The 57671-nt window shown below is 44.1% G+C and carries 43 protein-coding genes (1 of these 43 running past the window's edge); 28 read left to right on the top strand and 15 right to left on the bottom strand.

Going from position 1 to position 57671, the window contains the following annotated elements:
- Window positions 1-1667, top strand: the 3' end of a protein-coding gene (locus ACTXGL_RS13385) for a DNA translocase FtsK (RefSeq protein ID WP_443527224.1). Its footprint begins 1741 nt before the window's first position; only the last 1667 of its 3408 coding nucleotides appear in the window; the start codon falls outside the window, past its left edge; it ends in the stop codon at window positions 1665-1667.
- Window positions 1668-1950: 283 nt separating this feature from the next.
- Window positions 1951-3444, top strand: coding sequence for an amidase (locus ACTXGL_RS13380; RefSeq protein ID WP_443527223.1), 1494 nt, complete (start codon window positions 1951-1953; stop codon window positions 3442-3444).
- Between the two features lie 61 nt (window positions 3445-3505).
- Here the strand turns inward: ACTXGL_RS13380 and ACTXGL_RS13375 are convergent, their stop codons facing one another.
- The 8 genes from ACTXGL_RS13375 to dapC all read right to left on the bottom strand — a co-directional run bounded on the left by ACTXGL_RS13375 (window position 3506) and on the right by dapC (window position 12479).
- Window positions 3506-4399 (bottom strand): DODA-type extradiol aromatic ring-opening family dioxygenase, encoded by an 894-nt coding sequence (locus tag ACTXGL_RS13375; protein WP_443527222.1) that lies wholly within the window; start codon window positions 4397-4399, stop codon window positions 3506-3508.
- Between the two features lie 84 nt (window positions 4400-4483).
- Window positions 4484-4972: a 23S rRNA (pseudouridine(1915)-N(3))-methyltransferase RlmH gene (gene rlmH, locus ACTXGL_RS13370; RefSeq protein WP_443527221.1), complete on the bottom strand. Its 489-nt coding sequence runs from the start codon at window positions 4970-4972 to the stop codon at window positions 4484-4486.
- A gap of 96 nt (window positions 4973-5068) precedes the next feature.
- Window positions 5069-5617, bottom strand: coding sequence for a DUF421 domain-containing protein (locus ACTXGL_RS13365; RefSeq protein ID WP_443527220.1), 549 nt, complete (start codon window positions 5615-5617; stop codon window positions 5069-5071).
- A 126-nt stretch (window positions 5618-5743) separates the two neighbouring features.
- On the bottom strand, window positions 5744-6229 hold the full coding sequence (locus tag ACTXGL_RS13360; RefSeq protein ID WP_443527219.1) for an ABZJ_00895 family protein: 486 nt from the start codon (window positions 6227-6229) through the stop codon (window positions 5744-5746).
- A 139-nt stretch (window positions 6230-6368) separates the two neighbouring features.
- Window positions 6369-8348 carry a D-alanyl-D-alanine carboxypeptidase/D-alanyl-D-alanine-endopeptidase gene (locus ACTXGL_RS13355; protein WP_443527218.1) on the bottom strand — a complete coding sequence of 660 codons (1980 nt, stop codon included), beginning with the start codon at window positions 8346-8348 and terminating at the stop codon, window positions 6369-6371.
- Between the two features lie 192 nt (window positions 8349-8540).
- Window positions 8541-9146 (bottom strand): 3'-5' exonuclease, encoded by a 606-nt coding sequence (locus ACTXGL_RS13350; RefSeq protein WP_443527217.1) that lies wholly within the window; start codon window positions 9144-9146, stop codon window positions 8541-8543.
- Between the two features lie 17 nt (window positions 9147-9163).
- A complete protein-coding gene (locus tag ACTXGL_RS13345; RefSeq protein ID WP_443527216.1) occupies window positions 9164-11116 on the bottom strand; it encodes a DUF294 nucleotidyltransferase-like domain-containing protein in 1953 nt (650 codons plus the stop codon).
- 154 nt (window positions 11117-11270) lie between these two features.
- Window positions 11271-12479, bottom strand: coding sequence for a succinyldiaminopimelate transaminase (dapC, locus tag ACTXGL_RS13340; protein WP_443527215.1), 1209 nt, complete (start codon window positions 12477-12479; stop codon window positions 11271-11273).
- Between the two features lie 264 nt (window positions 12480-12743).
- On the opposite strand from dapC, the gene ACTXGL_RS13335 reads away from it, so the two are divergent.
- Complete coding sequence (locus ACTXGL_RS13335) at window positions 12744-13415, top strand: hypothetical protein (RefSeq protein ID WP_443527214.1); 672 nt, start codon at window positions 12744-12746, stop codon at window positions 13413-13415.
- A 113-nt stretch (window positions 13416-13528) separates the two neighbouring features.
- On the opposite strand, the gene glnD is transcribed toward ACTXGL_RS13335, so the two are convergent.
- Both glnD and map read right to left on the bottom strand, forming a co-directional pair.
- Window positions 13529-16246 (bottom strand): [protein-PII] uridylyltransferase, encoded by a 2718-nt coding sequence (gene glnD / locus ACTXGL_RS13330; protein WP_443527213.1) that lies wholly within the window; start codon window positions 16244-16246, stop codon window positions 13529-13531.
- A gap of 241 nt (window positions 16247-16487) precedes the next feature.
- On the bottom strand, window positions 16488-17279 hold the full coding sequence (gene map, locus ACTXGL_RS13325) for a type I methionyl aminopeptidase (RefSeq protein WP_443527212.1): 792 nt from the start codon (window positions 17277-17279) through the stop codon (window positions 16488-16490).
- Window positions 17280-17578: 299 nt separating this feature from the next.
- On the opposite strand from map, the gene ACTXGL_RS13320 reads away from it, so the two are divergent.
- From ACTXGL_RS13320 to ACTXGL_RS13265, 12 genes are all read left to right on the top strand, one after another.
- Window positions 17579-18655 (top strand): esterase/lipase family protein, encoded by a 1077-nt coding sequence (locus ACTXGL_RS13320; protein ID WP_443527211.1) that lies wholly within the window; start codon window positions 17579-17581, stop codon window positions 18653-18655.
- A gap of 90 nt (window positions 18656-18745) precedes the next feature.
- Window positions 18746-19849 (top strand): lipase secretion chaperone, encoded by a 1104-nt coding sequence (locus tag ACTXGL_RS13315; RefSeq protein WP_443527210.1) that lies wholly within the window; start codon window positions 18746-18748, stop codon window positions 19847-19849.
- A gap of 178 nt (window positions 19850-20027) precedes the next feature.
- Window positions 20028-20159 (top strand): hypothetical protein, encoded by a 132-nt coding sequence (locus ACTXGL_RS13310; protein WP_319051759.1) that lies wholly within the window; start codon window positions 20028-20030, stop codon window positions 20157-20159.
- A 433-nt stretch (window positions 20160-20592) separates the two neighbouring features.
- Entirely contained in the window at window positions 20593-21081 is a 489-nt protein-coding gene (locus tag ACTXGL_RS13305) for an META domain-containing protein (RefSeq protein WP_443527209.1), read from the top strand.
- 277 nt (window positions 21082-21358) lie between these two features.
- Window positions 21359-22348, top strand: coding sequence for a Xaa-Pro aminopeptidase (locus ACTXGL_RS13300; protein ID WP_443527208.1), 990 nt, complete (start codon window positions 21359-21361; stop codon window positions 22346-22348).
- A gap of 181 nt (window positions 22349-22529) precedes the next feature.
- The gene (locus tag ACTXGL_RS13295; RefSeq protein ID WP_443527207.1) at window positions 22530-23186 is read left to right on the top strand and encodes a hypothetical protein; all 657 of its coding nucleotides are present in this window, start codon (window positions 22530-22532) and stop codon (window positions 23184-23186) included.
- 116 nt (window positions 23187-23302) lie between these two features.
- Window positions 23303-25378 (top strand): flotillin family protein, encoded by a 2076-nt coding sequence (locus ACTXGL_RS13290; protein ID WP_443527206.1) that lies wholly within the window; start codon window positions 23303-23305, stop codon window positions 25376-25378.
- Window positions 25379-25632: 254 nt separating this feature from the next.
- Window positions 25633-31836 (top strand): DNA repair ATPase, encoded by a 6204-nt coding sequence (locus ACTXGL_RS13285; RefSeq protein ID WP_443527205.1) that lies wholly within the window; start codon window positions 25633-25635, stop codon window positions 31834-31836.
- Between the two features lie 80 nt (window positions 31837-31916).
- A complete protein-coding gene (locus ACTXGL_RS13280) occupies window positions 31917-32078 on the top strand; it encodes a DUF2256 domain-containing protein (RefSeq protein ID WP_443511005.1) in 162 nt (53 codons plus the stop codon).
- A gap of 45 nt (window positions 32079-32123) precedes the next feature.
- Entirely contained in the window at window positions 32124-32291 is a 168-nt protein-coding gene (locus ACTXGL_RS13275) for a DUF2256 domain-containing protein (RefSeq protein ID WP_443527204.1), read from the top strand.
- Between the two features lie 233 nt (window positions 32292-32524).
- Window positions 32525-33388, top strand: a complete 864-nt coding sequence (locus ACTXGL_RS13270; RefSeq protein WP_443527203.1) for a HamA C-terminal domain-containing protein — start codon at window positions 32525-32527, stop codon at window positions 33386-33388.
- An 84-nt stretch (window positions 33389-33472) separates the two neighbouring features.
- Complete coding sequence (locus ACTXGL_RS13265; RefSeq protein ID WP_443527202.1) at window positions 33473-35644, top strand: DEAD/DEAH box helicase; 2172 nt, start codon at window positions 33473-33475, stop codon at window positions 35642-35644.
- A gap of 95 nt (window positions 35645-35739) precedes the next feature.
- On the opposite strand, the gene metH is transcribed toward ACTXGL_RS13265, so the two are convergent.
- Window positions 35740-39543, bottom strand: coding sequence for a methionine synthase (gene metH / locus ACTXGL_RS13260; protein ID WP_443527201.1), 3804 nt, complete (start codon window positions 39541-39543; stop codon window positions 35740-35742).
- Window positions 39544-40108: 565 nt separating this feature from the next.
- Between metH and ACTXGL_RS13255 the strand changes: the two genes are divergently transcribed.
- Both ACTXGL_RS13255 and ACTXGL_RS13250 read left to right on the top strand, forming a co-directional pair.
- The gene (locus ACTXGL_RS13255; RefSeq protein WP_443527200.1) at window positions 40109-40663 is read left to right on the top strand and encodes a fasciclin domain-containing protein; all 555 of its coding nucleotides are present in this window, start codon (window positions 40109-40111) and stop codon (window positions 40661-40663) included.
- A gap of 420 nt (window positions 40664-41083) precedes the next feature.
- Complete coding sequence (locus tag ACTXGL_RS13250) at window positions 41084-41698, top strand: fasciclin domain-containing protein (RefSeq protein WP_443527199.1); 615 nt, start codon at window positions 41084-41086, stop codon at window positions 41696-41698.
- A gap of 543 nt (window positions 41699-42241) precedes the next feature.
- Here the strand turns inward: ACTXGL_RS13250 and ACTXGL_RS13245 are convergent.
- The gene (locus ACTXGL_RS13245) at window positions 42242-43780 is read right to left on the bottom strand and encodes an alanine/glycine:cation symporter family protein (RefSeq protein ID WP_319051746.1); all 1539 of its coding nucleotides are present in this window, start codon (window positions 43778-43780) and stop codon (window positions 42242-42244) included.
- 1078 nt (window positions 43781-44858) lie between these two features.
- Between ACTXGL_RS13245 and ACTXGL_RS13240 the strand changes: the two genes are divergently transcribed.
- From ACTXGL_RS13240 to ACTXGL_RS13225, 4 genes are all read left to right on the top strand, one after another.
- Window positions 44859-45485: a LemA family protein gene (locus tag ACTXGL_RS13240; protein WP_443527198.1), complete on the top strand. Its 627-nt coding sequence runs from the start codon at window positions 44859-44861 to the stop codon at window positions 45483-45485.
- A 124-nt stretch (window positions 45486-45609) separates the two neighbouring features.
- The gene (locus ACTXGL_RS13235; protein ID WP_443527197.1) at window positions 45610-46788 is read left to right on the top strand and encodes a TPM domain-containing protein; all 1179 of its coding nucleotides are present in this window, start codon (window positions 45610-45612) and stop codon (window positions 46786-46788) included.
- A 68-nt stretch (window positions 46789-46856) separates the two neighbouring features.
- On the top strand, window positions 46857-47405 hold the full coding sequence (locus ACTXGL_RS13230) for a TPM domain-containing protein (RefSeq protein ID WP_443527196.1): 549 nt from the start codon (window positions 46857-46859) through the stop codon (window positions 47403-47405).
- Between the two features lie 232 nt (window positions 47406-47637).
- On the top strand, window positions 47638-48636 hold the full coding sequence (locus ACTXGL_RS13225) for an adenosine deaminase (protein WP_443527195.1): 999 nt from the start codon (window positions 47638-47640) through the stop codon (window positions 48634-48636).
- Between the two features lie 99 nt (window positions 48637-48735).
- Here ACTXGL_RS13225 and ACTXGL_RS13220 read toward each other — a convergent pair whose 3' ends face one another.
- The gene (locus ACTXGL_RS13220) at window positions 48736-49536 is read right to left on the bottom strand and encodes an NAD-dependent deacylase (protein WP_443527194.1); all 801 of its coding nucleotides are present in this window, start codon (window positions 49534-49536) and stop codon (window positions 48736-48738) included.
- Between the two features lie 35 nt (window positions 49537-49571).
- Here ACTXGL_RS13220 and ACTXGL_RS13215 point away from each other — a divergent pair, with 35 nt between their 5' ends.
- Complete coding sequence (locus ACTXGL_RS13215; RefSeq protein ID WP_443527193.1) at window positions 49572-49931, top strand: hypothetical protein; 360 nt, start codon at window positions 49572-49574, stop codon at window positions 49929-49931.
- Between the two features lie 597 nt (window positions 49932-50528).
- Here ACTXGL_RS13215 and ACTXGL_RS13210 read toward each other — a convergent pair.
- Window positions 50529-51998 carry an ATP-binding protein gene (locus ACTXGL_RS13210; protein WP_443527192.1) on the bottom strand — a complete coding sequence of 490 codons (1470 nt, stop codon included), beginning with the start codon at window positions 51996-51998 and terminating at the stop codon, window positions 50529-50531.
- Window position 51999: 1 nt separating this feature from the next.
- Complete coding sequence (locus ACTXGL_RS13205) at window positions 52000-52719, bottom strand: heavy metal response regulator transcription factor (RefSeq protein ID WP_443527191.1); 720 nt, start codon at window positions 52717-52719, stop codon at window positions 52000-52002.
- A gap of 220 nt (window positions 52720-52939) precedes the next feature.
- On the opposite strand from ACTXGL_RS13205, the gene ACTXGL_RS13200 reads away from it, so the two are divergent.
- The 6 genes from ACTXGL_RS13200 to ACTXGL_RS13175 all read left to right on the top strand — a co-directional run.
- Entirely contained in the window at window positions 52940-53266 is a 327-nt protein-coding gene (locus ACTXGL_RS13200) for a hypothetical protein (protein WP_443527190.1), read from the top strand.
- A gap of 134 nt (window positions 53267-53400) precedes the next feature.
- The gene (locus ACTXGL_RS13195; RefSeq protein WP_201588556.1) at window positions 53401-53679 is read left to right on the top strand and encodes a hypothetical protein; all 279 of its coding nucleotides are present in this window, start codon (window positions 53401-53403) and stop codon (window positions 53677-53679) included.
- A 105-nt stretch (window positions 53680-53784) separates the two neighbouring features.
- Window positions 53785-54378, top strand: coding sequence for a c-type cytochrome (locus ACTXGL_RS13190; RefSeq protein WP_371532719.1), 594 nt, complete (start codon window positions 53785-53787; stop codon window positions 54376-54378).
- Between the two features lie 139 nt (window positions 54379-54517).
- A complete protein-coding gene (locus ACTXGL_RS13185; protein WP_371532718.1) occupies window positions 54518-55153 on the top strand; it encodes a DUF411 domain-containing protein in 636 nt (211 codons plus the stop codon).
- 118 nt (window positions 55154-55271) lie between these two features.
- Window positions 55272-56972, top strand: a complete 1701-nt coding sequence (locus ACTXGL_RS13180; RefSeq protein ID WP_290176791.1) for a copper resistance system multicopper oxidase — start codon at window positions 55272-55274, stop codon at window positions 56970-56972.
- Between the two features lie 25 nt (window positions 56973-56997).
- Window positions 56998-57671: pentapeptide repeat-containing protein (locus tag ACTXGL_RS13175; protein WP_459112911.1), on the top strand; the 674-nt coding region annotated here is incomplete at its 3' end.

Genomic DNA, 57671 nt, shown 5'->3' with positions numbered 1-57671 from the left:
CAACCGCAGCAAAACCATCTGTTAGTTTTGCTGTACCTGAGGGTGATAGCAGCAACCATATCACGGATATGATGCCAGAAGATGACAGTGCTAAGAATGCGAGTGCCCCAGTTATGCCGCACATTAGCGATGATGCAGCATTCAGTCAAAAATCACGCTCTATGCAAACGGCGGCCTATCGCAGCAGCCTTACGCCCATTCCAGAGGTCTCTATACTGGATAAGCCCGATCCTGACCGTAAGCCTAGCTATACCGTCGCTGAGCTTGAACAGTTATCTGAATTGTTAGAGATTAAGCTACAGGAGTTCAATGTAAAAGCGTCTGTCGTTAACGCTATCCCAGGGCCTGTTGTGACTCGTTTTGAGGTAGAGCTGGCTGCTGGTGTCAAAGCGAGTAAGGTAACGGGTATCTCGCGTGACTTGGCGCGTTCACTATCTATGGCGTCACTACGTGTGGTCGAAGTAATACCGGGCAAGCCATATATCGGTATCGAAGTACCCAATAAAAAACGTGAAATGGTACGCTTAATTGAGCTGTTAAATACGGATACTTTCAAAGACCCCAAAGCACAAATCAGTATGGCAATGGGAAAAGATATCGGTGGCAACCCTATTATCACTGATCTTGCGCGCGCGCCGCATATGCTGGTTGCTGGTACGACAGGCTCTGGTAAGTCAGTACTGGTCAACTCGATGCTGCTCTCTATGCTACTCAAATATACGCCCAACGAGCTGCGCCTGATCTTGATTGATCCAAAGCAGCTTGAGCTTGCCAACTATAATGACATTCCGCATCTATTAACACCGGTAGTCACTGATATGACAGAGGCTGCCAGTAGCTTGTCGTGGTGTGTGGCAGAGATGGAGCGCCGCTATCAATTAATGAGCCTACTCAAAGTGCGTAAGCTCAATGAGTTCAACAAAAAGGTCATGGCAGCAGAACAATCAGGCAATCCTATGCTCGACCCACTATGGCGACCGAACGATAGCGTCAGTATCAGTCAAGCACCAAAGCTCAAAACCTTACCGATGATTGTTATTGTCGCCGATGAGTTTGCGGATATGATAATGCAGGTTGGTAAACAAGCCGAAGAGCTCATCACGCGTTTGGCACAAAAATCACGGGCAGCAGGCATCCATCTGATGCTAGCCACACAGCGTCCATCCGTCGATGTTATTACTGGTTTGATCAAAGCAAACATTCCCGTGCGTGCAGCGCTACGAGTCAACTCAAAAGTCGATTCACGTACGATCCTAGATAGTGGCGGTGCTGAAGATATGCTGGGCAACGGTGATATGTTGTTCTTAGGACCTGGGCAGATTGAGCCAGATCGTGTGCATGGTGCTTATGTGAGTGACGAAGAGGTCAACCGTGTCTGTGATGCGTGGCGTGAGCGCGGTGCGCCTGACTATATCGATAATATGGCGGGGAACTTTGAGCTGTCTAGTCCGGGTAGCGGTGGTAGTGCCAATGCTTCTGGTGAAGACGATGACCTATACAATGATGCGGTCGCCTTTATCATGGAAACGCGCAAGGTTTCAGCCTCTAGTATCCAGCGTAAATTTAGTATCGGCTACAACCGTGCGGCGCGTATTGTTGACTCTATGGAAGAAGCGGGATTGGTCAGCTCTATGGGCAAAAGTGGTAAGCGTGAACTATTGATGTAGCGATAGGTTCAAGTTGATAACGGAAAAGCGAGTCACGAAAGTGGCTCGTTTTTTTTGCTTTAAATTAAGATAGATATCTTTAAGTTGAAAGTGTTGAAGTGAACTGTGTCTATATTCAAGTAGACGTCACTGAATACTTCAAATGACTAATGAGTTTGTTTATCCATTATTCGTGATGGCTTTTTGTACTAAACTAAAAGAAGTATATTAGGCAAATATGTATATATTTTAAAAAGCAATCATCCCAAAATTTACGACAGTTACTCTCCAAGGAAGGTCAGTTATGTTTAAAGAATATACTCAGTATGATGCCATAGGGTTAGCGGCATTGGTCAATGCAGGTGACGTCAGTGCAAAGGAGCTGTTGGACGCCGCGGTCTATCAAGCCAATGAAGTGAACCCCAAGCTCAATGCCATTGTGCATCGATTTGATGAGCGCGCTTACGATGCTGCGCAGGCAGGACTGCCATCTGGTGTGTTTACGGGTGTACCTTACTTGCTCAAAGATCTGTCATTTAGCTTCGCTGATGAGCCTATTACGATGGGTAGCCGTAGTGTCAATATCATCTCAGCACAAGACAGCGAAATCGTCAAACGAATGAAGTCGACAGGCGTCAACACCTTCGGTAAGACCAATACGCCAGAGTTTGGTTTAATTATCACCACCGAGCCAAAAGCGCATGGCGCCACTCACAATCCGTTTAAAAAAGGCTATAGCTCTGGTGGCTCATCAGGCGGTAGTGCAGCAGCAGTCGCGAGCGGTGTCGTACCGATGGCAGGCGGCGGTGACGGTGGCGGCTCGATACGGTTTCCCTCTGCGTGGTGCGGTACATTTGGACTAAAACCCAGCCGCGGACGCAACCCAATGGGACCTAATCTTGGTGAAGGCTGGGACGGGGCAGTTGCCGATCATGTGATCACACGCTCAGTACGTGATAGTGCCGCGATGCTCGATGCCACGAGTGGTGAAGAGATTGGGGCGCCATATGTCATTGCGCCGCCAGATGGGACTTTTTTGCAAGCGGCGATGCGTGCGCCCAGACCACTCAAAATTGCGTTGCAGCAGCAGCCACTGATCGCCAATACTGCCGTGGATAAAGAAGTCCTTGCTGTACTAGAGCAAACCGCCAAGCAACTAGAGTCTATGGGGCATCAGGTCGTACACGCTGAGCCAGATATCAATATCGAGCAGTTTTGGCACGACTTTATCGTAGTGGTGTGCGCACATACTGCCTTTACGATTGATAATATCGAGCGGGAGTTTGGGTCTGAGCATATCAAAAACCTAGAGCCGCAAACCTATAATATGGCGCTACTTGGACGCTCGTTATCGGCAGTAGATTTGGTCCATGCCAAGCACGGTTGGCATCACAGTCAATATCAAACGGGTCTGTTATTAGATACTTACGATATGATTTTGTCCCCGACCGTACCGACGCCTGCTGTCAAACATGGTGTGCTACCACCTAGTCGCATGGATGAGATGATGATGCGTAGTGCTGGAGTGCTCAATAAAGGGTTTGATATGGGTGGATACGCCTTTAAGTCAGGCATGATCGAAAAGCTGAGCGCCCCTGTATTAGGAAAAATGGGCTTTACACTATTGGGCAATATTACAGGGTTGCCAGCTATGTCAGTACCTGTCGGCATGAGCAAAAAAGGCTTGCCGATTGGTATGCAGCTCATCGGCCGTATGAATGATGAGGCGACCTTATTGAGTCTAGCAGGTGAGATAGAACGAGCAGGCTTATTTACTAAACCTGCTTTTGAGAAGTAGTTTTATGCGTTTTGATTAGATAAGTAGGCGCTAATAATAAGTAGGCGCTAATAAACAGGAGCTAGTCAAAGCGATAAATATCCATGCCCAAGCTATGATGCGCCATGCTTTGATGAACGACAGAGACGCGCTGACCGGCACCTAACGCAAAAAACAGCGGTAGCAAATGCTCGTCGCTTGGGTGAATGTCTTTGTACTCAGGGTATTGTTGCCAGTCGAGGGCAGTAGGTATATCTATCTTGAGCTGCTGGAGCAACCATTGCTTAAAGGCTTTGGCCGCTTGATCGATACTATCGGCTTCCCAGCGTAGTGCTTGCAGGTTGTGAGTGATATTACCTGAACCAATCACAAGTATCTGCTCATCACGTAGGTGCGCAAGCTGCGCCCCCAATTGATAGCAGGCGATACTGTCATAATGCTGCGGCAAGGATACTTGGACAATAGGTACATCTGCCTCTGGGTACAGATGTCTCAGCGGCGCCCACACCCCATGGTCACAAGCGCGCATTGGGTTGACGCTACAGGTGATACCACGTGCGGTGAGCTGCTGAGCAAGTGTCTCAGCTAGCGCTGGCTGACCTGATGCAGGATACTGCAGCTCGTACAGTTCAGGCGAAAACCCCGAAAAATCATGCCACGTCTTTGGCTGCGGGTTACTGCTAATCTCGAGCTTTGCTGATTGCCAATGTGCCGACATAATGACGATGGCACGTGGTTTCGGTAGGTTTTGCCCTATACGTGCTAGTGCGCTGGTTGTGGCAGATTGCTCAATTGCAAGTGTGGGTGCCCCATGCGAGATAAACAGTGCCGGTAGTTTGGCCGTATTAGAAATTACCGCAGACGCACTGTCCCATGCCGCGGCAGAGGTAATGGGCGTCGGTGCACTATCGTGATAATGATCACGCTGTTGCGTAATTTGAGAGGCGTTAGAGGTCGCGCGTTTTGGATATTTCATGTAGCATTTATTAGGGCGCGCGCTGGTTTTTCAATCCGTTGTCTGATGGATATTTTAGAGTAAGACCGCTGTTATGGCTCGTATCTAATTACCACGGTGATAAGGATGGTTGTTGTTGATACTCATCGCGCGGTATAACTGCTCCATGAGAACAACACGAACTAGAGGATGCGGTAATGTCAGCGCCGACAAAGACCATTTTACATCTGCCTTTGCCAGCACTTCTGGTGATACCCCATCTGCACCGCCAATGACCAAGGCAATATCATCGCCTTGCTGCATGGCACCTGAGAGTTTATCTGCCAGTCCCTCGGTCGATAGCATTTTACCTTTGACATCGAGTACCCATAGCTGCTCACGGCTTGCAGCATTGTGCGCGGCCAATATCGCTTGACCTTCTTGCTCACGGTACTGTGCTAGATTGGCATCTGATGGGTTCTTTGCCCGTTTTGCGGCAGCAATCTCTACAATCTCTGTGCTTAGCATCGGCTGAATACGCTTAAAGTATTCATCAAACCCTGTTTGTACCCAGCTCGGCATTTTATTACCAACGCTCAAAATTCTTACTTTCATAATACCTACCAACTTAATTATCAATAACTATCAAAATCATCACGAAAACTACTGTGTATACGACAACACGATATCTACTACGTTATCTTCAAAAACTCACATCAACGGCTTGAGCGTTTCTGATACGCTACGATCTTTACTTTGGCTATCATCGTTCTCATCAGATGGTTTTGGTTTTGGAATCACGCTGAGCTTGGCATCAGATTCAAAGACAACGGCTTCAATGTCGTCAAAGTTGTTTATACCTTCAGCGCGCATCGCACATTCGATTTCTTGGCGCGTTAAACGCTCCGCGCGCATCGCCTCTGGCAAAAACTGTCCTTGATAAAACACAATCCGTGGATCGGACAAAATCACACTACTAAATTGCGGCGAGATAGAGGCGTACTTGGTTACCAAGAACTGCAAGAGGTACAATACTAAAATAGAAGATACCCCTTCGATGAATGGGATGTTTTTTAGCAAAATAGTACTGGCGCCCAACGAGCCAATCATGACCGTGACGATCCAATCGAAGTTATTGAGCTGTGACGTCGATCGCTTACCTGAGGCTTTGGTGACCAGTACGATTAGCACATAGACCATGACCGTTGTCAGAACAATGCGACCAAGCTTATCTATGTTATCAAAAAAGACCATTTCCATGATGTTTGCTCCTCTTATCAGATAAAACACATAACCATTAAAATCTTACTCGTTAAAGTTAGCCTAACGGATTTTACGTATGAGTAGGGGAAAACTTTGTAGTACCTTGTAGACAGTTGGCTGTGCTTAGGTGTTCTTATGTATAGGGTTCAAAAAATGATTGATCACCCAGATGCTAAGGCGCGCGCTGACCAAAGTGAATACAAACATCATCACCAGAGAAGAGAGCAGTGGTAGCGGACGTACCATCGCCATCTCAAACAATACCTCACGGCTGACCATATCAAACAACCAAAACCATATTGCCAAAAAATAAATAGCTGTCAATAACCAGACAATAGCGACGCCGCCAAACATGAGGGTATTGATTTCGCCTTTAGCCAAGGCTCGCTGATGATGCTTGATAAATTTGCTCACAGCAATATAGGCGCCGACAATGATAGAGACCACCATCACCAGTTGTGAGTTGAGCGCAAACTGAGTCTGAATCATCATAAATATCGTACTGGCAAGCGTATAGCCAATTGCAAAAAAACCGACGTATTGCGCCAGTTTAGGCTGAGTGGTTGTAAGCGCTGGCGACTTATTGAGTGTGGTTGTCTGGCGTGACATAGGCTTACCTTTGTAAAATAAAATAGTAGAGATATAGGGATAATACACGCAGCAAAACATCATAGTGCCTGCGTCAAAACACTGAATACGATGAGTGCCTATTTGAGTGTTTACGATTTGCCAAAAAATGTTATTAGAGTCAGCGCTGAGCGGTCCAGTCAAGCATCGCATCGAGTACGGGTCTGGCGGTATAAGGATTTAGCGCTTGCTCGGTATTGATGATACCAACGACCACATAGTCTTGACCGGATACCCCTTTAACATAACCTGCCATCGAGGTGACATTATTTAGTGTGCCTGTCTTTATCCATGCTCGGCCAATCGCTGCCGACTCAGGTAAGCGCTCGCTATGAGCCGCAATTGTGCCACTGACCCCTGCGATACCTAACGAGTCAACGTAAGCGGCAAAGCTTGGGTGACCATAAGCATACGTCAACAGCTCGGCAAGGTTGGCGGCTGTGATGGTACAGCTACGGCACAGTCCTGAGCCATTGGTTAGGTAAGGGGACGGTGTGCTCAGATTGGCTTGCCACCAGTGATCAATGGTCTGTAAGGCTGATGAGTAATCGGTTGTATGAGGTTTACCAAACTGATATAAGCTATCGCTCTTTTGAGAATCATCTTGTGCACTTGGTTTTTTATTGCTTGTTGATGTGCTGTTTGGATCAGAGATAGACTCACCAGCAGACATGGCTGGCGCCATTTCTGATTTGTCGTACGCCCCTATAGATAGTGCTACTTGCTCAGCCATGACATTGTTTGAGAAGTGGTTAATATCATGAATTTGCTGCGTAAGATTCAAAGAAGGGAAGCTGACTATCGGCAGAGGTGACATCGCAATAGCTGTGAGACTAGGTGCTGTCTTTCGGATTTTATGATTATGGTAAGGCGTCTCTTGCGAGATAACTTTTCCGCTCAAGGTATTACCTAGCGCTTGCCATTTTGCCGCGACGACATAGGCGGAAAACTCCTTCGCATTAGGATACGCGACATAAAACACATGCTCACCGCAACGCTCTGGTAGGCTGGCATTGAGTGTGAGCTGCTCTGCTTGCCACTGCGGCGCTAGACTATAGCTTGCCTGTCCACAGGAAGCTTCGCGGGTGTTTATTTTATCTGGCAGGTTATAGCTTGCCAATCGCGGCTTATAGACTAGGCTGGCTTGACCATTCTCTAAAGGATAGGTTTTGATACCGATAGTGCTAAAGTTAACCAAAAACCCATCGGGGCTTGCGTTATAAGGGCGCAAAGGCGAGTTATCAAAGGCAGCGGGATCTTCGCTTACGTTCTTAAATATAGCGCTATCGACAATAATATCGCCATCGATGTGGCGAATACCTGAGGCTTGTACTTTATAAAGCAGTTGTTTCAACCGCTCGTGAGTCATCTTTGGATCACCGCTACCCTGAATGATCAAATCACCATACAGGCGACCGCCGATGACGATACCAGTGTGGTAGACCCGTGTGTACCAGACAAAATCCGCTCCTAATGTATCTAAAGCAATAAAACTGGGAACGAGTTTCATAGTGCTGGCAGGAGTACGAGGGATGTCCGACTGATGGTCTAGCAAAGGTGAAAAAGAAATCTTTATTGAGGTGCTTTCATTGTTAACTGTGCGACTAGTGTCAACAGCACTATTCGTATTATGAGTCAACTTAGGTGTGTCGTCAGGCAGTACGGTTGGGATGCTTTCTACACTCTGATAAGTATAAGGGTCATCAGTATAAGCGTGTATTTTTTGCTCGTGTTTTTCAATAGTGCGCTGTTCTATCGTGATCAGTGCGCTCTGCTGGTCAGGATGATCTGCAACATGGCTAGAGCGGTTCTTGCCAGTAGTCATATCAGTCGCTGTATCTTTAGCTACTGCCGCCTGCGTCGATTGCTTATTAGAATCACTGCTGTCGGTCACCTGAATAGGAGAGGGCAGACGACTGGTATTCTTATCACCTACGGGTGTGATGACAATACTGATATCCGAGTCTGTGAGATCGGCCCGCGACAATGCCGATCGAATAGCGTCTGGCAGTGCGGCGTACGCGTGAACTGGCGTCACTAGCGCTGCTGACAATAGTGCCAACACAGATAGGTGTTTAGTCGATTGGTTGAACGACAGCATACGATTACAACCCCTGATACATGCTTTGATTTTAGGCGTGATAGATGGATGATTATTTCGCTTGGGTATATCGCACTTAGCAGGGTATCGCATGAGCAGGTTTCATCAGGTGGTAAAAACCGCCTATGGTAACATGAGTTACTGTTTTCGCCCATGCTGTCACAAGCTCAATTTTATCACCGATGGCAGATATTAGCGCACATGCAAAAATGCCATCGCTGTCATGATCGCATCGTTATAAGCGTCGTGAGTGCCAAGCTCAGGAATATCATAATGCGCTAGGATACGGGTTAAGTCCTGAGACTGACCAAGAAGGTTCTGGGCCTGACCACTCATACGCTGACTGTGTAAATGGCGTAAGTCGATAATGTCGTTTGGCAGCGCTGTGCCCATGTAACGTTTGACCAACGGATTCAAAAACGCCATGTCTAGCTGTGTGCAAAATCCGACAATCGGTCGATTGCCTATAAAGGGTAGCAATAACGCCAACATATCCTCATAACTCATACCATGTTCGACATCGGCAGTACGCAGACCATGAATGACAATGGTGTCGCGATCTGGCATCACAGGAGGCCTGCATACCACATGCATACCATCACCTGTGTTGATCGTATTGCCATTGATATGTATTGCCGCTACAGATAGCAAATGATGTTTTTTAGGATTTATTCCGGTCATTTCACAGTCAATCGCTACCCACTGCTCAGCCAAAGGTGTGGTGAACATGGTTTCTAGCTCTGGACGCTGTAGCTGCGTCTTTTGCCAAGCGCGAGATAACTGCTGTAGCCAGCTCATATTAATTACTCATCCATTTATGCTATTTCTAGCTGATAGTGTTGACGCAGCTGATTCTTAAAGCTTTTTACGACTGCCAGACACTCTTTGAATAGATCACGTTCAAGGGCAGTCAGCGTCATCGGATTGACCTGCCGTGCGTGTTTGTCATCGGTTGACAGAGCCACTGACAAACGCTGCGCCATAAAGAACTCTAAAGCCTCTAGTAATGTACTGGCGCGCTCTTGGCTCAAGGCGTCAGCCTGTACCAAGGCTTTTAAGCGACCTTTGCTACTAGGAACATCGAGCACATCATATTCTATTGCCAAGGCACGAATACCGTGAACCAGTGGAAAGATACCTGCTTTTTTTAGATCAATATCTGCTGATACTGGTTTACCGCCTATCAAAGGGACAAACTTTTGCCACCACTGATTGACATCACCAAACTGCAGTGCCGCACGTGCAAACTGACGTACAAACATTGGATCGGCTTGTCTATGAGCAAGCTTTAGATGCTGACGCACCTGTGTGAGCAGGGTCTCATCACCGCAGACGTATTCTCCATCTAGTATGGCAGACAGGTAAATAGCATGCATCGGATCAGTGTTTCTAAACCATAAGCCAATCTGTGCGGTAAACAGTTTGAGGGGTTGCCGCCACATGGTGTTAGTCATCATGATATTACCATCGCACAGCGGATAACCAAGCGTTGCTAAGTGGGTATTGAACGTCTCGGCAAACTGCGCCAAATCAGGATGAGTATAGTCATCACGAATGATGAGTGCGTTGTCTTGATCGGTACGCATGATTTGCTCACCGCGACCTTCTGAACCCATGACGATGAGGCAAGTGTTGCGTATGACCTCATCAGGTACGATCAGTTGCCACAGCTTAGTAAATACTTGTGCATTTAAGGTCTGCACCATCCGGCTGATATTACCGATTTTTACACCGTTTTGATGCTGCGCCCGAATATAGCGACCGATGAGTTCGACTGCCGTATCTAGGCTCGATAGATCAGTTGCTTGCTCTATTTGAATACTGATGAGCTGCGAATGATGACCAATATGAGCCAGCATATCGCTTTGCCCCAGTACACCAATGACACTACCATTACCATCAATTACTGGCAGTCTATGAATGCGGTAGCGGGTCATGGTGAGTAGTGCGTCACCAATTTCGTCAGTGGCTTTGATGGTACGTAGCTTAAAATTAGTATAGCGCTGGCAAAGGGTTTTGGCAGGATCTTGTCTGTCACTGATGGCACGGCAGATATCAGTATCAGTGAGAATACCTAGCACGAGCGGCATTTCGTCTTCGGTCCTTGATATATTTTCTATATGTTCAAGCGGTCGTACCAGCACATGCTTTAGCCCAGCTTGGGTCATGATACGCGCAGCGTCATATAAGCTGCTATTGGCATCGACGATATGTACTGGTAATAGATGAACCTCTCTCACCGGTTGTAGCATAATTTGCTGTACTTCTTGTTGATTGGTATAGCGGGTAGGATCTCGTGCTTTATAGTTGCTACGGCGCTGCTGCAAGGCTTTTAGTCGTTCTGGTAATTTGTCTGATAACATTTGTCGTACCAGATGATTTTGTGCGCTGATCTTATCGACGGTGGTGCCATTAACTTGCAGTAATAAGGTCTCTTCATTGGCTCGAAATTGATACGATTGTACAGGTGTGCTCTCAGTTTTTTGTGTGCTGCTTTTGATGAGTGACTCAGGCAAACGCCGGCTATCAAACCAATCATTGTTGTTCGGATCATCAGAATGATTACTCCCTAGATAGGAGGCAACAAACTCACCACCGAGCGATTGCTCAATCTGTCCTTTAATGACCACATACAGATATTGCATCTCTTCTATCGGCAAGCTTTCATTTTTAGCAAGGTAGCGGATTTGAGTGTTTTTTCTGATGCTTTGACGCTCAGCTAAGCTCAATACATCAAATGGCGGCTGGGTAAAATCAAGATGGGGCATGGCATCATCCTTGATGGCATATTCTGCAATAGAGCTTTTACTATAGCACTATTACTGCAAAACCCTTAATGCAAAAAGCCTCTAACAACCCTATTTATATTAAGGTTGTTAGAGACTGTTGTACTGCTTAGAGTGAAAATTTCTAAGTAGCTGTCTATGCTCCTAGTAATTTGCGAACACGATGTATCGCTTCGCGGCTCTCATCGACACTAGCAACGAGCGCAACACGGACAAACCCTTGTCCAGGATTGTTACCATCAACCTCGCGCGATAGATAGCGTCCTGCCAACGCGTGAATATTAGCCTGTTCATATAGGGCTTTGACGAAAACTTCATCGTCACCATCGAACTGCTCAGGCACTTTTATCCAAAAGTAAAAGCCAGCATCTGGCATCCGTAGCTCTAGCAGCTGACCCAGCTCAGACATCCATAGCGCAAACTTCTCTTGATACAGGGCACGGTTGTGTGCCACATGCTTCTCGTCTTGCCATGCTGCAATAGAGGCAAGCTGATGTGGTATCGGCATCGCACAGCCTTGATAAGTACGATACTGCAAATACGCCTGCAAAATCTTGGCATCACCTGCCACAAAACCAGAGCGTAGACCAGGTAGGTTTGAGCGCTTAGATAAAGAGTGAAAGACAACGCAGTTCTTAAAGTCACGTCGACCGAGCGCCGCGCAAGCCTGCAATAGTCCGATGGGAGCGGTATCAAAATATAGCTCGCTATAGCACTCATCACTAGCAATGATAAAACCATACTGATCCGATAGGCGAATAAGGTATTCCCAATCCTCCATAGTCATAACCGAGCCGGTTGGATTATTCGGACTACACACAAAAAGAAGCTGCGTACGTGCCCACACCTCTTGCGGCACAGCGCGATAATCACCTTTAAAGTCATTGTCCGATGTACAAGGAACAAAGTAAGGCGCCGCTTGTGCCAGTATGGCTGCGCCCTCGTATATCTGATAGAACGGGTTGGGCATGACAACGGTCGGTGACACCGCAGGTTCACCTGTATCTTGATCGACAACGGCCTGTACAAAGCTAAATATCGCTTCACGAGTCCCCATTACAGGCAGTACTTGGGTATTAGCATCAACATGATTAAGAAAAAAGCGCTTCTCTAACCAATGGGCAATCGTCTGACGCAACTCAAACATACCGTTCGTGGTCGGGTAACGACTTATTTTGTCCAAGTTTTCGCTTAGCACGTCCAGCACAAACGCAGGCGGCTTATGTTTTGGCTCACCAATACCTAGTTTGATTTCACTGTAACCGTTGGCAGGCTTGCTATCAGCCAACAACGTTGCCATCTTTGCAAATGGATAGGGGTGCAGATTCTCTAAGTTGTGATTCATATGTTTGGTAACTATAATAGACAATTAATAATAAAGTTATAAAGAAAGTTTACATAAGAGCAGTGTAGCACTTCTCTTATTTTTTGTCTTTTTTGTTCTTATACCGCGCGTGCGAATTCCTGATATCTGATGCCTAGGGCTGCTTCTACGACAGCCCATATTATAATACCCAAATCGATCAAATCGCTTTACGGTTAATACCTTATAACAATATAAAAGATGGCTACCAGCATAAGGGGTAGATCATTTTGAGGATGATTTGATATGTCTAATGTGATAAATAACGATGATCTCATCGCTCAAGATACCAACAATAAAAATCCTAATACTGACTTGCAGTCTACTAATTTATACAAGTTGCTAAAAGAGCGTGAACAGTGCTGGTGGCAAGCGCGGGAGCAACTGATTGAACGTCAAGAAAAGAAAGTGTTTTGGTTTGGCGAAAACAGCCTGATCATGTGGCTAGTGTGGCAGCTGGTTGGTTATGTGGTCGTAGCCATGGCATTGATGCTGCTTAATAACCTGCTGAATATATCGCTAACGGCATGGCAGTATGTATCGTTGTTTGTACTGCAGACCATACTCTATATCAGTGCTTTTGCTACCAAAGGTCGATTAGAAAATAAACTACAACGCAAAATAGATAAAGATGAGCTCATGAGCGAAGAGATGCTCAATGAGATGGTTATTCTAGCAGAGGACAGCCTTTATCCTGATGTGCATGCTAAAGCACCTATCTCTTTAGCGCAGTTAGATGACTACCTCAAAGGACAGTTTCATTTGGCAAGCTTACAATGTTTGCTACAAAAAGAAATCAGCGCAGGACGTCTAATAATGACTCAAACAGCGCTTGAATTGGGCGTACTGCCACCTGATCTTGCTGACGCTGAACTGCATGAACATGCAGATAATATAATATATAAGAGCACGCTATAAAGCGTGCCCTTAATCCTATTGGCTATTATGTCAGCCATATCAGTCATGCCAGTTAGTGGTTGACCGACTGATAGCCATTATCCATGGTAGTTATATGTCCAGTAGCGGTAACGCTAGTAGCTATAGACCACGTTATCTTCTCTTTTGGTTGTTAGACTGGCTAATAATGCTGACTTTAACGCTTCAAGCCTATCGGCAGATAGTGGTTTATCGTTTTGGTCACTGATATAAAACATATCTTCTGCACGCTCACCTAGGGTAGTAATACGCGCCGCATGAACTTCGATTTGCTCCTGCAAAAACATCTGTCCAACTCGAGCCAATAGTCCTGGCTGGTCCAGTGTCTCGAGACTCATGATGTGTTGGTTCGATGCTTCGTTGAATTCAAAGCTAATAACTGTCTCAACCTCAAAATGTCTCAGCTGACGCGGCATACGTTTGTTTGCCAGCTTCAGAACGGTAGGATCTTTAAATGCATCAATCAAGCGCTGTTTAAGCTCTTGCTGACTGTCTTGATCCACCAACAGTGTGCCGCTAGGATCTAGTAATACATAAGAATCTAGGGCAAAATCGCGGGTCGCGGTAATAATACGGGCATCCAATACATCGAGATTCATCTGATCAAAAACAGCCATGGTAACGGCAAACAGATTAATCTGATCTTGGGTATAGACGAAGACCTGTACCGCATCGAGTGCCAGCTCACGATGCTCACGCAAGACCACCAGTGGCGGACTATCCGCATTAGAAGCAAGACCAATCGGTGGATGGTTCAAGATAGCTTCAGTGTGCCACAAAATATCCTCTGCAATCTCTCGCAAGAAGTACTCATCTCCCAGATCATCCCATAAACGCAACACTTCATCGCGGTTCATATGCTGATTATTGACGTTATCTAGCATGGTTAGCGCTTGTGTGCGTGTGGCGCTAATCATGTCTTGGCGGTTGGTCGGCGCATCGATATCAGCGCGCAAAATGCGCCGAGTCTGTGAGTACAGCTGTTTCATGAGTGTCGCCCGCCAGCTGTTCCACAGCTGTGGATTGGTCGCGTTCATATCTGCCACTGTCAGTACATACAGATGGTTTAGGTGTGTGACGTTGCCAATAAGATCTGAAAAGATGGTCACAACTTCAGGGTCTGAGATGTCTTTTTTCTGGGCAGTGATCGACATTAACAGATGATAGCGAGTCAGCCAACCCACTAAGTTGGCGTCCGCCAGACTCATCCCATGCGACAAACAAAACTCAATCGATTCAGTTTGACCAAGCTCACTATGATCGCCGCCACGACCTTTGGCAATATCATGGAACATCGCCGCGAGTACCAATATCTCTTTGCGTTCGATACGCTGAAAGATAGCACTGACCAGCGGAAAATCCTCAGAGAACATTGGGTCGGTAAAGCGATGCAAAATTCGAATCAAAAATAAAGTATGTGCATCTACCGTATAACGATGGAACAAGTCATATTGCATGAGACCTGTGACTTGAGCAAAAGCGGGAATATAGTTGCCCAATACCCCATAACGATTCATGGTACGTAGACGATGGAACAGATAGTTTTGCTCTTTTAAGTTAGATAAGAACAGCGTCTTATGAGCGGGGTTGTCTCGATAAACTTGATCAATACCTCGGGCGGCAATTTTTAGAGCACGTAACGTATGAGTGCGAACCTTATCGATACCATGCTGACCCATCAATAAAAACATCTCTAAAATAGACTCAGGATGCTGGGCGAAAACGCGATGATGCGCTATAGCGATTTGATTACCAATACGGTTAAATCTAGCATTGATTGGCTGCTTTTTTGGACGTTCATCATCAGGCAGCTGAGGTTCTATGATGGTCTCATAATAATGACTGGTGAGCATCTCAGACAGCGTGGATATCTGCATAGCACAGCGATAATAGTCGCGCATAAAGCGTTCGACGGCAGCATTGGGCTGATCGTCTGGTTGGGTCTCGTAACCCATCAGCTGCGCAATCTCACGCTGATAATCAAACAGTAACTTGTTTTCGTTGCGGCCTGTCAATACATGTAAGTAGTGACGTATCTGCCATAAATAGCCTTCTGCAAAATTAAGCTCATCAAACTCTTTTTCAGTCAAAAAGTTCTGCTGTACCAAGTCATAGAGCTTACTTACTCGAAAGTAGCGCTTGGTGACCCAGCCAATAATATGAATATCACGTAAACCACCAGGTGCTGTTTTGATATTTGGCTCAAGGTTATACTCGGTAGAGTTGTGCTGTAGATAGCGCGCTTTAGTCTCTTCTATTTTTGCATCAAAAAAAGCGCGAGGAGACCACTGTTTATTCACAATTTGGATCGGCATATCTTGCAACGATTCGTTGCCGATAAGCAGTCGGGCTTCTAGCTGGGCACTAGCGATAGTATGATCAAGCGCAGCCTCTAGGGCATCACTGACACTACGTACAGAAAGTGCAGGCTCTAACCTAATATCCCACAGCAACGCAACTAGCTTATCGATCTTGCTACTGGCATCAGCGTCTATTTCGTCAGGAGACAGTAGCAAAATATCAATATCTGAATATAGAGATAGCTCACCGCGTCCATAGCCACCAGTCGCAAAAAACGCCAAATCAGTTTTGTCTAGCTCAAACCACTTGAACAAAGCGACGAGTAAACTATCGATAGCGCAAGCACGTGCGCCAACCAACTGACGGATATTGGTGCCACGTTCGAGTTCGCGACTGATATCCTCGTTGACCTGTGTCAACCATTCAGGAATCCCAAGCAATGGTTTGTCGGTAGCGTTAGCTAGTAGTGGTAGAGGCGTGAGATCAATAGAAGCGCCATCGCAATTAAACATGAGCGTTATCCAATTAAGAGTTTGTAAGTCAATCTATCAAGCTAGTCTATGAAGTTGGCATGTCTGGTCAATCAACACATTGCTTGCTGGCAAAAGCCATCAATAAAAAGGGTTAGGTCATTAGAGTATAAAGATAAAAACCCTGTCAGCACAATACTCAATATCGCTCGACTAAAGATGTCCTAACCACAGACCAAAAAATGAGCCAAAAAAAAGACCGCCTAGGCGATCTTTTATTGTCTTACTGTGTCAAAAAGCTTAAATCTTCTTCAGGGCGAGTCGTAAAGACTTCACAGCCATTGTCTGTCACGACCATAGTGTGCTCCCACTGAGCAGATAGCTTACGATCTTTGGTAATGGCGGTCCATTCATCTGGCAAGATTTTAGTCTGCCATGTGCCTTGATTGATCATAGGCTCAATGGTAAAGGTCATACCTGTTTTTAGCTCAAACCCAGTGCCTTTTTTGCCATAATGCATAACCTGCGGCTCATGATGGAACTCATTACTGATACCGTGACCACAGAACTCACGCACGATACTAAAACGCTCAGGTTCTACCACTGCTTGGATTGCAGCGCCAACATCGCCTAAACGCGCGCCATTTTTGACCACACTCATACCAGCATATAGAGCGTCTTGTGCCACTTTGCAAATACGCTGCGCCATAATAGAGCCGTTACCAACGATCCACATTTTTGAGGTATCGCCATAATAGCCATCTTTAATAACAGTCACATCAATGTTGATGATGTCACCGTCTTTTAATAGCTTGCTTTCAGTTGGAATACCGTGACAGACCACGTGATTAACTGAAGTACAAATGGATTTTGGAAATCCATTATAGTTAAGCGGTGCAGGGATAGCCTGCTGTACGTTAACAATATAGTCATGAGCGATTTGGTTCAATGCCTCGGTACTGACGCCAACTTTGACATGTTCATCGAGCATCACCAGAACATCACTAGCGAGTTTGCCAGCCACGCGCATTTTTTCTATGGCATCAGCCGACTGGATAAGGGTTTTTTTAGTCATCGTCATCTATCTTGTAATTATGGGTTTCATGTGGACAGATTATACCATAAATGGAAGAACGGCAGTTCTAGGTTAAGTGATAGTCAACCTATCATTATGATTGATAATAATTGCTTTACAGCCTATAAAAACTGAACATGACCCTGTAGTCACACTAATATATTCATATTTTGACAATTTAGTTGAATGTTACAGAAGATATCAGTAATGTAATTTTGCCTGCTAAAGGAATTAGCAGCAATCTTTATCGCTCTTGTGCGGTACGGATAACCAAACTCAACGATAACAAGGATGTTGTTATGACACTCTCTTCATACGTTCGTGCCGCCATCACACCAAAAGCCTTTTTGCCAATACTGGGTTCAATCGGTACTGGTGTCTTGTTAATGACGCTACAAACCACATCAGCCCAAGCAGCAGGACAGTACTATAATTGTGCCAATGCCAATGGTTGTAAGCTGGTTGACAGTAGGTACTTCACATCTAGCTATACCAAAACCAAATACCCAGTCGTTATGGCTCATGGACTTGGCGGGTTTACCCAGTTATTTGGGGTTATTGATTACTTCAATGGCATCCCTACAGAGTTGATGAAGGGTGGCTCGGAGGTATATACCACCAAGACGTCAGCCGTCAATAATAGTGAGATTCGCGGAGAGCAGCTGCTACAACAAGTCAAAACCATCGCCGCGATTTCAGGCGATCCTAAAGTTAATTTGTTTGGGCACAGTCAAGGCGGTATAGATATTCGTTACGTCGCTGGCGTCGCACCAAAGTACGTCGCGTCAGTCACAGCAGTGTCGAGCCCAGAGCAAGGGTCAAAAACAGCCGATTTTGTCAAAAACGTCCTCGAACCAAATAATAATACTGGTACGCCATCGAACATCACCACAGAGTTAGTATCAGGTGTCTTTAATTTGATTGGTGGTTTTGCAGATGTTGGTTCAGGTATCAGTTTTAAAGAGATACAAGAGCAAGATGGCTGGCAAGCACTCATGGCGTTATCGACTGATGGTGCAGCGCGCTTTAATGCCAAATTCCCTGCAGCAATGCCAAGAAATTATTGTGGTCAGCCAACCAGTACTGCGGTCAATGGCATTAAATACTACTCATTTAGCGGTGTTGGACAAATCACAAGCGCACTTGATCCTAGCGATTATCTATTGGCCGCGACGGGTGTACCGTTTGCAGGTGAGTCTAATGATGGGTTGGTATCTGCCTGTTCGAGTCGCCTTGGTTATGTGATTCGTGATAATTATAGAATGAACCATTTGGATTCAGCTGATCAGGTGCTAGGTCTGACAGCATGGGGTGATTCTGAACCAAAATCTATCTACCGTACTCAGGTCAATCGTCTCAAAAACGCTAACCTTTAAGAGCGTAAGGTTTTAAAACGCAGGATTTTAAAAACGCAAGATTTTAAAAACATAAGTCCTAAAGCTGACTAGTAAAAAGAACCCTCATTTATGTCGAATAATCGCCGCCCAGCCTATTTACCCATCGCTATAATCGCCGCGGTTATCATAGCGCTAACTGCGGTGGTGATTATGTGGTTCAAGCCTGATAATAATGAGATAAGCTCAGCTCAAACGACGGCTTCTGTTGAGGATAGTGAGTACAACGAGTCGATCTCAACTGAGTTAGCTGCTGGTCAAGTTGTGGAAGCGACAACACTCCAAAACCAGTCTGCATTTGTCACTGGACTGGAGCGTCTGCCACGATCACTAAAGGACACGCAAATCGATGGCGAAATCATCATTGATGAAAACAAGCAATTGGTCGTTACAGAAGGGCTGCGGCGTTTATTCGATTATTTTTTATCCGCACTTGGTGAGGAGGACGAAACGGTTATCATCGCACGTGTTGAGAGTTACATCCGTCACCACACGCCAGAACCTGCTGCGAGTCAAGCAGTTGCTATATTTAACAAGTATGTCGCATATCTCAAAGCACTGCCAGAGATAGAAAAGCGTTACGGTAATCTACAGTTACAAGCGACCAAAAGTGGCGAGCTGGACTTGAATGCAGTCGCTCAACAAAAGCAAGACGTGGCCAGCTTACGTCAGCAATATTTTGACAAAGCGACCATTACGGCGTTCTTCGGTGCTGCAGATGATTATGATGACTATAGTGTAGAAATGGTCAGAATCAATCAAAACCAGCAAATGAGCGACGCTCAAAAGCAAGCCGCTAGGCAAGACTATGTCAGTCGCTTGCCCGATAATGCCACCAAAACCAATATCCAGCAGCAAGCCAATCTTGGTGAGCTGATGGCTCGTACCGAACAAATGAAAGCGCGCGGTGCAACACCCGAAGCCTTATATAATATGCGCCGAGAGCTCGTCGGCGCACCAGCGGCAGAGAGACTGGCACAAGTCGATCTAGAAGATGCCAATTTTGACCAGCGCTTCAACCAGTATGAGGCGCAAAAACAGCGTTTATTAAGTCAAAGTGCAGATCAAAGCCAAGCACAGATTCAGATAAAACAACTTGAGCAGCAGTTGTTTGACGACGCTGAACGCAAGCGTTTATCAGGATATGCTGCTTTGCAAGAAATGAAGGCGCAGTAAGACTATTTCATTAACATTAATTAACTTACAGCAATGTAAGAGATGGGTATGCTAAAAGTGTGAATAAGCTACGGTCATTGGGAGAAGTACGGCCCAATATCTGTAGTTTAATACAATGATAGTTATACTTCACTTGAACCAACCATAACGGTATATTAGAATTATTCTAGGAGCTCATATGAAAAACATGACCAAAGCATTGATGACAGGTATTGTAATGGTAACAGTACTCGTCGGTTGCCAATCTATGTCAAGCATGACGGCACCTGCTACTGACCAGCCAGAGATTACCGGTACAGATGTGATCTAAAACAACAATTGATTTGCTGACTAAATCCTCTTTAGACGTTTCATTTGAAGCAGTAGGGAATGATAGCAATTACTAATATCCAGTAGCAATATACAAAAATACCCCACTACGTAGTGGGGTATTTTTGTATATATGCTCATCGAGAAAATCTGCTTTATCATTTGTTAGAATAGCATCCAGACGACTATAGGATTTAATCCATGAGTTTTAAATATAACACCCAGTTTATAATGACAGTCGATTATGAGGCAGACAAAAGACAGTTATTCTTTAACACAGTAAATAACACAATCAATCATAATAGAACTAAAATCTTGGCTAAGCTTGTTAAGGCTTATTCATGGGTTCTAGCGTTATAATCAGCCCTTACGTTTAACAAGAGTTTTCGGTACGTTTAACAAGAATTTCCGGTTCAATACAGCAAGGAGAATATATGAATAACATAATGAAAATAATGATGGTCGCTACTTTTACCACTGGGGCGCTTGCTGCTGGTTGCCAGACGACTGCTAATCTGCCTGCGCCAAGCAGTCAGGCAGTTACTAATGATGCCTTACAAGCTTACGCTTGGCAGCTGGTTGACGCCAAAGAGAGCAACGGTGAGCAAGTAGCGAAACTGTTCTTTGATCCAGCAAAACCTCTGACCCTAAGTTTTATGAATGACGAGGGCAGAGACTACGTAGCATTTATAAATACTTGCAACAATATGAGCGCAGGTTATAGCGTTATAAATGGTAATGTGCAGATCAAAAATGGTATCAGTACTTTGATGGCCTGTCCTGAGCCGCAAGCCAGTTTTGATACCGCAGCATTAGCCACAGTACAAGGCAAGTACAGCCTCAGTAAAAATGCCAATAATCTACCTATCCTAACGATCAAAAGTGAGAATCAAGTAGCTCACTTCAAAGCGGTCTCAAAATAGGTTTGCCATTTGTTGAGATGAGCACGTATTAAGCGTAAACAGACTAATAGACAAACAGACGAGTTAAACTTCGTAGAGCCCCACTAACTAGTGGGGCTTTTTTTATCCAAATTTTGAGCCAGTTTAGGCTACACTAGAGTAATGCTTCTGCAATAAACTTAATTTTTAAAAAAGCAGCTACGGATTTAAATATCAGAGCAGTGATGCTTAATTTTAGCTATTTACCATGCTTTTTCCCTCAGACGTTATTGGATACTACATTATGCTCAAAATCCACATGTCAGAACTCAATTTGCCAAGAGTGACAGTGAGAGGTGTCACTACGCTCGCTATCGTTGCGGCGCTGACAGGCTGTCAGACATTGCCTGATATTCAAACCAGAAAACCGATTAGTACCGTTGACAGCAATCCGCTGACTGCGCGTATGCCTACCATCGATCGTCAAGGGTATATTGCTTATGTAGAGGAGCAAGGGCTTGGAGCGGCTAAAGTATCGACACTCTATAGTATCCGTCCTGATGGTGGTGATCGTCAGCTCATTGATCAGTTGCGCGGCTATATCTATGCACCAGCATGGTCAGCCGACGGGCAATTACTTGCTTATAGCAAACAAGCTGCACGTGAACATCCCAAGATCTATATATATGATCGTCGTAGCAAGACGCGCAATCTAGTCGTCAATGCTGAAGGCAGTAACATGTCAGCGTCATTCTCGCCTGATGGTCAGCATCTACTCTACAGCTCGACCGTCAGCGGCAATGCTGATATCTATGAGATGCAACTGAGCGATGGTAAGACGCGGCAGCTAACAACCTTGCCGAGTACTGAGGTTCAGCCAAGTTATGCAGCAGATGGCAAGAGCTTTGTATATACCAGTGACAAAGTCCGGGCTGGACGTCCACGTATCTATCGCTACAACTTTGCAACCAGTAGTGCCACGCCTGTACCGACCAGCGGTTATGTCGCCAGTCCACAGCTCAGCTCAGACGGTCAACGTATGGCTTACCTTAATGGCCGTAAAGCCGCCGTTATGACGCTGACAACTGGGCAAGTAACCAATCTAGCAGAGACTGGACTTGATGAACCTGCTCGTCTGTCTCCTTCTGGAAACTATGCGGTTTATCCTACGCGCTACTCAAAAATCAGCGGGCAAATTGGCGGTAAACACGGGGGAGATCTGGTGATTCATTCGCTCTCAGGGAATACAAGCTATGCCATTAATAGTCAAGATGGTGGAGTAGTACGCTCACCAATATGGGGACGTTAGTAACAAGTCCTATATATTATGTAATGAAATGTATATATAATCATGAATAAGAAAACATAAGTTGATTATGAATGTTTGGAATAAATAGCGTCAGGGCGGTTAAGCGTTATCCGCACCGTACTAAGCACTGCACTGAACGGTTAGCATATCAGATTAGGTGAATAAAGGGAGAGCAGGTGTCATGCAAGAAGCGTTTTTAGTATTTGTTACTAAGATCAGTTTATATCCCACGATTATTTTTACTGGGCTTGTGATGTTTGTCACCTTGTATTGGGTTGTGTCTTTGCTTGGCATGGCAGATATGGATACTGTCGATTTTGGTGAGTCAGGCGGCGATACTGATATCGTCAACTTGTCATCGACTGGTTTTTTCACAGGTCTCATGCTCAAATTCGGTCTTTATGGTGTTCCGTTGATCATCATACTCAGTCTCGTTAGCTTGATAGGGTGGCTACTCAGCTACTTATATACCAGCTTTTTACATCAGTATCTTGATTCGGGTGCGCTGTATTATTTATTCGGTACAGGGGCACTTGTCTTTGTCTTGGTTGTATCGATGTGGTTGACAGGCATTATTATTTCCCCTATCCGCAAAAATATTGCCAAAATTCCCAAACGTAATTCGTCTAGTAACGTGGGTAGAGTCGCTGTAGTGCGTACGCTCAGTGTGACGGACAAACATGGCGAGGCGACACTCAATGATGGCGGTGCTGGACTGATACTCAAGATTCGATCAGACATGAACGACCATCAACTAAAACAAGGCGATAAAGTCGTGCTGGTAGAGTATTTAGATAGCACCAACACCTATCGAGTGACTCCTGTTGAAGACAAATAAAGCTCATCAATGATATTGCTCAGTGGATGATGGCTCAATAACATAAAAAATAAGTATTTAGTAAATATAGCAAGAGTTTTAAATTCGCTTGGAATGTTTTAATTAAAGGAATGAATATGGACATACTCATTATCGTCGGCGTGGTTGTGGTGCTGGCGTTTGTTTTTATGATGGTCGCACTTTTGATGCTCAAAGCCTTTTACTTCAAGGTTGAGCAGGGCAAAGCACTCATTATCAACGGTGTGAGTAAAATAGCGGTACGCTTTGATGGTGGCTTTGTGTGGCCAGTAATCAACAAAAAAGAGCTGATGAGAATCTCGCTCATCACGCTAGAGGTTGATAGGCGTGGTAAAGAAGGTTTGATTTGTGCGGATAATATGCGTGCTGATATCACAGTCGCATTCTATCTACGTGTCAATGAAACCGAAGAAGATGTACTCAAAGTCGCCAAGTCCGTCGGCGTTGAGAGAGCCTCCGATAAAGTCGCGGTCAATGAGCTGTTTAACGCTAAGTTTTCAGAAGCACTAAAAACCGTCGGTAAGCAGATTGATTTTGTCAAACTGTTCGAAAACCGCAGCGAGTTCCGCGACAGTATTGTCCAAGAAATCGGTAACGATCTCAATGGTTATGTCCTAGAGGATGTGGCGATTGATTATCTGGAACAAACACCAAAAGTATCACTAGACTCAAGCAACATCCTAGATGCTGAAGGTATCAAGAAGATCACTCAGCTAACAGCGTTCCAAAACGTCATTACCAATGAGCTTGAGCGTGACGAAGAGCTGGCGGTTAAGAAAAAGAATGTCGAAACCCGAGAGGCGATGCTGGAGCTGGAGCGTCAACAAGCCGATGCCGAAGCCAAGCAAAAGCGTGAAATCTCATCAGTGATTGCCCGTGAAACGGCCGAAACTCGCAAGATTGAAGAAGAAGAGCGCAAAAAATCAGAAACTGCCATCATTATGGTGGAGCAAGATTTGGCGATTCAGCGTGAAAATCAGCAACGTGAAATCGAAGTGGCGGGTCAAAATCGCCTGCGTGCCGTAGTCATTGAAGAAGAAAAAGTCACGCGTGCTCGCGATCTAGAAATCGTCTCGCGTGAGCGTGAAGTTGACTTACAAAAGATCGAAGCTGACCGTGCGATTGAGCTTGAGAAAAAAGAAATCGCCAATGTCATTCGTGAGCGCATCGCGGTGGACAAAACTGTGGCGCAAGAAGAAGAGCGTATCAAAGAAGTTCGCGAAGTCAGCGAAGCGGATCGCTCTAAGCAAACGCGCGTACTGGCTGCTGAAGCAGATGCTGAGGAACTCAAAGTGCGTCAGGTGAAAAAAGCCGAAGCAGAAGAGCTGTCTGCCAAGCATAAAGCTGTCGAGATTACCACGCTTGCCAATGCCAATCTGGAAGCCTCTGCAAAAGATGCGGACGCCAAAATCAAGATGGCAGAAGGTATTAAAGCAGAAGAGTCAGCGCACGGCTTTGCTGAAGCAGCGATTCAAGAAGCCAAGTCAGTGTCGCTTGAAAAAGAAGGCATTGCGAGAGCCAATGTCATCAAAGCGACAGGGCAGGCTGAGGCTCAAACAGACCGTGAAAAAGGCATGGCTGAAGCCGAAGTTATTGCTGCTCGCGGTGCCTCTAAAGCAAAAGCGGAGCGTGACATCGGTATGGTCGATGCAGAGATTGTTGCTGCTCGCGGTGAATCTAATGCTAAAGCCGAGCGTGATGTCGGCATGGCCAATGCTGAGGTTATCGCTGCTCGCGGCGAGTCAAATGCCAAGGCAGAACGTGACGTTGGACTGGCAAAAGCCGAAGTCACGCGCGCGCACTTCCAAGCCGAAGCAGATGGTCTGGTAGAGAAATTCAATGCCATGGGTAGCATGAGTAAGGAAGCGCGTGAGCACGAAGAGTTCCGCATGGGTCTTGAGACCGCGCTACAAGAAGCGATGGCATCAATTGATGCAGGTAAAGAGATTGCCAAAGAAAACGCCGAAGTATTGGCAGTGGCGCTCCAAAAAGCCAAAATCGATATCGTTGGCGGTGAAGCGCACTTCTTTGACAACTTTGCCAAATCATTGTCGATCGGTAAAGCCATTGATGGTTTAGCGGGTAAGTCAGACACGTTAAGCGGTATTATCAATGGGGTTATGGCCAACCAAGCGATGAAAGCCAATCAGTCAAATGATGACAAAACTACTTAAACGATGTGCGATTGGTATGAATATTAGTCGTTATAAACGCTCTGTTATCTAGATAGCAGAGCGCTTTAACCAACGCATTTTCAACGTTAGCGCCGAAAATGAGTTGGCTAATCTAAACAAACCCGTATTGACCGTTCTTTTAGATTAGCCACGTGCTTCTTTACTTTTAATACTGTTTTATCTCAAATAGCTTCTTATTTCCTGATTGCCAGACAATTCTCTTATTATGTAAAAACAGAAACGGACGAGCAACGATGGCGGACACGCAACACCCAACCAATTCAGATAGTAAAAGCGATCCTAACGCGAACCAAGCAACCCAAACCGATCAGGCAGTAGCCTCTGGTAATGCGTATGAGCTCATCAAAAAACGCCTAACAGAGCAGGGCAGTCGTCTAGAGCAACAAACCGCCAAATTAAATGCTGCACGCCTGATGGAATTTGGCAGCACCCAAATGCAGGTCATTGCCCGCACGCGTATCCGTACCGAACACAACTGTGTGGCGCAGGATATGGTGCAAGTTGGCGAATATTTGCTGTTTGGCTATAACGTGTTTATGGGGTTAAAGCGCGCCAGCAATATTAAAGATGTGCTGTCGCTATATCGCTTGATAGATCCTGCCAAAAAAGGCGATAGCGATGAGAGTCCGAAGAGCAGTAGTGGTAATAGTGCGGAGCAAGAGTATCAGCTCGAAGAGGTCGATTTAACAGGGACGTTTTTAGATCAAGATGCCTTTGTCCAAGACTTCAATGAGCTCTATCGCTATTACAAGCAAACACGCCTGATTCAACTGACCGCTAAAGACAGCAAGTTGCTGTTGGCCTTTCAGATCGGTGAGCGTATCACCGATATTCGAGTGTTTCGTTTTGCGTTAGATTTTAGCCAAGGCACACCAGAGGCTGCCCAAGTCGCCTACGTGGACAATCGCGGCGAGCGTGACATCGAGTTGCCGCCTGCCTATGACTTTGGTTGGATCGAGACCACGCGCGATCAGATGGTCAATGGTAAGTATCCACACATGAATATCTTGGATACGATATTTGTCGAAACCGTCGGCGGTGATTTGACCATCAAGATTGAAGACAACACCCAATCAGGGCAGGGCATCTATAGCGAGCCTGTCAATGACCGTACCCAGTCGCTGACGGATGCTGAGATTGCCTATGCCAAAGTCGGTAGCTTAATCCTCCTCAAAATATTGCCTTATCGTGAGGACAGTTATCGTTACTTTGTTTATAACACTTTGACCGAAGCGGTGCTGCGTTTGGATGCGATTGGTCAGTCCTGCGTACAGTTGCCCGAAGATCACGGTATTATATTTCCAGGTGGTTATTATCTACAGACGGGCGAGTATAAGCTGTTCGATGCCAACAGTGCCGGTGCCAAAAATTTAAAGTTTAAGCGCAAAATTATCTCAACGAATGGCGAAGATGTCCTATTCTTATTTTATGACAGAGAGCTAGGTATCACGGGGCTGTTTCCTTATAACCTGATCAAAAAACAACTGGCAAATCCGATCTATTGCAATGGTATGGCGTTGGCAGACAATGGTCGCTTGGTGCTGTTTAGTGACCAAAGTGAGCCGTCGCGCATTCATCCGATGCAGATATGGCACACCCCTTACGCCTCGCCTGAGTATGTGAGCGAATTGCCTGAAAGCACGAGCTTCTATGGCAAAATCGGTAACAAAGAGCTGGTACGCGGCATCTCTGATCTTTATAGCATTACCCGTCTTATCGATAACCAAAGCGTGTCGCAAAAACTCTATGAAGAGCTGTCGGACAATACTAGCAGATTGTTTGATAGCTACTACTGGCTGTCTGAGCCAGAGCTGACTGACGTCGCCAGTAGTATTAAAGAAGTGACAGCGACCGCTGAGTTGGTCATTGATGAATTTGCCAAAGTCCAAAGTATTCAAAAGCAAACCCAAACGGCGCTTGCCGATGCCGAATCTCAGCAAAATGAGATTTTGCGGCAGATACGAGTCACGACGTTTGAGTCTGCAAGCGACTATGTCGATCAGCTGTCGGCATTGAGACGACAAAAAGGTCGCTTGGTCAGCCTAGAAGATTTGCGTTATCTAGATAGTGATAAATTAGAAGCATTGCAGGTGCAGCTAGAAGAAGCAGAAAGCGATCTTGCCGAAAAAACCGTGCTTTTTTTAAGCGGAGACGAAGCACTATCAAGCTACGAAGGGATATTGGTCGATGTCAGTGAGCGCCTAAACACAGCTGAAACCAATGCTGAGTTAAAGCCAGTGCTCGATAAAATTGATGAGACGGCGCAAGGATTAGACTTGTTGACCGAGCTGCTCGGTACGTTGGACGTTGCTGATGCCACGGTACGTACGCAAATCATCGATGACATCTCGACCATTTATGCCAGCCTCAACCAGAGCAAAGCAAAGCTCAATCACAAACGTAAAAACTTAGGATCTGCTGAAGCAGTCGCGCAATTTGGCGCGCAGTTTAAGCTGTTTGGTCAATCGATTGCCAATGCCTTATCGATTGCCAATACCCCTGAAAAATCAGATGAGCAAATGGCAAAGCTGCTGGTGCAGTTAGAGGAATTGGAGAGCCAGTTCGCTGATCCTGAGACCAATAGCGGCGATCAGTTTTTAGCCGATATCATCAGTAAGCGTGAAGAGATTTACGAGACCTTTGAAAATCATAAGCAGCAACTGCTCGATGCTCGCAATCGCAAAGCGCAAAACCTAGGTGATGGCGCGCTGCGAATGCTTGAGAGTATCAAAAAACGTACGCAAAGCACAGGCGTGACGGGCTTTACCGAGGAAGAAGCGCTCAATACGTACTTTGCCGCCGATGGTCTGGTACAAAAAGTCCGCAACATCGCAAAAGAGCTACAAGCGATGGACTTTAGCGTCAAAGCTGATGACATTGATGCGCGCCTAAAAGCCATTCAAATCGAGAGCTATAAGAGTCTAAAAGACAAATCGGACTTGTTTGAAGATGGCGGTCAAATCATCAAGCTGGGCAAGCATCGCTTTTCAGTCAATACTCAGCCGCTAGACTTAACCTTGCTCAGTCGCCAGCAGTCGGATGGCAAGCGCGTGCTCAATTTGCACCTGACGGGTACCGACTATTACGAAGCGCTTAATAAAACTGAGCTGAATGCATTGCGTCCGTATTGGGAGATGAATATTGCCTCCGAGTCCGACAAGGTATACCGCGCCGAGTACTTGGCCTATAGCATCATCGAGAGCGCCAAAAATAGCCAAGACGGTCTGACCGAGACCCGTCTATACCAAGCATATGACGAAACCGTCATCACAATTGATATCAATGGTGATATCGATAATGACAGTCCTCTGGCGAAATTGGTCAAAGCCTACGCGACTCCGCGTTATCAGCTCGGTTATGACAAAGGTATTCATGACCATGATGCCACGCTGCTGTTGATGCAAATACTGCCGACGTTACGTGAGGCCGGGCTACTGATTTATACCCCGCAAGTCCGCGCACTGGCGCAGTTATTTTATTGGCAGTTAAACATTGTGCAAGCGCTTGGTTTAGATAACCTACGTCAATTTGGCTACGATAATTGGCTGAATGAATCAGTGCTGAACCGCGCGAATAACTGGACGGATAGAGCGGCTACCGCTGAGCAATTGCGCCGTGCCCTTGGTAGTGACACTGCCAAATCCTTACTGGTTGAGGATATGAGCCAAGTGATGCACCGTTTTGTCGCGGCCTATCGTGACGAGCGTATTGGCAGTAATAATGATGCTAAGCAGCCATCAGACGCTGCATTGGAGTCAGAGCCAGATTCAACGACCAGTGACATTCATAACACCAATATCTTTAAACCAAGCTATGTGCAGCTGGCGAGTGAGTATTTGGTCAGCGTTATGGGGCAATCAGCGGAACCAAATAACGCCGCATATAACACAATAAACTGGCAGACCAGTAGGCAGGCCGAGCAGTTGTGCGAGCAGCTTAGCCAAACGCTAAGTAGCTCGCCCGTCAGCACGCAAAGTAATACCAGTTTTGCGCAGCTACAGTCCTCAATCGGTAAGCTCGGTTTTCAACCAAAATCAGCCTATGAGCTGTTAGCAACATGGTTTCATGCACTGCTTGATAAGACTTACGGTAATAGTGAGTCGGCTAACGCAGCAGATGATGGCACGGATGAGGCAGGCGAGGCGCTCAGTGAAGCGCAGCTTGCTGAGCATCAAGAAAAAGAGGCACTACGCAAGCAACAGCTAGAAAGTGGGCGTCATTATTTGCCCGAAGCGATTGCTGTACTACTCACTCAACTAAATGACGCGCAGCGTGAAGCTTTGGTACAGCGCCTGATTGATTCGGGGGCGAGTTTTGATAAAGGCGGCGCAAATAAAGGCACAGCTAATGCCGCTTCCACCTTATCGTTCTCTTCACCTCCAGCGTCATCATCAACGTCACTGACCAGTATCAATAACCCGCTCAATCAAGTGCAAAGCTTTACGCGTCACACGGGTAAAGTATCGCTTGAGATACAAGTTAACGGTTTACTGGGTGAGCATTCGCGTATTCATCAGCAAACCCTAACCTTTGCTGTCGATGACTTTTTAAACCGTTTGCATTATCACGATACCCAAGTGATTCCTGCCTATCGAAGCTATCTGGCGATGCGCTCAGAGATATTACACGCGTCAAAAGAAACCTTGCGACTGGACGAATTTATGCCGCGTCCCTTGTCCTCATTCGTGCGTAACCGCCTGATTAACGAGAGCTATCTGCCGCTTATCGGCGATAACCTTGCCAAACAGATGGGCACAGTCGGTGAGGATAAGCGGACGGATTTGATGGGTATCCTCATGATGATATCGCCACCAGGGTATGGTAAGACGACCTTGATGGAGTACGTGGCAAATCGTCTCGGCCTTATTTTTATGAAGATTAACTGTCCGTCACTTGGTCATGATGTGACCTCATTAGACCCCGAAAAAGCCCCCAATGCCACAGCAAGAGAAGAGCTGAATAAAATAAATTTAGCCTTTGAGATGGGCAATAACGTCATGCTGTATCTCGATGATATTCAGCATACACACGCGGAATTTTTGCAGAAATTTATCTCATTGGGTGATGGTACACGCCGTATCGATGGCGTGTGGCAAGGAAAAACCAAGACCTATGACATGCGGGGCAAAAAGTTCTGCGTGGTCATGGCGGGTAACCCCTACACCGAAAGCGGCGAAGCCTTTAAAGTGCCTGACATGCTTGCCAACCGTGCCGATATCTACAACTTAGGCGACATCATGAGTGGTATGGAAGAGGTGTTTGCGCTCAGTTATATCGAAAACTCGCTGACCTCTAATAGTGTCCTTGCACCACTGGCAAACCGCGACCTAAGCGATGTGCATCGCCTGATTAAAATGGCAAAAACGGACAATGCCAACCTCGCGCAAGCGCAAAGTAGCGATCTGACCTATCCGTATAGTACCTCAGAGATCAATGAGATCATTGCGATCTTGCGTCATATGTTTAGGGTGCAAGCAGTCATTTTGGATGTCAATCAAGCCTATATTGCCTCCGCCTCGCAAGATGATAAATATCGCGTTGAGCCGATATTTAAGCTGCAAGGCAGTTATCGTAATATGAATAAGATGACCGAAAAGCTGTCGGCGGTCATGAATGAAAATGAGCTAAACCAGCTGATAGACGATCACTATCTGGGCGAGTCGCAGCTATTGACCCAAGGCGCGGAGAGTAACTTGCTCAAGCTTGGCGAGATGCGCGGCACCTTAACCGAGGCAGAAAAAGGACGCTGGGCGCAGATCAAAGCGGACTTCTTACGTAATAAGGCCATGGGCGGCGAAGACGGCGATACGGGCGCGCGTATCGTCGCGCAGTTGGTGGATTTGGCGAGTGGCTTCAATGCCATCAGTCGTCAGTTTGAGACTTACTTAACCAAAAATGACCCAGAGCAAATCGCCCGCTTACGAGAAGCAGAGCGTAAGGCCCAGTTAGAGACTCAGATTGAAGCGCAGCTAGCCTCACAAAAAATCCTCGCCGATAGCGTAATCAATAATGCCAAAGTCGTTAGCGATAGCATCGATAATGGCTTTGAGAAAAGCGTGAGCCAATTGCTACAAATATATAAGCATGACCACAAAGCCGAGGGCGAGTACCTTAAGCAAAACCAAGACGTGCAAAAAGCACTGATGGTGCAGCTGGTCGATGCCGTGGAGCAGCTGGCACACAATATGGCGGATAGTTTGTCTCGTAGCTTAGCCGAAAGCCTGATTAAGAACGATGATAGTAAAACCGTAGAGAATGATGCGCCCGACATACATGAGCAGACCACACTAATGGCGAACGCCCTCAAGCAAGCACTAGCACCACTGACGATGCGCATGGATGAGAAGCTAGCGATTGATAGTAGTACTGATCAATCTGGCAAGCTAATCGTCAACAGTCTCAATCGCCTCAATAAAATATTTGACGATTATGACTAGTCACTGTGACTAATAGCAATGATACGTAGTAGGCTATAGTGACACGCGACCGATGTCGTAAACAAACCAATGAGAAATGTATGGCGCACAAAAAGAAGAATGTTCGAAAAAAACTCTGCCCCGTCTGTGAGCGCGAGTTTAGTTGGACGAAGAAGCTCGATAAAAACTGGGAGAGTATGGTCTACTGCTCAGACCAGTGTCGAAGAGTTAAGAAATATGAGGGCGTAGAACATCAGAAGTAAGATTAAACCACAACGCAAATAGTCAAAAGTAGATGGGAGCAAACCATGGCACATAAAAAAGTAAACTTACCGCAAAAAACCTGCCCCGTCTGCCAGCGTCCGTTTACGTGGCGTAAGAAGTGGGAGAAAGACTGGGAACAGGTGATTTATTGTTCTGAGCGGTGTCGTCGGGGGAAGGATAAGGCAGGGGTTGAATTTAAGTTCAGGTTGTAGCTAACTTTGCTTTACGCGCGTATCTGCTTATCTATACAAAGCGTTAGCTGAAGCTTGGATCTTCGTCTAATTTGTATAGTTGTCTTAAAACTGTGCAAATAGCACTGCTACCAGTAAAGCTAAACCTGACACATAAGTAGCTACTGCTAATGAATTAATAGTTTACCCCTTTAGCTAGTATGATTTTTAATAATTACATCATTTTATTGTTTAGCAAAATAGGGAATTTTTGTATGTCCACACCATTTGATTCTGAAAAAGTTATAGTTCATAAAGTTAGTGATTCTAATTTGAGTGCCTTTTTAGTTGGTTTCGATATCAATGATAATGGTGATAAATACTATCGTGTGGAGGAATTAATAAGGAAACTTACCAACGTTATTCCTGAGTTTGCCTTTGGCTTTCATGCTGGTGCTAATACAGATAATACTGACTTAATCTCTAAAGTTTCAGAGTCTGCTAAGCTCATATATAACATTGATGTTTTTCAAAAAGTTAAGGATATTTATTTAGATAATAATGGGTCTATCGATGACGAACTTAAGGAAAAATACTTAAGAAGAGGAGAGTTTGGGGAGCTTATACTTCATTTATTATTAAGAGACTTCCATAATACTACTCCTCTCTTATCGAAAATCTTCTTCAAGGATTCATTAGGTCATGCTGTCCATGGGTTTGATGCTGTTCATATTGAGCCTGAAACACGTACTCTATGGCTAGGAGAGTCAAAAATATATATGGATGCTAAGGCTGGACTAAGAGAACTTGTCAAAGATATAAAAGAGCATTTTATTGCTGATTATATGGACTCAGAGTTTATGCTTATTTCAAAAAAAGTAAAGGCTTTCGATTCTCCTGAAATTCCAGAAAAAGAACATTGGGTGAACTTATTAGATGGTTCAACGAAACTATCTGACAAACTTAACCAGATTAACATACCGCTATTATGTACTTATAATTCAGATTTATTCAGTCGATATGATGATGAAAATAATGAAGATTTTTCAAGTGAATTTACGTCTGAGATAGAAGGTCTTAAGAATTATTTCAACGGAAAAAATGACCATCCGTTAAAAAATAATTTAAATATTATTTAAATACTATTTCCTGTTAGAAATAAGATTGAATTAGTCAAAGGTTTGCATCACAAGCTTTCACTCATGCAAGAGTTGGGTTAAAAAATGAATAGATACTTAACTGAAATAGAAAATAAAAAAGTGTTCAATTTTGATGAAACTTTTAAGTTGTATAAGATATGTGCGCAAGCAGTCAATGATAATAGTGAAAAAGCTCAAAAACTATTAGTAAATATACTTGATAATAGAGAAAAGTTTGATACTAGCCTTGACGAGGTCTTAGCTGATTTATTGGAATCAATTGGTTTTTACCCTTATCTAGTAAAAGAAAATTTAGAATTGAGTTCAACAGCTTCAATTATGAGACAAGAATACCACCATTCGGACAATCTTAATAAATATCTCCATGAAGATCAAAAATTTTTACTATCTCTTATTAATTCTGATAAAAATGTAATAGTAAGTGCTCCTACAAGTTTTGGTAAAAGTCTTTTGATAGAGGAATTTGTTGCTTCAAAAATATTTAGAAATATTATAATAATTCAGCCTACTTTAGCATTGCTAGACGAGACAAGGAGGAAGCTTCAGAAATACGATGAGCATTACAAATTGATTGTAAGAACATCCCAAGAACCAAGTATAACAAAGGGTAATATTTTTCTTTTTACAGCTGAAAGAGTTAATGAATATCGGGAATTTAATAATATTGATTTTATAGTAGTAGATGAGTTTTATAAGTTAAGTTCCAATCGAGATGACGAAAGAGCAGATTCCTTAAATAATGCTTTATATTATATTTTAAAAAAATATAAACCAAAGTTTTATTTGTTGGGACCTAATATTGATGGTATATCTGATGGGTTCGAAGATAAGTATAATGCTATTTTTTATAAGACTAAAACATCTTTAGTAGATGTTAAGACAATTGATGTCTATTCGGATCATAAGAAAAAATTTGATCAGCCTAGGAAATTTAAAGAGTATAAACAGAGAGTGCTTTTCGATTTATTATTTGAAAACAGTGATCAACAGACTATAATTTATTGCTCATCACCATCAAAAGTAAGAAAGCTCTCGAGAGACTTTCTAATATATTTACAAGAAAAAAATATTGAAATTAGCAATAATGACTTAGATATTATTGAGTGGATAGAAAAAAATATATCTCCACAATGGAGCTTAATTCCTCTATTAAAGCATGGAGTTGGAATTCATGATGGTGGATTACAGAAGCATATCACTACTTCAGTTATTGATTATTTTAATGAAGGTTTGTTAAGTTATTTATTCTGTACTACTACTATTATCGAAGGTGTAAATACTAGCGCTAAAAATATAGTATTTTTCGATAATAAAAAAGGAAGAAATATTCCCATTGATTATTTTGATTACTCTAATATTAAAGGGCGTGCAGGGAGATTGATGGTTCATTATACAGGTGTTATATATAACTTTAACTCAATTCCAGCTAATGAAAAGATTATTATTGATATACCATTTCATGAGCAAAACCCTATATCACCTGAAGTTTTAATAAATTTAGAAGAATTAGAAATAATAGATAAAGAGAGTAACGATTACAAAATTATTCGAATGTTAACTCAAGAGGAAAAAAGAGTTATTCAAAGTAATGGTGTGAATATTTTTGGTCAAAGAGATATTATTGAGCAGTTGAGGGAAGATGTGAGTTCGAGTAAATATGCATTAGTAGTATGGGATGGGTTTCCAACATATGAGCAACTGGAGTATATTTTTACTCTAGCAAAGAAATATTTACTAAAACCTACTGAATCATTCAGACCAATGACTATTAAAAAGCTTACTTATATTACGTTGAGCTATAGCATTAATAAGAATTTGAATGAATTAATTAAAAGTCAAATTAAATTTAATGTTGAAGAAAATAAAATGAGTGAGAAAGATGCCCTTGAGGAAGCTATTAGAGAGTGCTTTCAAATATTAAAGCACTGGTTTCAATATAAAATACCTAAATGGTTATCAGTAATGAATTCATTACAAGAGTTTGTGTGTGAAGAAAAAAAACTCAGAGCTGGCAATTATAGTTATTTTGCTAACCTAATTGAAAGTGACTTTATCAGAGAAGATTTATCTATCCTCTCTGAATATGGTGTTCCAAGCTCAGCTATTAGAAAGCTCGAAGGGATAATATCTCAAAGTAAGGATGCAGACTCGGTGTTAAGTATCATAAAGAGAAAGGAAATACTTGAAAACCCTATATTTATTGATTACGAAAGAAACAAACTTAAAATAAACTGAGCTTAAACTGCAATAAAAGAAAAAGCGGGATTGATCACCTAAGCAACCAATCCCGCATGAAATATTTCTCTAAAACTTTCTAATCCAAACTGATCCTACAAATTCGGATTTAACCACTTCTCAGCAGTCTTTATATCCCAGCCTTTACGCTCGGCATAGCTCTCTAACTGGTCACGACTGATTTTACCGACGTTGAAGTACTCACTATCCGGATGCGAGTAATAAAATCCGCTGACCGAGGACGCAGGCCACATCGCATAGCTTTCGGTCAAGGTCGTACCAATTGCATCAACTGTCCCAAGCCAATCAAACAGTTTGCCTTTTTCGGTATGCTCAGGACAGGCAGGGTAGCCAGGGGCAGGACGGATGCCGACGTATTTTTCTTTAATCAGCTCATCATTACTGAGCGACTCATCGGCCTGATAGCCCCAGTACTCTTTACGGATGAGCTCATGTAGATGCTCGGCAAATGCTTCAGCTAAACGGTCAGACAGTGCCTGTACCATGATGGCGTTATAGTCATCGCCTGCCGCTTTATATTGCTCAGCGAGTGCTTCTGTACCGACGATAGAGACGGTAAAGCCGCCTAGGTGATCAGTATGCGTCTCTGATGGCGAGATAAAGTCCGCCAAGCTAAAGTTTGGCTTGCCGCTTACTTTGTCGCTCTGCTGACGTAAGTGCTCGAACTGATAGGTCGGTTTGCCGCCATCAGCAGGCGCATTGTCATAGACGGTGACGGTATCCGAGTCAGTACGGCGAGCGGGCATGAGTTTAAACACGCCTTTTGCTACGATTGATTTTTCCTCAATCATTTTGTGTAGTAACTCTTCAGCATTGTCAAACAGATCTCGCGCCGCTTCACCCACCACATCATCTTGCAAGATTTTTGGGTATTTGCCCGTCAGGCCCCAAGAGATAAAGAACGGTGTCCAGTCGATATAGGGCAGTAGGTTAGTGATAGGATAGTCATCCAATATCACTTGTCCTAACTTATTTGGCACTGGTGGCACGTAGTTTTCCCAATCATACTGAAAGCCAATCTTGACCGATTCGGCATAAGTAACCTTGGCAGCTTTTGGTTGACGCTTGGCAAGGCGTTCACGTACTTTGATATACTCTTCGCGCGTCTCATCGATGAGGGCGGTACGGTGCTCTTTGGATAGCAGCTTGGTCACCACGCCAACTGAGCGCGAGGCATCCGAGACATAGATGACCGCATCGTTTTGATACTGCGGCTCGACCTTGACGGCCGTATGCGCTTTAGATGTTGTTGCGCCGCCGATCATCAATGGCAGAGTCATGCCGCGCTCTTGCATCTGCTTGGCGACATAGACCATTTCATCGAGACTTGGGGTGATCAGCCCTGATAGACCGATTATATCGACTTTTTCTTTAATAGCCGTATCGAGGATGGTTTCGCACGGTACCATCACGCCCAGATCGACGATGTCGTAACCGTTACAGCCAAGCACCACGCCGACGATGTTTTTGCCGATATCATGGACGTCGCCTTTGACGGTTGCCATGAGGATTTTACCTTTGACTTCGCCTTCGACTTTTTCCGCTTCGATATACGGGTTTAGCCATGCGACGGATTGCTTCATGACGCGAGCAGATTTTACGACTTGCGGTAAGAACATTTTACCTGCACCGAATAGGTCACCGACGATATTCATACCGTCCATGAGTGGTCCTTCGATAACCTCGAGCGGTTTGGGGTATTTCTCCCACGCTTCTTTGGTATCTTCTTCGATAAAGGTGGTCACGCCTTTGACGAGAGCATGGGCGATACGCTCTTCTACTGTGCCTTCACGCCAGCTCATATCGACGGTGCTGTCTTTTTTCTTACCGCCATCTTGGTAATTTTCAGCAACCGTCATCAGGCGTTCGGTCGCATCTTGTCCCGTTTCACCTTGGTTGCGGTTGAGCATGACGTCTTCGATGGCATCACGTGCCTCGACAGGAATATCATCGTACAGCTCCAGCATGGCTGGGTTGACGATACCCATGGTCAGACCGTTTTTGATCGCGTGAAATAGGAACACAGAGTTGATCGCTTCACGGATGGGGTTACCACGGAAACTAAAAGAGACGTTTGACACCCCGCCCGAAACCATCGCATTTGGTAGGTTTTCCGTGATCCAGCGCGTGGCATTGATAAAGTCAGCACCGTAGTTGTTATGCTCAGTGATACCCGTGGCGACGGCAAAGATATTCGGGTCAAAGATGATGTCCTCAGAAGGGAAACCCACCTCGTTGACCAATACATCATAGCTGCGTTTAGATATTTCAATCTTACGCTCGTAGGTGTCAGCTTGCCCGTCTTCATCGAACGCCATGACGATAACGGCTGCCCCATAACGCATACACAGTTTGGCGCGTTCAACGAACTCAGCGTGACCTTCTTTTAGCGAGATGGAGTTGACGACAGATTTTCCTTGCGTACGTTTGAGGCCTTCTTCGATGATGTCCCATTTGGATGAGTCAATCATTAGCGGTACACGGCTGATATCTGGTTCGCCTGAGACGAGGTTGACGAAGTGAATCATTGCCTGCTTGGAGTCGAGCATGCCTTCGTCCATATTGATATCGACGATCTGCGCGCCGCCTTCTACCTGATCGCGCGCGACATCGAGCGCCTCAAGATAGGCTTCGGTCTTGATCAAACGGAGGAATTTTTTGGAGCCTGTGACGTTGGTACGCTCACCAACATTGACAAACAAACTGTCAGCATTGATGGTAAAAGGCTCAAGTCCTGATAAGCGGCAGGCAGGCGCAATCTCTGGAATGACACGTGGTGGATAGTTTGCCACGACTTTAGCAATCTGACGGATATGTTCAGGCGTCGTACCACAGCAGCCGCCCACGATGTTTAAGATACCCGCTTTGGCAAAGCCTTCGAGTAGGGCGGCGGTCTCTTCAGCGGTTTCGTCATACTCACCAAACTCATTGGGTAGACCCGCGTTTGGGTGCGCAGAGACATAGGTATCCGCGATGTTCGATAGCGTTTGAATATGTGGGCGCAGCGCATCCGCCCCAAGCGCACAGTTAAAGCCAACAGACAATGGCTTGGCATGGCGAATCGAGTTGTAGAATGCTTCCGCCGTCTGACCAGATAGCGTACGACCTGACGCATCGGTAATCGTCCCTGAAATCATGATAGGCAGCTCAAAACCAATATCTTCAAACACACCCGTGATAGCAAATATCGCCGCCTTGGCATTGAGCGTATCAAAGATTGTCTCAATCAAAATAAGATCGACGCCACCTTCTATTAAGCATAAGGTCGCTTCACGATAGTTTAGGACCAACTCATCAAAGGTAATGTTACGAAACGCAGGGTCGTTGACATCAGGGGATAGCGAGCACGTACGTGAGGTCGGACCGACCACACCAGCAACAAAACGCGGTTTTTCAGGTGTTTTGGCCGTAAATTCATCGGCAGCTGCGCGCGCAATCTTGGCTGCTGTTTTATTCAGCTCAGGCACCAAATACTGCATGTCATAGTCAGCCATCGACAGGCGCGTACCGTTAAAGGTATTGGTCTCGATAATATCCGCACCAGCTAACAGATGATCATGATGAATGTCTTTAATCATGTGCGGCTGAGTCAACACCAGCAGATCGTTATTGCCCCGTACGTCTTGGTCGATATCAGCGAAGCGCTCACCACGATAGTCAGACTCTTCTAGCTTGTAGGTCTGAATCTGCGTACCCATCGCGCCATCTAGCAGCAGAATTCGTGACGTCATTTGCTCGATGATACGGGCGCGTGCCGTCAGCTGCTGCTCTTTATAAGGAAAGACAGCAGGCGGTGTCAGAATAAAGTCATCAACAGATGACGAGCTAGAAGTAATGTCAGAGTGAGAAGAAGTCTGTGAGGTCATCGTTTGAGTCATAGTAGCGCTGCTTATATCGTCAATATTATAAAAGGAAGGAATAACAAATAAATAGAGTAAAAAATCTAATAAAGAGGGGTAGGCAAATTCGCATTATTCTAGCATGAAACATATCCCCCACGTGGATACTGCCTATTCTACTTTTGTGATAGACAAGCAGTTTGGCTGTGGCACTGCTTACAGCATGATATCGATTCTATGTCGTATAGAAAATAAGAACAAATGAATATCATTTCGCTTAGAGCTTACATAAAGCTTTGGTTTTGCAAATGAAAGTCAACGGTTGTTCTTACAAGTGCGACAAAGTTTACACCTGTACTACAAAAAGTTGCGCAAAGGCAGGTTGATAGTCGTCTTATAAATGTTAATTTGATTTCAGAAAGATAAGGTCTTCGTTAGTTTTGCTTATAAGTAAAAATCACTGCTTAAGTAGCTCAGACAGGTATTCTCGTATTAATGTGAGGTATCAGTTCAAGTTACTATATAAAACAAGCAGCTTGTATAAGAAGCGGATGTGACCTGTAAAACTATAGCTAACAAATACTCAATCATTAAGGATAATGTTATGAAATTAACCAAACTTGCTACTATCGGTACACTAGCCATTTCTGTTGCTGGTCTAAGTGCCTGTAATAACATGATGCCAGCACAAAGCGCAGACATGAAAGCACCAATGCACAGCCAAAATATGGCAAAAATGAACATCGTACAGGTTGCTCAGGGTAACTCTGATTTTTCAGTATTGGTAGAAGCGGTACAAGCAGCAGGTCTAACAGGCATGCTATCTGATCCTAACGCACACTATACTGTATTTGCACCAACTAACGCTGCATTCATGCAAGCATTGCAAGAAACAGGCATGACCAAAGCGCAGTTGTTTGCCAATAAGCCATTGCTAACGAAAGTTTTGGGCTACCACGTAGTTAGTAGCGACATGGCAATGTATGCCAAAGACGTCAAGCCAGGCAACGTCATGACTGCAAGCAAAGATACATTGATGGTTACCAACCAAGGTAAACTGATGGATGAAAACGGCCGTACTGCCAATATCGTAAAAACTGATATTGCAGCTACTAATGGTGTTGTACATGTTATCGATAGAGTACTACTACCTAAATAAGACCAGTAAAAACACTCAAATTTTATAGTAAGGCTTGAGTAGTAGACAGCTATTATTTGATGAATTTATCATTGAATAATAGCTGTTTTAAGATTTAGGAAAGAACTGACAACGATTATTTAACCATTATGACAGATGTATCTTGTAAGTATTGATGTTCAGAAACGTGTTCGTATTTTGAATATCGCAATAACCAATATACAAGTTGATAATGCTATATACGTGATTGATACAGTGCCACTACTTAAGTAAGTATCAATTAAAAATTAAATCGTTAGAATTGTAGTTATTGATATAGCGGACATAACATTATGACTGATTGATTGGTCATATTTACAATATATCAGTCACTGTTATATTTATTGAAAACAATCCATTGTTAAATAAATGACGCACCCAATTATATAAAAGGAAACACCCATGTTAAAGAAGAACTTATTATCTATCGCAGTCGTAACAGCAGCCATGTCACTAGCAGCCTGTAACGATACTGAAACCGTTGCTGAGCCAGTTGAGCCTGAAGTTACCACTGAAGAAGTGGCTATGGAGCCTGTTGTAGAGGCTGATCCAATGGTTGAAGCAGAGCCAATGGCAGGCGATATGGATATGGAAGCGACGCAAACCATCGCAGAGCTAGCAGCAGGTAACGAAAACCTAACTATCCTAACAGCCGCGCTACAAGCAGCTGGTCTTGACAGCATGCTAATGGAAGACACTAAGTACACTGTATTTGCACCAACCGATGATGCATTTGCTCCTGTACTAGAAAAACTAGGTGTGACCAAAGAAGAGTTGTTGGCCAATACAGACCTATTAAAAACAGTACTTCCTTACCATGTCGTAGCAATGGAAGTTCAAGCTGCTGATATCCCTTATGGTACTGATATTGAAACCGCAAATGGCAACACAATTTCTATCAGCGAAGATAACGTGATTACCGATGCTACTGGTGGTACAGCAAACATCACTGGTACAGACATCATGGCGACAAACGGCGTAGTACATACTATCGATGCAGTGTTGATGCCTGAGTAAACTATTCTGTAATGTAGGTTAGTCTTATGATTCACATTTGATAACGTTGAACCATAGAACTGATTTTACAGAGAAAGCCTAGCCATAGTGCTAGGCTTTTTTGTACTTATAAGATAAGGAACCTGTAGGATAAGGAAATAGTCGTCACGTCTCAAACATCTAGAGCATCATCTGATAATAGAAAAGCTACGAAAGTGCTTTGAGTGTTTAGATGACAAGAGCACATACCAGAAAAATACTTGGCGTTGCAGTTATCTTGGAAAAGATAAGCAATTTTGCTGATATAAATACAGTAGAGTGGGCTACTCGTTGGGCTACTGAAAGCAGTTACTGTTAAGAAGCGTTTTTACAGACAAGGCTACTATCAGAGTAAAGTTTGCATACGGTTAAGGTTTAAACTTATCTAAACCTACTGCAATAGTCGTTACAACGGTATGTACGAAAATAAGACAACAAAAAAGCCCGAGACCATTGCCTCGGGCTTTTTATTAGAGTGAGCAGTACCTACTCTAAAACATACTATGCGTATTATCTACGTATATGTTATTTGCGTAGTGGATCTGCATTCATTCTTTTTTGCTCTTCTAGATGACGCTCTTCCCAATAAGGTGCGTTTTTGATACCGAATTTAGCAGGATCAAAACTATAGCGTTTTACGCCAGCTTTACGCTGTGCTTCGTAGTCTTTAAGCATGGTAAGGGTTGGACGTGCCACAATGAAGATAACCAAAATACCAACAATGTTGAGCCAAGCCATAAGACCAACACCGATATCACCAATTGCCCAGATGTAACCAGCTGAGTTTAGACCACCATAAGCAACCATCGCCATGATCAAGATCTTAACCAAGAACAGACCTGTTTTGTGCGCACCGCGACCGATGAAGCGAGTCAAGTAAGTGACGTTTACTTCAGCAATGTAATAATAAGCTAGGATAGTTGTAAAGGCAAAGAAGAATACAGCGACAGCGATAAAGGTATCACCGAATGAGCCGTATACTGATTCCATTGCCATCTGCGTAAAGGCAGGCGCGTTGATTTCAGTAGTCGCTGCAACATTTTGAACGATGAACTGACCATCAGGTAGCGTACCTTGGATGTTGTATGTACCCATCGTTAGGATCATAAAGGCAGTAGCAGAACATACTAACAGTGTATCAACATATACTGAGAATGCCTGAACCAGACCCTGCTGTGATGGATGCTCAACTTCAGCAGCAGCAGCAGCGTGAGGACCTGTACCTTGACCCGCTTCGTTAGAGTAGATACCACGTTTTACACCCCAACCAATCGCTGCACCAAAACCTGCTTGTGCAGTGAACGCATCACCAACAATCATACCAAATACTTGTGGGATCATGCTGAAGTTAGCGAACATGATGATCAACGCTAGAACGATATAGCCAAGTGCCATGAAAGGTACGGCGTACTCGGTAAAGGTTGCAATACGCTTAATACCACCAAAGATGATGATACCTAGTACGACTAAGATAATAGCTAGTGCCACTAGACGCATAGAGCCGACTTCTAGGCCACCAACGTTCATGATCGTACCTTCGCCCATTACCTGTGCAAACGCACTGATAACACCGTTCGCCTGTACACCAGGTAGGAACATACCACAAGCTAAGATAGAAGAGATTGCGAAGAGGATGCCGTACCACTTTTGACCAAGAGCACGTTCAAAGTAATAAGCAGGGCCACCGCGATATTCGCCAGTTACCACATCTTTTTCTTTATAAATCTGTGCAAGGGTAGACTCGACGTAGGCAGTAGATGCGCCTAAGAAGGCCACAACCCACATCCAGAATACAGCACCTGGGCCACCGAAGCCGATAGCAGCAGCTACCCCAGCGATGTTACCCATACCCACACGTCCTGCGAGGGAAACGGCTAGTGCCTGAAATGATGAAATACCTTGTGCACTAGATTTACCAGTGAATAGGAGTTTGATCATTTCACCGAATAGACGCACCTGAACGAAGCGCGTCATGATGGAATAGAATAGACCAGCACCCAAACACAGATAGATCAGTGCTGGGCTCCAGATAATTCCATTTACTAAGTTAACTAAACCTTCCATATATATATTCCTAGTACTGTCTTGAGGTGGCTCTGTATGCTAGGAGTAAATTAACTGGTTAACTTACTTATCTAAGTTAAGCAGTTAAATTATCTGCATTGACTCATATCTTTATTAGTTAAGTCTCATACGTGTTTAGCCACCAAAAATGGACTGTAGTTGTCTGTATTTATCCGCTTGGCTTATCGACAATAAAACCATGTGCAGAGTACTTATCGTCGATAGCATTAATATCAGCTGCGTTTGTAAATGTTATACAGCATCAATTCGTGCGGTGTCCTATCATCACGCTATGAATGAGATGAGTCATCAGTTAACCCGCGGATAAAACAGGCGGTTATATAATTAAATACTCGTCATGATGATGGTATTCAATTTGCTATGAGCCATTACGATTGACTACACTGCTGGTATGGCGAATTGATAGCATTAGGTAAGATTTGGTGGCTGGTTGACGTTTTTATGTCTCAGCTACCAACTCGCTAATACGTATCAAACTATAAGTCCACTACCAAATGTATTCAAACCGTACGGCTACGTAACTGCAATTTGCCATATTTTTATGCTAATTACTAGAAATTTCTTTGTAGAGAGCAGATATATTCAAATTTTATTTGATAGATACATTAGCAAGTTTTGGTTTGGATATAAATAATTGTTTGTATATATACAACTTTTTGTCTATTTGAACCATTTTACCAACCTACCAATCTATGTACAGTCGCAAAATCAGATAACTGGTGACGTACGTGGTTGTGTTTTGGTAACGGTCAATTGTAAAAGCTTTGCGATAGCGCCATTATTATCATGACATCCTGTAAGCTATCGACATTATTAGCGGATTACCAATATATAGAAGCTATCGATATATGGAAGTTATCGATGTGGCTGCCAATAAGATCGTCGATAAGAGTAACGGGTTTTGCGCATATTGTATTTTGACTGCTTATAAACAGTCGCCTCGATATAAAATACAAAATATATGTGACTGCTCGATGATTATTGGTATATATATGCAAAAATTATTAAAAATGGGTTATTAGATATTTGTTATTTATCATTATTAGGAGAAACAAAGATGACGCGCAAATCAATTATGAAGCCGATGTTGCTAGCAGCACTATTGACAACCTCTACGGTCGGTCTAAGCGGTTGTGGTTATAACAACTTACAGGCGCAAGATGAACAAGTAACAGCGTCGTGGTCAGAAGTGGTCAACCAATATCAGCGTCGCAGTGATTTGGTGCCAAACTTAGTCAAGGTTGTACAGCAGTATGCTGAGCAAGAGCAAGAGGTCTTCACCCAAGTAGCTGAAGCTCGCTCACGTGCTGGCGGTATTACTGTGACACCTGAAGTACTGAACGATCCAGAAGCAATGGAGCGTTATGCTGCGGCGCAAGAGCAAATGACTGGTGCGCTGTCACGTTTAATGGCAGTATCGGAGCGATATCCTGAACTAAAATCAGATGCGTTGTTCCAAGATCTGCAGGCGCAGTTAGAGGGTACAGAAAACCGCATTGCTGTATCTCGTAATCGCTACATCCAAGAAGTGCAAGGTTACAATACAACGGTGCGCCAGTTCCCAACTAATATCACGGCAAAAGTATTTGGCATGGATACCAAGCCAAACTTTAGTGTTGCTAATGAGGAAGCTATCTCGACCGCACCCAGTGTTGATTTTGGAGATTCTGCAGCAGCAGAGTAGTACTGGTTAAAAATATACAGAATAGAGCGGTGTATGCCGCTCTATTTATTTAGCTGATGACGTAATGACGCCTAGCTAATGTCTGTCAATCTGTAAAAATGTCATTTGAGGTGGTATAGATTAGATGAATAATTCAAAAGCAATCTTATCAGCATTATTGTTTACACTGAGCATCGGTGGAACATCAGTGCTACATGCTGCACCAGGTGATGATGTTGGCAGTGCTGCTGCGACAGATAATAACTCAAATCTACAAAACCGTAGCGTTGAAGATCTGGTAGCCATTGCAAAAGCAGGAGAGTCCAACGAAGCTATTAATGATGCAGTATTGAATAATGATGCTATTAATGGTGCGGTCTTAGGTAATGATGCGATCAATCCAAGCGCGGCGAATGATGAGGCAACAGCTGAGGCACAAGCTCAACCACCAGTAACTTCAAGCGCCCAGAGCGTCGATGCCGATAAACTCATACTCAATGAGCCAGTTGTCGATCAGGCCAATATCCTAAATCCACAAGAAAAACAGCGCTTAGAGGCGCAGCTGAGAAATATCTATCAGCAAGGGTTGGCTCAAGCAGCAGTTGTCATCGTACCGACGACCAATGGCTTACCTATATTTGATTATGCTTTGCAGGTTGCAGAGAAATGGGAGCTGGGTGATGAGGCTATCGATGATGGCTTGCTCATCGTCGTCGCAGTCAATGATCGAGATATGTATATTCTAACGGGTTATGGGCTTGAGGGCGTGCTACCAGATGCGGCAGTCAACCGTATCATTCGTGAAGACATCACACCACTGTTTAAACAGAACAACTACGGTGGTGGGATACTGGCAGGTGTGGATGCGCTCAAAACACGTCTGAGCGCTGATCCTGAAGTGCTGGCACGTGCTGATGCACAAGCTGCAGAGCGTAGCGCTCAGCAAAGTTCAGAGGAGATGCCATCTCCTATTTTCTTATTTATCATGGCGATGATATTTGGTAGCTTTATCACTAATATCCTAGGCCGAGTATTTGGCTCGATTGTCACGGCAGGTGGATTTTTTGCTGGTTCGTTGGCATTAGGCGGCGGCTTCTTTATGACGCTGATCATGGCGATATTTATATGGATGTTCTTGATTTCGCGTGGCGGCGGTGGTGGTAAAGGCGGCGGCGGTAAAGGTGGACGCAGAGGTGGTATGATCTTCTTGCCTGGTATGGGCGGTGGAAGTGGTGGCGGCTTTGGCGGCGGTGGTTTTGGTGGTGGCGGCTTCGGCGGCGGCGGCGGTGGTTTTGGCGGCGGCGGCGCTGGTGGCTCGTGGTAAGTGCCCATTAAGTTCTACGTAATAGACCAAAACAACCATCAGAACGATGTATTTGAGGAAATAATATAATGGCAGAAAACCACGCTACAAACTCTGTTTCAACTTCTAGCTCAACATCCAGCTTTGCTCGCTGGTGGCGTCAGGTCTTGTTTGTTCCGTTACTACACAGTAAGTGGCTAACAGCAGCAGCTCGGACGCGTCTCACAGAAGCGGTGACACGAGCTGAGCTTGGGCACCGCGGTGAGGTTTTTTTGATTGTAGAAAACCATTTGCCTATTCAGGATGCCTATCACATGGATTGCCGCGAGCGTGCGATTGATTTATTCAGTGAGTATCGCGTCTGGGATACTGAAGAAAACACAGGCGTTCTAATCTACGTCAATATCTGTGAGCATCAGCTAGAGATTGTCGCTGACCGCGGCATTAGTGCTCACGTCAGTCCGACTGTCTGGCGTGCGATGTGCGAAAAGGCAGTATCAGGTATTGCCAGTCAAAAAACAGAAGAGAGTTTGGCTGACTTACTCGATGAGGTAGGGCAGCTACTGCGTCAGTATTATCAACTAGAACATGACCCAGCAGGCAATGAGCTGTCTGATACAGTAGTATTTTTAAAATAGCAGTGACCTGTAAGCTGTATATACGATAGTTGGCTTTACAAATAGAGTGACTGCTTGATTTATATAAGCAAAGGGTATAAGCAAAGCGTTTTGTTTTAGGCGATATGATTTTGATGTTAAAATAGAGCCTCTAGCGATAAATAATGCCTGATATATGTACGGTTGGAATACAGTACAAGAATATATAGCATTGATGACAAGCACGTCTCGATAACACCATTATTGGAATACTATGATTGAATTAATAAAGAAACTACCAAAAGCTGAGCTACACCTACATATTGAAGGGTCATTGGAGCCTGAGCTGATGTTCAGACTGGCCAAAAAGAACAATGTGGAAATTCCTTACAAAGATATAGAAGACGTACGCAACGCTTACAACTTCACCAATTTGCAAACCTTTTTGGATATCTACTATGCGGGTGCAAATGTATTACTCACCAAAGACGATTTCTATGATTTGACGTGGGAGTATATTTTGAAGTGTGTCGAAGACAATGTCGTTCATACAGAGATATTTTTTGATCCGCAGACACATACAGAGCGCGGCGTGCCATTTGATGCGGTAATCACAGGTATCAAAGACGCATTGGCAGACGCTAAAGAAAAGTATGGCATCACTTCTTGCATCATCATGTGTTTCTTGCGCCATTTATCGCAAGAAGAAGCATTTGAGACCCTAGAGCAAGCACTAGATTACAAAGATGACATCATCGGGGTTGGTCTTGACTCTTCAGAATTGGGTAACCCACCATCGAAGTTCAAAGAAGTCTTCAAAAAAGCCAAAGAAGAAGGCTTTAAACTGGTAGCGCATGCAGGCGAAGAAGCAGATTTTTCATATATCTACGAAGCACTTGATCTGCTAAATATCAATAGAATCGATCATGGCGTACAGTCTATAAAGAGCCCAGAGCTGATGCAAAGACTCAAAGACGAGCAGATGCCGTTGACCGTTTGCCCAAACTCAAACATCGAATTGAGAGTGTTTGATACTTATAAAGAACACAATATCAAAGAGCTCTTAGACTATGGTCTCAATATCAGTGTCAACTCAGATGACCCTGCATACTTCAAAGGTTACGTAAATCAGAATTTTATCAATCTACACGAGAATCTGCCGATAACAGAAGAAGATATTGTCAAACTGGTAAAGAACTCTTTTAGATCTGCGTTCATCAGTGATAAGCTAAAAGACGCTTACTTAGCGAAAGTTGATCTAGCGCTGGATTAGGCGTTACAGAGTTTTTAATCGAAAAGGTTTAACGGTTTGTATAAATCGTTAAGCCTTTTTTATTGTCTATCTTGCGATACTACTGACCAGTAGTAGCTATTATAAAGACGTAATCTCTTCTATGAATAACGGCAATATGATGCCAGCCTTTTCTGCTAATGTGATATCGACTATGGTATTGGGTGTTGGATCGGGGTTTATCTCAATGAGTTGCGCGCCGCTTTGTTTGGCTAACTGTGATAACCCAGCAGCAGGGTAGACCAATCTTGAGGTGCCGATACTAATAAACACATCACATTTGGCAGCTGCTTTTTCTGCAGTCTCCCACGCCTGCGCGGGCAACGTCTCTCCGAACCATACAATATCTGGTCTAATATAGCCGTTGCAATGTGGACAAGTAATCAGCTCATCTTCAAAACTTACAGTATCTTGGCCATCGTATGATGCTCTTAATTGATCTTGGTAGGGTATCTCACACTGTCCACAACGATTGCGCCATAGATGACCGTGCAGGTGAGTGACCGTACTGCCTGCTTGCTCATGTAAGTCATCAACATTTTGGGTAATCAATATCACTTCTTGCTCGGAGGTTTGTGCATGATACTGCCACTGGGCCAGCGCATGATGTGCTGGGTTAGGTACTTTGTCTGCGACTATCTGTCTGCGCCACTGATACCATGACCATACTAGCTCTGGATCACGCATAAAGGCTTCAGGTGTGGCTAAGTCTTCGACACCGTAGTTTTCCCACAGTCCAGTTTGTTTATCTCGAAACGTAGGGATACCGCTCTCTGCTGAGATGCCAGCCCCAGTCAAGATACAGATACGTGATTGTGCTGCCAACAGTTTTGCTGCACGTTTTACTTCTGCTATTAACGCTGGTGATAATTCTGCTAACATGAGCCAACCCTTGCTAATAATGGATATTTTTTCTTATGATAGACGGAATTTGGTGGCTTGTCATACTGTTTGCGGTCATTGCAATCTTGTGGTTTATTGCAAAGTCCCGCGGAGTAAAGACAAGCAAAAAGAGTGGTAACCAGTCAAAAAAAACAACATCTAATGATGCCTTGCACAAGACATCCGCATTATTAAAGCAGTATTTCCCTGATTACAACGTTGCCCGCAAGGTGAATCATTTGCTTATTAGCAAACAAGGCAAAAAAGTCGCTATGATTACGATCGATAAGAAGATTGCCGCAAGTCAGCGCCGTCTAGGAGATGTGCCAGTGATCAATTATCACCGTGTACCCAGCCGTGCTCAACTGACTGCCAATTTGCAAGAGGCAGAGTAGGCTTGTATAAAGTATATGGACACAGAAACGCCAGCACTTAGAAGTATTACCTTGCTATGTACTTATCTGTAGCGGATGTCATGCTAAGGAAAGGTGAAATACGATGATTGGTGCGCTCGGCGGGAATCGAACCCACGACCCTCGGCTTCGGAGGCTGGAACCACCATATTTCGTTAAATGACTTTGATGTATATAAACCTACTATACATTATAAATAAAGGGATAGGAAGGATTTTATGCCATGACGTTTAGCGTATTTTAAAGTTTTTTATAGCAACATTGATATCAATTTTGGTCACTAGTTAAGTATATAATTAAATCATTTTTTATAGTATTAATGTACGTATTTTATACTTAACTTTTTCAGAAATTACTGATTAAGCGAATTATTAACTCATCAAAGTAATATTGGAAGAAATTACTGTAGAAATGGGCTGCTATAATTTCGAAAAAATAGTCAGGTATTTCAGCCGTAGTTTAGATCTTAACGATTTTTCGAATGCGTTGAAGAAACGGTTCTGGACTACACTTGCAAATACTCTGATATTGAGTTTTTGACAACAACGTTTTGAGTTTATCTTCTTTTGATTTACCTTGTTAAGCCATCAATAATCCTACAGTAACCTCAAAAAAATACTCATCTTTGATAGTGATACCAACCGTACCTTTATGTGCATTAGCGATAGCCTGCACGATAGACAATCCCAACCCTGTACCTGCATACTTATGGCTAGTTCTATCATGACGATAAAATCGCTCGAATAATTTATCGGCTTGACTCTGATCTAACGGTTTGTCTAAACGATTGGTTATCGTTAGTCTTAACCATGGCTGCTGTGAGGGCCGAACCTCGTCTTCTGCTACATTAATTGAGGTGGTTGAGGTGAAGACGGTAGCGGATATCATGATAGTACTATCACTAGCTGCGTAATAAATGGCATTTGACATCAGGTTGGCAAACAGCCGTTGCAATAAGCCTTCATCACCTAATACTCTTTCGAAATTACCCGATTTCTCAAAAATTATCCCTCGATCTTCTGCAATCATTTCATAGTAATCAACGAGCTTTGTAATTAAGCTGACTGTATCCACGTGACTGATTTGCGAGTCACTTAATCCTTTCTGAGTTTTTGCCAGTAGCAACATATTGTTTATCATAGCCGACAGCTGCTCTAACGTATCATGCTGATGATGTAGCTGCTCAATGTATTCATCGCCAGCTCTTGGCTTAGTTAACATGACCTGCGTTTGTGTACTAAGCGTCGCTATTGGCGTACGTAGCTCATGAGCGATATTGTCTGAAAATCGTGACAAAGATTCAAAGTTGCTTTCAAGCTTGACCATCATCGAATTATAAGACTCTGCTAGTGGCCGCAGTTCTAACGGCATATCGTCAACCCCAACTCTTTCGTCTAACCTTTGGAGGTTTATGCCTTTCATTTTTTGTACGATAGTGGCCAGAGGAGCAAAACCCCAATAAACACTTAATGCCGCTACTGAAACTAATAATAAGGTGATGGCAGTAAGTATCAAGCTCAGCTGGCGATTGAACTGGATAAGATATTGATGATGCACATCGATAGGTAATGCAATAAACGCCAAAACCTCTTGATTTGGAATAATAATTGCTCGGTAATGCCTATTATTTATCTTGATCATAAACTGCTGATCGTGATGATCCTGCCATAGTGATAACAAGCTAAAATCGGGCGGTAAATTATGAATGAAATTACTAGGGTCACTGGATAATAATTTGCCTTTTTTATCTGCTACTAAGGTTTTTAAATCATAATCTAGCCAAGAGGAATGCAAGTGATTGTCATTAATGAGTGATTGGGACTTTGACACTGTGAATGGTTCTATGTGATCGTTAACATCAATCATGCGTTTGCGCAGGTTAAAAGCCGCATGGGTGATAATCTCTGAGTCCATTTGCTCAAAGTGTCCACTCACAGAGCGCTGCACCCACGCATAGATGATGACCTGAGAGATGATAACGAAGACTGTCAATAAGAAAATAGTTCGCCATAGCAATGACCAGCGCCGATTTTTGAGTTTATAGTTCATGCTATTTAGAATAGTCTCCGTCCGCACCACTTTGGACTTCAGTAGCTAGTGCCTCCAATCGGTAGCCCATACCACGCACAGTATGAATCAGCTTCGCCTCATGCTCATCATCTATTTTTATGCGAAGACGCCTTATCGCCACATCAATCACATTGGTATCATTTTCAAAATTCATATCCCATACTTGAGAGGCGATGACTGAGCGCGGTAGCACCTCACCTCGGCGATCTAATAGAAACTGTAATAATGAGAACTCTTTTGCCGTGAGCTTAATAGCCCTGTCTTTTCTATGCACAGTGCGCTTGGCAATGTCCATTTTAAGATCTGCTATTTGCATAATCGTACTTTGATAATCGGATTGATTGGCACGTCGTAATAAGCTTTTGATTCTAACGATCAATTCTGCAAACGCAAAAGGCTTGGTTAAATAATCATCGCCCCCAATCTCAATCCCTTTTATTTTGTCACTTAAGCCATCTTTTGCCGTTAGAAAGAGCACGGGAGTACGCTTACCTGCCGCTCGGTAATTGCGCACCAGCTCAAAGCCACTAACATCAGGTAGCATGACATCCATCAGTATCACGCTAAATTCTTCCGTCATCAATGCATGATAGCCATCTAAACCTGTTATGTGATGATCCACAATAAACCCAGCTTCCGTTAAGCCTTTTTTTATATACTCGCCAAGCTTCAACTCGTCTTCTACCAGCAGTATTTTCATAGTAACCCCTCAATACGATTATGATTATTTGACATCCTAATCAATATAGATGACAAAAACGTTTTGTAACTGACAAAAATGTCATGTACTCGTAATCAGATTGTCAGTCTTCTTTTGCTAATCTGTATGAATGAAACATAGTTGTTCATACCTAGCGACTATGAATTATTTTCACAGGTAATCAATTCAAATATCTAATAACTTACAAAAGAGGTTTTATATGAAAATTCACGGTTCATTCAAAAAAGCAGTATTGCTATCGGTATCTGTACTTATCGGTATTACCACTGCTAATGCGCATACTACTGATCTAAGTACTTCAGTCATCAATAACTGCGACGCTGTTACTGACTTTGCAAAAAACTTGGATCATAACGATGCTCAGCTTTCTAGCGCCCAAATGAAAAGCTATATCGATGCTAGAGTGGCTTGTGAGATCGAACACAAAGATCAACATCTACAGTCTGAAAAGTATTTCGTAGATAAGTATGGACGTGATCGTGATTCTAATGCTGCCTCAATACTAAATGAATACAAGCAACATTAAAAACTAAAAACAGCAAGATGACAATATTGTAATCTTGCTGTCATCTCTCTGTCAGAATCAATGAAGTATGCTTTAAAATAACTTAACACCCCAAAGATTTTTTGACTTTATACCAAATCAAATAAGGATTTACCATGTCATTATTCAAATCAATGCCACTATCTAAATCAATCGTAGCCACTGCTATAGCCTTAGTTGTTTCAACCTCTGCTTTGGCACATGACCCAAAAATGCATGCGCAGAAAGATCAGATGAACTGCGAAAAGATGGAAAAACACATGGATATGATGGGAAAAATGGATCATAGCAAAATGGATATGAACGATCCTGCTATGAAAGCCATGATGACCAACATGAGCAAAATGAAAGCGATGTATCAAAAGCACTGTGTTACTAGTAAAAGTGACTCTTAGGCATTGATCTTATAGAAGTGGATCGTAGAAATTCAATATTATTGTTAGATGGTTTTGTCGAGCAGTAATTGGATATTAACAAAAATGGATTTTTAGGACAAACCTATGAAGTTTTTACTAGGAATACTGTTTACCGTCTTTGTCGCGATTGTGGGTATTTTTATTGTAGTGACTAGTGGTGTGATAAATATCGGCGCTGATCAAGCCCATAGTCCGCTAGTTTACAATTTTTTAGAGACTGCCCGCACGCGTTCAATAGCGAATGCTAGTAAGGACATTACGGTTCCCAACTTAGAAAAGACAGAAATGATCAGCTCGGGCGGTGCCGATTACAAAGATATGTGTGCAGGGTGTCATTTGTCTCCTGGGGTGGAAAGCACTGATTTTAGCGCCAGTTTATATCCTAAGCCGCCAAGTTTTACCAATGTTGACTTGGTTAAACGCTATAAGACCGATGCCGGTGCTCAGCAAGCTTTTTGGGCCATCAAACACGGCATTATGGCATCAGGTATGCCAGCATGGGGCGCTTCGCACGATGACGATAGAATGTGGGCAATGGTTGCTTTTATCAGATCGTTACCTGACTTAGATGAAAATCAGTACACCATGCTAACGACTAGGATAGACGATGATGTGTTGGACATGTCATTTGATGGTGAGATGGATATGTCTGGTGATGGATCCGGCATGCAACATTGATTATTCGTAAGAAATGCAGTACTCAAGAGTGCTGCCTTTTGCGATTTGAGTTTTAAGCTTTACCAATACCACTTTGGTCAGTGTTACGGCTTTAATTTTTATAAATTTGATCGTCAGATAAATGCTCAGGAGTGATTTTATGAGACGCTATACCAATATATTTTCTAGTGAACACAACCGGTTATCTGGTCGTGTTCTTTTAGTGATGATGACATCTTCACTATTATTAGCGGCTTGTAGTCAACCTAACGCTGCTGCTGACTCAACACCAGCGACTGAGCCAACTACCGCTACGCAAACCGCGCAAACAGAGCAACCAAAAGCGGAAATAATGCCTGTCAGTGCTCATTCAGACACCCAGCCAACTATCCTAAAAAATATCTCAGTCACCGTTTATAAAGATGCCAATTGTGGCTGCTGTAAAGAATGGGTCGGTTATGCCGAAGGTCATGGCCTAAATGCAACCGCACAGAACGTCGAAGATTTGTCCTTGTTTAAAGAGCGCTACAGCGTACCGCAGCAGATGCGCTCTTGTCATACCGCTGTCACTACTGACGGCTACGTATTTGAAGGTCATGTCCCTGCCAAATATATGGCACAGTTCCTAAAAAACCCACCAAGTGATGCGATCGGTCTTGCCGTACCTGGGATGCCAGTTGGTAGCCCTGGTATGGAATATCAAGATAAATTTATGCCGTATAAAGTGATGCAGCTTAACAAAGATGGCTCAACAGCCATTTATGCAACCATTGAGTCACCGCAGCAGCAATTATAGTTTGAGTGACGTTTAAATAGCTTATCCAGCTCTACTAATGGGCTGTCGAAGACATAAGCTTGACTGATAAATATATAGACTCAACTCCCATTTCATGGATTAAGTTAGGTAAATAATTATGAACAAGAATATGCTTAACCGCAGGCGTTTTTTGACAGGGTCCTCTACTCTATTAGGGGCATCCATGCTATCCACACTGCCATCTATTGCCAATAGTGCGCTCGGTAAAGGTCAACAAAACGTAGCCGTCAACAGTGATAAATCTGACCATATCGTACCTATCCTAACCGGTAATGAGTTTGACCTGTATGTCAGCAAGAAGCCCGTTACTGTCAATGGCAAGTCGAGTATGGCAACCCTCATCAATGACTCGCTGCCAGCGCCAACGCTAAAGATGCAAGAAGGCGATACCGTGACCATCCGTGTCCATAACCAGATGAATGAGTCGACCTCTATTCACTGGCATGGCTTGCTCGTCCCATTTGAGATGGATGGGGTGCCAGGTATCAGCTTTGATGGTATTCCTGCGAACAGTACCTTTACCTATAAATTCAAACTCATTCAATCGGGTACGTATTGGTATCACTCCCATACTGGCTTTCAAGAGCAAACTGGAATGCGCGGCGCTATCGTCATTGAGCCTAAAGGCCGCGAACGTCATCCAGTCGCCGAAGATCACGTGATTTTATTGAGTGATTGGACACATCGTGATCCGCATAACTTGCTAAAGCTATTAAAGCAGCGCGCTGACTTTGATAACTACCACTTGCCAGATTTTAAAAAGCTATTGTCTGATATTGCCGCAACAGATTTAGAAGCCGCTTATGACAAGCGCAAAATGTGGAATAAGATGCGCATGATGCCGACAGATTTTACGGATCTGTCTGGTGAGAAGACATTCACTTACCTTATGAATGGTAAAACCACCGCCGCCAATTGGACACAGCTAGTGAAAGCGGGACAGCCTGTTAAACTGCGCTTTATCAATGGCTCGGCGCAGACGATATTCGATGTGCGTATACCGGGTCTGAAGATGACAGTCGTCTCAACGGATGGTAATGATGTCGCGCCTGTCGATGTTGATGATTTCCGCATTGGGGTGGCTGAGACTTATGATGTCATCGTCACGCCGACCAAAGATGCACATACCATATTTGCCCAAAACATTGATCGTTCGGGCTATGTCGCGACCACGCTTGCGACCAAAAAAGGCGCTCGTGCTGCAATACCTGCTATGGATAAGATCGAATGGCTGACCATGGCTGATATGATGGGGGCTATGGGTGACAAAGGCTACAAAGCAAAGCACGCTAAGACCGAGTACGACTTTAAATCTGATATGCGTGTCGACAGTCCACGTATGAACCTCGATGACCCCGGTATTAACCTGCGTGATATTAATAGAAAGGTGTTGACTTATGACCAATTGCGCTCCGTGGATGAGCAAGTACTGGCAGAGCAGCGCAAACCTACTAGAGAGATCGAATTACATTTGACTGGCAATATGGAACGCTATATTTGGGCGTTAGATGGTGTCATGTTTAAGGATGCAACGCCTGTCAATATTAAACCTAACGAGCGCGTACGCATTACCTTAGTCAATGACACCATGATGAACCATCCGATGCACCTGCATGGTATGTGGAGCGACTTGCGAACCCCATCTGGAGACTTTCAGGTACGTAAGCATACGATTGTGGTGCAGCCAGCGCAAAAGATTAGCTTCGATGTGACGGGTGAAGTTGGACGATGGGCATGGCATTGCCATCTGCTTTATCACATGGAAGCCGGTATGTTCAGAGAAGTTGCCGTCGTTTAACAAACCTTCGAATATGAGGCTTATTATGAAAATATCTAAGAAAAATCTGCCATTCATTGGTTTGTCATCGCTAGTCTTGCTCACATCATCGTTTGCAACGGCTGCTGATATGTCTGGTATGGATCATAGCGGTATGGATATGTCAGGCGATATGTCTGGTATGGACCACAGTGGCATTGACATGTCAGGCGATATGTCTGATATGGATCACAGCGGCATGGATATGTCGGGCGATATGTCTGGTATGGATCACAGTGGCATGGACATGTCGGGCGATATGTCTGATATGGATCATAGCGGTATGAGTATGTCGGGCGACATGTCTGGTATGGATCACAGTGGCATGGACATGTCGGGCGATATGTCTGGTATGGATCACAGCGGTATGGATATGTCAGGCATGGATCACAGCGGCATGGATATGTCTGGGATGCAAGGCGGGCAGCCGCCAGCCGATGCTCGTAGTCCAGACTATTCAAATGGGGTTCCCTACGGGCAGTATGGTAAGCCAATGATGATGGGCAGCATGCCATTATGGGGAGTATCAGTAGACGACTTGGGCTATCAGTTTGATGAGGATCAAATCAACTTCGAGGCGACGGGTTGGTATGGTACTGACAGTAATCGTATAAGGCTACGCACGGAAGGTAGTGCTCAGACTAAGGATGATGATAAAGAAATTGATAGCTTGAGCTCACT

It is taken from the genome of Psychrobacter sp. T6-6, from assembly GCF_052258185.1.
Taxonomy (GTDB): domain Bacteria; phylum Pseudomonadota; class Gammaproteobacteria; order Pseudomonadales; family Moraxellaceae; genus Psychrobacter.
The sequence above is the reverse complement of the archived record's forward strand: the minus strand, read 5'-3'. Positions and strand labels throughout refer to the sequence as shown.

Excerpts from the sequence above, each read along its gene's own strand:
- ACTXGL_RS13355 (WP_443527218.1), bottom strand. The coding sequence starts at position 8,348 with ATGCTGTCGTTCAACCAATCGACTAAACACCTATCTGTGTTGGCACTA.
- ACTXGL_RS13305 (WP_443527209.1), top strand. The coding sequence starts at position 20,593 with ATGAATAACATAATGAAAATAATGATGGTCGCTACTTTTACCACTGGG.
- ACTXGL_RS13365 (WP_443527220.1), bottom strand. The coding sequence starts at position 5,617 with ATGGAAATGGTCTTTTTTGATAACATAGATAAGCTTGGTCGCATTGTT.
- ACTXGL_RS13345 (WP_443527216.1), bottom strand. The coding sequence starts at position 11,116 with ATGCCCCATCTTGATTTTACCCAGCCGCCATTTGATGTATTGAGCTTA.
- ACTXGL_RS13215 (WP_443527193.1), top strand. The coding sequence starts at position 49,572 with ATGATAGACGGAATTTGGTGGCTTGTCATACTGTTTGCGGTCATTGCA.
- ACTXGL_RS13180 (WP_290176791.1), top strand. The coding sequence starts at position 55,272 with ATGAACAAGAATATGCTTAACCGCAGGCGTTTTTTGACAGGGTCCTCT.
- ACTXGL_RS13190 (WP_371532719.1), top strand. The coding sequence starts at position 53,785 with ATGAAGTTTTTACTAGGAATACTGTTTACCGTCTTTGTCGCGATTGTG.
- metH (WP_443527201.1), bottom strand. The coding sequence starts at position 39,543 with ATGACTCAAACGATGACCTCACAGACTTCTTCTCACTCTGACATTACT.
- ACTXGL_RS13240 (WP_443527198.1), top strand. The coding sequence starts at position 44,859 with ATGACGCGCAAATCAATTATGAAGCCGATGTTGCTAGCAGCACTATTG.
- ACTXGL_RS13225 (WP_443527195.1), top strand. The coding sequence starts at position 47,638 with ATGATTGAATTAATAAAGAAACTACCAAAAGCTGAGCTACACCTACAT.
- ACTXGL_RS13195 (WP_201588556.1), top strand. The coding sequence starts at position 53,401 with ATGTCATTATTCAAATCAATGCCACTATCTAAATCAATCGTAGCCACT.
- map (WP_443527212.1), bottom strand. The coding sequence starts at position 17,279 with ATGACTAAAAAAACCCTTATCCAGTCGGCTGATGCCATAGAAAAAATG.
- ACTXGL_RS13380 (WP_443527223.1), top strand. The coding sequence starts at position 1,951 with ATGTTTAAAGAATATACTCAGTATGATGCCATAGGGTTAGCGGCATTG.
- ACTXGL_RS13280 (WP_443511005.1), top strand. The coding sequence starts at position 31,917 with ATGGCGCACAAAAAGAAGAATGTTCGAAAAAAACTCTGCCCCGTCTGT.
- ACTXGL_RS13200 (WP_443527190.1), top strand. The coding sequence starts at position 52,940 with ATGAAAATTCACGGTTCATTCAAAAAAGCAGTATTGCTATCGGTATCT.
- ACTXGL_RS13320 (WP_443527211.1), top strand. The coding sequence starts at position 17,579 with ATGACACTCTCTTCATACGTTCGTGCCGCCATCACACCAAAAGCCTTT.
- ACTXGL_RS13285 (WP_443527205.1), top strand. The coding sequence starts at position 25,633 with ATGGCGGACACGCAACACCCAACCAATTCAGATAGTAAAAGCGATCCT.
- dapC (WP_443527215.1), bottom strand. The coding sequence starts at position 12,479 with ATGAATCACAACTTAGAGAATCTGCACCCCTATCCATTTGCAAAGATG.
- ACTXGL_RS13245 (WP_319051746.1), bottom strand. The coding sequence starts at position 43,780 with ATGGAAGGTTTAGTTAACTTAGTAAATGGAATTATCTGGAGCCCAGCA.
- ACTXGL_RS13275 (WP_443527204.1), top strand. The coding sequence starts at position 32,124 with ATGGCACATAAAAAAGTAAACTTACCGCAAAAAACCTGCCCCGTCTGC.
- ACTXGL_RS13230 (WP_443527196.1), top strand. The coding sequence starts at position 46,857 with ATGGCAGAAAACCACGCTACAAACTCTGTTTCAACTTCTAGCTCAACA.
- ACTXGL_RS13335 (WP_443527214.1), top strand. The coding sequence starts at position 12,744 with ATGTCTAATGTGATAAATAACGATGATCTCATCGCTCAAGATACCAAC.
- ACTXGL_RS13375 (WP_443527222.1), bottom strand. The coding sequence starts at position 4,399 with ATGAAATATCCAAAACGCGCGACCTCTAACGCCTCTCAAATTACGCAA.
- glnD (WP_443527213.1), bottom strand. The coding sequence starts at position 16,246 with ATGTTTAATTGCGATGGCGCTTCTATTGATCTCACGCCTCTACCACTA.
- ACTXGL_RS13255 (WP_443527200.1), top strand. The coding sequence starts at position 40,109 with ATGAAATTAACCAAACTTGCTACTATCGGTACACTAGCCATTTCTGTT.
- ACTXGL_RS13185 (WP_371532718.1), top strand. The coding sequence starts at position 54,518 with ATGAGACGCTATACCAATATATTTTCTAGTGAACACAACCGGTTATCT.
- ACTXGL_RS13210 (WP_443527192.1), bottom strand. The coding sequence starts at position 51,998 with ATGAACTATAAACTCAAAAATCGGCGCTGGTCATTGCTATGGCGAACT.
- ACTXGL_RS13350 (WP_443527217.1), bottom strand. The coding sequence starts at position 9,146 with ATGAGCTGGCTACAGCAGTTATCTCGCGCTTGGCAAAAGACGCAGCTA.
- ACTXGL_RS13220 (WP_443527194.1), bottom strand. The coding sequence starts at position 49,536 with ATGTTAGCAGAATTATCACCAGCGTTAATAGCAGAAGTAAAACGTGCA.
- ACTXGL_RS13360 (WP_443527219.1), bottom strand. The coding sequence starts at position 6,229 with ATGTCACGCCAGACAACCACACTCAATAAGTCGCCAGCGCTTACAACC.
- ACTXGL_RS13250 (WP_443527199.1), top strand. The coding sequence starts at position 41,084 with ATGTTAAAGAAGAACTTATTATCTATCGCAGTCGTAACAGCAGCCATG.
- ACTXGL_RS13270 (WP_443527203.1), top strand. The coding sequence starts at position 32,525 with ATGTCCACACCATTTGATTCTGAAAAAGTTATAGTTCATAAAGTTAGT.
- ACTXGL_RS13235 (WP_443527197.1), top strand. The coding sequence starts at position 45,610 with ATGAATAATTCAAAAGCAATCTTATCAGCATTATTGTTTACACTGAGC.
- ACTXGL_RS13295 (WP_443527207.1), top strand. The coding sequence starts at position 22,530 with ATGCAAGAAGCGTTTTTAGTATTTGTTACTAAGATCAGTTTATATCCC.
- ACTXGL_RS13300 (WP_443527208.1), top strand. The coding sequence starts at position 21,359 with ATGTCAGAACTCAATTTGCCAAGAGTGACAGTGAGAGGTGTCACTACG.
- ACTXGL_RS13265 (WP_443527202.1), top strand. The coding sequence starts at position 33,473 with ATGAATAGATACTTAACTGAAATAGAAAATAAAAAAGTGTTCAATTTT.
- ACTXGL_RS13205 (WP_443527191.1), bottom strand. The coding sequence starts at position 52,719 with ATGAAAATACTGCTGGTAGAAGACGAGTTGAAGCTTGGCGAGTATATA.
- ACTXGL_RS13315 (WP_443527210.1), top strand. The coding sequence starts at position 18,746 with ATGTCGAATAATCGCCGCCCAGCCTATTTACCCATCGCTATAATCGCC.
- rlmH (WP_443527221.1), bottom strand. The coding sequence starts at position 4,972 with ATGAAAGTAAGAATTTTGAGCGTTGGTAATAAAATGCCGAGCTGGGTA.
- ACTXGL_RS13310 (WP_319051759.1), top strand. The coding sequence starts at position 20,028 with ATGAAAAACATGACCAAAGCATTGATGACAGGTATTGTAATGGTAACA.
- ACTXGL_RS13290 (WP_443527206.1), top strand. The coding sequence starts at position 23,303 with ATGGACATACTCATTATCGTCGGCGTGGTTGTGGTGCTGGCGTTTGTT.